The sequence below is a fragment of the Pseudomonas sp. HR1 genome (assembly GCF_030175875.1).
Classification (GTDB): domain Bacteria; phylum Pseudomonadota; class Gammaproteobacteria; order Pseudomonadales; family Pseudomonadaceae; genus Chryseomonas; species Chryseomonas oryzihabitans.
This window is the reverse complement of sequence record NZ_JASNRF010000004.1, coordinates 404,431-462,101: the sequence shown is the minus strand read 5'-3', so window position 1 is coordinate 462,101 and position 57,671 is coordinate 404,431. Positions and strand designations below refer to the sequence as shown.

Annotated in this window: 46 protein-coding genes, 1 tRNA gene and 1 pseudogene (2 of these 48 only partly in view); 8 read left to right on the top strand and 40 right to left on the bottom strand. The window is 63.5% G+C overall.

The features are described 5' to 3' along the window. The 13 genes and pseudogenes from rfbB to uvrB all read right to left on the bottom strand — a co-directional run. Positions 1–342, bottom strand: partial view of a dTDP-glucose 4,6-dehydratase gene (gene rfbB / locus QKY98_RS17430; RefSeq protein ID WP_027597984.1) — the start only. 723 nt of this gene lie to the left of the window's left edge; only the first 342 of its 1,065 coding nucleotides appear in the window; it begins with the start codon at positions 340–342; the stop codon falls past the left edge of the window. A 221-nt stretch (positions 343–563) separates the two neighbouring features. Continuing rightward, entirely contained in the window at positions 564–2,546 is a 1,983-nt protein-coding gene (locus QKY98_RS17425; protein ID WP_037006952.1) for a polysaccharide biosynthesis protein, read from the bottom strand. A gap of 10 nt (positions 2,547–2,556) precedes the next feature. Then, the gene (locus QKY98_RS17420; protein WP_284671336.1) at positions 2,557–3,603 is read right to left on the bottom strand and encodes an MraY family glycosyltransferase; all 1,047 of its coding nucleotides are present in this window, start codon (positions 3,601–3,603) and stop codon (positions 2,557–2,559) included. Then, on the bottom strand, positions 3,603–4,577 hold the full coding sequence (locus QKY98_RS17415) for an NAD-dependent epimerase/dehydratase family protein (protein WP_108581166.1): 975 nt from the start codon (positions 4,575–4,577) through the stop codon (positions 3,603–3,605). Before QKY98_RS17415 ends, QKY98_RS17420 begins: the two co-directional genes overlap by 1 nt. 140 nt (positions 4,578–4,717) lie before the next feature. Next, positions 4,718–4,939, bottom strand: coding sequence for a hypothetical protein (locus tag QKY98_RS17410; RefSeq protein WP_007160395.1), 222 nt, complete (start codon positions 4,937–4,939; stop codon positions 4,718–4,720). Positions 4,940–5,183: 244 nt separating this feature from the next. Next, complete coding sequence (gene ihfB / locus QKY98_RS17405; RefSeq protein ID WP_007160396.1) at positions 5,184–5,471, bottom strand: integration host factor subunit beta; 288 nt, start codon at positions 5,469–5,471, stop codon at positions 5,184–5,186. A gap of 186 nt (positions 5,472–5,657) precedes the next feature. Continuing rightward, the gene (rpsA, locus tag QKY98_RS17400) at positions 5,658–7,337 is read right to left on the bottom strand and encodes a 30S ribosomal protein S1 (RefSeq protein ID WP_007160397.1); all 1,680 of its coding nucleotides are present in this window, start codon (positions 7,335–7,337) and stop codon (positions 5,658–5,660) included. A 140-nt stretch (positions 7,338–7,477) separates the two neighbouring features. Beyond that, on the bottom strand, positions 7,478–8,164 hold the full coding sequence (gene cmk / locus QKY98_RS17395) for a (d)CMP kinase (RefSeq protein ID WP_007160398.1): 687 nt from the start codon (positions 8,162–8,164) through the stop codon (positions 7,478–7,480). Between the two features lie 20 nt (positions 8,165–8,184). Continuing rightward, positions 8,185–9,108: pseudogene (locus QKY98_RS17390) on the bottom strand (prephenate dehydrogenase/arogenate dehydrogenase family protein); the annotation flags it as partial. Then, positions 9,101–10,213: a histidinol-phosphate transaminase gene (gene hisC / locus QKY98_RS17385; protein ID WP_027601679.1), complete on the bottom strand. Its 1,113-nt coding sequence runs from the start codon at positions 10,211–10,213 to the stop codon at positions 9,101–9,103. The gene hisC and the pseudogene QKY98_RS17390, both read right to left, overlap by 8 nt. Before the next feature lie 113 nt (positions 10,214–10,326). Next, positions 10,327–10,938 (bottom strand): YitT family protein, encoded by a 612-nt coding sequence (locus QKY98_RS17380; protein WP_007160401.1) that lies wholly within the window; start codon positions 10,936–10,938, stop codon positions 10,327–10,329. A gap of 60 nt (positions 10,939–10,998) precedes the next feature. After that, positions 10,999–12,480 (bottom strand): glutamate--tRNA ligase, encoded by a 1,482-nt coding sequence (gene gltX / locus QKY98_RS17375; RefSeq protein WP_007160402.1) that lies wholly within the window; start codon positions 12,478–12,480, stop codon positions 10,999–11,001. Positions 12,481–12,558: 78 nt separating this feature from the next. Beyond that, positions 12,559–14,568 carry an excinuclease ABC subunit UvrB gene (gene uvrB, locus QKY98_RS17370; RefSeq protein WP_058791660.1) on the bottom strand — a complete coding sequence of 670 codons (2,010 nt, stop codon included), beginning with the start codon at positions 14,566–14,568 and terminating at the stop codon, positions 12,559–12,561. Positions 14,569–14,815: 247 nt separating this feature from the next. Between uvrB and QKY98_RS17365 the strand changes: the two genes are divergently transcribed. Both QKY98_RS17365 and QKY98_RS17360 read left to right on the top strand, forming a co-directional pair. Next, the gene (locus QKY98_RS17365; protein ID WP_077172417.1) at positions 14,816–16,018 is read left to right on the top strand and encodes an amino acid aminotransferase; all 1,203 of its coding nucleotides are present in this window, start codon (positions 14,816–14,818) and stop codon (positions 16,016–16,018) included. A gap of 82 nt (positions 16,019–16,100) precedes the next feature. Further along, positions 16,101–16,176: transfer RNA gene (locus QKY98_RS17360), tRNA-Asn, on the top strand. 84 nt (positions 16,177–16,260) lie between these two features. Here the strand turns inward: QKY98_RS17360 and QKY98_RS17355 are convergent. After that, complete coding sequence (locus tag QKY98_RS17355) at positions 16,261–16,635, bottom strand: response regulator (RefSeq protein ID WP_027597994.1); 375 nt, start codon at positions 16,633–16,635, stop codon at positions 16,261–16,263. A gap of 264 nt (positions 16,636–16,899) precedes the next feature. Here QKY98_RS17355 and QKY98_RS17350 point away from each other — a divergent pair, with 264 nt between their 5' ends. From QKY98_RS17350 to QKY98_RS17340, 3 genes are all read left to right on the top strand, one after another. Further along, a complete protein-coding gene (locus QKY98_RS17350) occupies positions 16,900–17,913 on the top strand; it encodes a sensor histidine kinase (RefSeq protein ID WP_042132982.1) in 1,014 nt (337 codons plus the stop codon). A gap of 78 nt (positions 17,914–17,991) precedes the next feature. Beyond that, on the top strand, positions 17,992–18,330 hold the full coding sequence (locus QKY98_RS17345) for a zinc ribbon domain-containing protein YjdM (protein WP_027601675.1): 339 nt from the start codon (positions 17,992–17,994) through the stop codon (positions 18,328–18,330). A gap of 75 nt (positions 18,331–18,405) precedes the next feature. Further along, the gene (locus tag QKY98_RS17340; RefSeq protein WP_007160408.1) at positions 18,406–18,948 is read left to right on the top strand and encodes an invasion associated locus B family protein; all 543 of its coding nucleotides are present in this window, start codon (positions 18,406–18,408) and stop codon (positions 18,946–18,948) included. Positions 18,949–19,038: 90 nt separating this feature from the next. Here QKY98_RS17340 and QKY98_RS17335 read toward each other — a convergent pair whose 3' ends face one another. From QKY98_RS17335 to aptA, 3 genes are all read right to left on the bottom strand, one after another. Next, positions 19,039–19,776: a hypothetical protein gene (locus tag QKY98_RS17335; RefSeq protein ID WP_108581171.1), complete on the bottom strand. Its 738-nt coding sequence runs from the start codon at positions 19,774–19,776 to the stop codon at positions 19,039–19,041. A gap of 91 nt (positions 19,777–19,867) precedes the next feature. Beyond that, a complete protein-coding gene (locus tag QKY98_RS17330; RefSeq protein ID WP_284671323.1) occupies positions 19,868–21,361 on the bottom strand; it encodes a CoA-acylating methylmalonate-semialdehyde dehydrogenase in 1,494 nt (497 codons plus the stop codon). Between the two features lie 56 nt (positions 21,362–21,417). After that, on the bottom strand, positions 21,418–22,764 hold the full coding sequence (gene aptA / locus QKY98_RS17325; protein ID WP_284671322.1) for an omega-aminotransferase AptA: 1,347 nt from the start codon (positions 22,762–22,764) through the stop codon (positions 21,418–21,420). Positions 22,765–23,243: 479 nt separating this feature from the next. Here aptA and QKY98_RS17320 point away from each other — a divergent pair, with 479 nt between their 5' ends. Both QKY98_RS17320 and QKY98_RS17315 read left to right on the top strand, forming a co-directional pair. Further along, positions 23,244–24,242, top strand: a complete 999-nt coding sequence (locus tag QKY98_RS17320) for an acyltransferase family protein (RefSeq protein WP_044340917.1) — start codon at positions 23,244–23,246, stop codon at positions 24,240–24,242. A gap of 62 nt (positions 24,243–24,304) precedes the next feature. Beyond that, positions 24,305–25,225 carry a LysR family transcriptional regulator gene (locus QKY98_RS17315; protein WP_027598001.1) on the top strand — a complete coding sequence of 307 codons (921 nt, stop codon included), beginning with the start codon at positions 24,305–24,307 and terminating at the stop codon, positions 25,223–25,225. Here QKY98_RS17315 and QKY98_RS17310 read toward each other — a convergent pair. Beyond that, positions 25,222–25,950, bottom strand: coding sequence for an SDR family oxidoreductase (locus QKY98_RS17310; protein WP_284671321.1), 729 nt, complete (start codon positions 25,948–25,950; stop codon positions 25,222–25,224). The two genes, QKY98_RS17315 and QKY98_RS17310, sit on opposite strands and share 4 nt — an antisense overlap. Positions 25,951–26,113: 163 nt before the next feature. On the opposite strand from QKY98_RS17310, the gene QKY98_RS17305 reads away from it, so the two are divergent. Further along, the gene (locus QKY98_RS17305; protein WP_027598003.1) at positions 26,114–27,016 is read left to right on the top strand and encodes a LysR family transcriptional regulator; all 903 of its coding nucleotides are present in this window, start codon (positions 26,114–26,116) and stop codon (positions 27,014–27,016) included. Positions 27,017–27,367: 351 nt separating this feature from the next. Here QKY98_RS17305 and QKY98_RS17300 read toward each other — a convergent pair whose 3' ends face one another. The 22 genes from QKY98_RS17300 to flgL all read right to left on the bottom strand — a co-directional run. Beyond that, positions 27,368–28,186 (bottom strand): HAD family hydrolase, encoded by an 819-nt coding sequence (locus QKY98_RS17300; RefSeq protein WP_284671320.1) that lies wholly within the window; start codon positions 28,184–28,186, stop codon positions 27,368–27,370. Continuing rightward, the gene (gene zwf / locus QKY98_RS17295; protein WP_284671319.1) at positions 28,168–29,724 is read right to left on the bottom strand and encodes a glucose-6-phosphate dehydrogenase; all 1,557 of its coding nucleotides are present in this window, start codon (positions 29,722–29,724) and stop codon (positions 28,168–28,170) included. The genes QKY98_RS17300 and zwf overlap by 19 nt, the downstream gene beginning before the upstream one ends. 83 nt (positions 29,725–29,807) lie before the next feature. Further along, positions 29,808–30,785 (bottom strand): phosphogluconate dehydrogenase (NAD(+)-dependent, decarboxylating), encoded by a 978-nt coding sequence (gene gnd, locus QKY98_RS17290; protein ID WP_007160419.1) that lies wholly within the window; start codon positions 30,783–30,785, stop codon positions 29,808–29,810. A gap of 18 nt (positions 30,786–30,803) precedes the next feature. Beyond that, a complete protein-coding gene (locus QKY98_RS17285; protein ID WP_284671318.1) occupies positions 30,804–33,623 on the bottom strand; it encodes a bifunctional transaldolase/phosoglucose isomerase in 2,820 nt (939 codons plus the stop codon). Further along, positions 33,620–35,704 carry a transketolase gene (gene tkt, locus QKY98_RS17280; protein ID WP_284671317.1) on the bottom strand — a complete coding sequence of 695 codons (2,085 nt, stop codon included), beginning with the start codon at positions 35,702–35,704 and terminating at the stop codon, positions 33,620–33,622. The genes QKY98_RS17285 and tkt overlap by 4 nt, the downstream gene beginning before the upstream one ends. A gap of 241 nt (positions 35,705–35,945) precedes the next feature. Beyond that, complete coding sequence (locus tag QKY98_RS17275) at positions 35,946–37,328, bottom strand: sigma-54-dependent transcriptional regulator (protein ID WP_284671316.1); 1,383 nt, start codon at positions 37,326–37,328, stop codon at positions 35,946–35,948. Next, positions 37,325–38,524 carry a sensor histidine kinase gene (locus tag QKY98_RS17270; protein WP_502945091.1) on the bottom strand — a complete coding sequence of 400 codons (1,200 nt, stop codon included), beginning with the start codon at positions 38,522–38,524 and terminating at the stop codon, positions 37,325–37,327. Before QKY98_RS17270 ends, QKY98_RS17275 begins: the two co-directional genes overlap by 4 nt. 188 nt (positions 38,525–38,712) lie before the next feature. Beyond that, on the bottom strand, positions 38,713–40,191 hold the full coding sequence (locus QKY98_RS17265) for a sigma-54 dependent transcriptional regulator (protein ID WP_044340926.1): 1,479 nt from the start codon (positions 40,189–40,191) through the stop codon (positions 38,713–38,715). Positions 40,192–40,355: 164 nt separating this feature from the next. Further along, positions 40,356–40,667 carry a flagellar protein FliT gene (locus QKY98_RS17260; protein ID WP_027598011.1) on the bottom strand — a complete coding sequence of 104 codons (312 nt, stop codon included), beginning with the start codon at positions 40,665–40,667 and terminating at the stop codon, positions 40,356–40,358. A 14-nt stretch (positions 40,668–40,681) separates the two neighbouring features. Continuing rightward, complete coding sequence (gene fliS / locus QKY98_RS17255) at positions 40,682–41,062, bottom strand: flagellar export chaperone FliS (RefSeq protein ID WP_026083956.1); 381 nt, start codon at positions 41,060–41,062, stop codon at positions 40,682–40,684. A 94-nt stretch (positions 41,063–41,156) separates the two neighbouring features. Then, the gene (gene fliD, locus QKY98_RS17250) at positions 41,157–42,611 is read right to left on the bottom strand and encodes a flagellar filament capping protein FliD (RefSeq protein WP_077172407.1); all 1,455 of its coding nucleotides are present in this window, start codon (positions 42,609–42,611) and stop codon (positions 41,157–41,159) included. A 71-nt stretch (positions 42,612–42,682) separates the two neighbouring features. After that, the gene (locus QKY98_RS17245) at positions 42,683–43,072 is read right to left on the bottom strand and encodes a flagellar protein FlaG (protein ID WP_077172406.1); all 390 of its coding nucleotides are present in this window, start codon (positions 43,070–43,072) and stop codon (positions 42,683–42,685) included. Between the two features lie 72 nt (positions 43,073–43,144). Further along, the gene (locus QKY98_RS17240) at positions 43,145–44,578 is read right to left on the bottom strand and encodes a flagellin (protein WP_077172405.1); all 1,434 of its coding nucleotides are present in this window, start codon (positions 44,576–44,578) and stop codon (positions 43,145–43,147) included. Positions 44,579–44,903: 325 nt separating this feature from the next. Beyond that, on the bottom strand, positions 44,904–47,531 hold the full coding sequence (locus QKY98_RS17235; RefSeq protein ID WP_284671315.1) for a glycosyltransferase: 2,628 nt from the start codon (positions 47,529–47,531) through the stop codon (positions 44,904–44,906). A gap of 284 nt (positions 47,532–47,815) precedes the next feature. Beyond that, positions 47,816–51,301: a glycosyltransferase gene (locus tag QKY98_RS17230; protein ID WP_284671314.1), complete on the bottom strand. Its 3,486-nt coding sequence runs from the start codon at positions 51,299–51,301 to the stop codon at positions 47,816–47,818. Continuing rightward, on the bottom strand, positions 51,298–52,485 hold the full coding sequence (rffA, locus tag QKY98_RS17225; protein WP_183629122.1) for a dTDP-4-amino-4,6-dideoxygalactose transaminase: 1,188 nt from the start codon (positions 52,483–52,485) through the stop codon (positions 51,298–51,300). Before rffA ends, QKY98_RS17230 begins: the two co-directional genes overlap by 4 nt. 125 nt (positions 52,486–52,610) lie before the next feature. Beyond that, positions 52,611–53,417 carry a phytanoyl-CoA dioxygenase family protein gene (locus tag QKY98_RS17220; protein ID WP_150339097.1) on the bottom strand — a complete coding sequence of 269 codons (807 nt, stop codon included), beginning with the start codon at positions 53,415–53,417 and terminating at the stop codon, positions 52,611–52,613. A gap of 6 nt (positions 53,418–53,423) precedes the next feature. Then, positions 53,424–54,341, bottom strand: coding sequence for a glycoside hydrolase family protein (locus QKY98_RS17215; RefSeq protein WP_278387402.1), 918 nt, complete (start codon positions 54,339–54,341; stop codon positions 53,424–53,426). Further along, positions 54,334–55,011 (bottom strand): acetyltransferase, encoded by a 678-nt coding sequence (locus QKY98_RS17210; protein ID WP_150339101.1) that lies wholly within the window; start codon positions 55,009–55,011, stop codon positions 54,334–54,336. Before QKY98_RS17210 ends, QKY98_RS17215 begins: the two co-directional genes overlap by 8 nt. A 57-nt stretch (positions 55,012–55,068) precedes the next feature. Then, entirely contained in the window at positions 55,069–55,707 is a 639-nt protein-coding gene (locus QKY98_RS17205; RefSeq protein WP_150339103.1) for a methyltransferase domain-containing protein, read from the bottom strand. Beyond that, positions 55,704–56,402, bottom strand: a complete 699-nt coding sequence (locus tag QKY98_RS17200) for a WbqC family protein (RefSeq protein ID WP_284671313.1) — start codon at positions 56,400–56,402, stop codon at positions 55,704–55,706. The genes QKY98_RS17205 and QKY98_RS17200 overlap by 4 nt, the downstream gene beginning before the upstream one ends. A 37-nt stretch (positions 56,403–56,439) precedes the next feature. Beyond that, on the bottom strand, positions 56,440–57,671 hold the 3' portion of the coding sequence (gene flgL / locus QKY98_RS17195) for a flagellar hook-associated protein FlgL (protein WP_284671312.1). 70 nt of this gene lie beyond the right edge of the window; 1,232 of the gene's 1,302 nt are visible here — the last part of the coding sequence; the start codon falls outside the window, past its right edge — the gene reads right to left on this strand; it ends in the stop codon at positions 56,440–56,442.

Here is a 57,671-nt window from a genome sequence, read left to right as displayed (position 1 = left end):
GTAGGCACGGGTCACTTCCAGGATGACGCCGGTACCGACCACGTTGGTCTGGATGAAGGCGGCAGGGCCCTCGATGGAGCGGTCCACGTGGGACTCGGCAGCCAGGTGCATGACCACGTCGGGCTGGAAGGACGTGAAGACCTGCTGCAGCGCGGCGAAATCGCAGATGTCCACCTGGTGGAATTCGTAGCGGTCGGAGTCGGCGACTTCGGCCAGGGAATCCACGTTACCGGCGTACGTCAGCTTGTCGACGTTGGCAACCTTGCATTGGGTTTCGTTGATAAGAAAACGTACTACGGCGGAACCAATGAAACCCGCGCCACCTGTTACCAGTACCTTCATCCTGAATCCTGCCTATATCGATTTGTACATCATCGCGCCCGGCGCTGCGGGCGAGACATCGGAGGACGGCGCAGCCATCCCTGGCTCGGGTCACAGCTACAGCTATGCACCCAAAGACCTGAGTTAAACAGTGGCAGGAAAAGAAAGTTCAGCCTAGCGGGGGGAGGCTGCCGCTTCTGTGCTCGGCTTCAAATCCAGGCCGAAAGAAAGCGTGGACGGGATCACTCGATGGATCGCTTGCCGTGCAGCCAGTCGACGATATCGCCTTCGGGGGAATAGCCGGCGACGACGTCCCGCAGCAGTTGCCGGACGCGGAGGTAATCACCCGCATCGATCGCGCGACTGAGCTCGACGAGGGCGGCGCGGAAGGCCTCCCAGGCCAGGAAGTCTTCGCTCGCACGCATGATCTTGGGATGGGACGTCGGACTCACGTCGTCACCGATGAGCAACTCTTCATAGAGCTTTTCGCCGGGGCGCAGGCCGGTGAACTCGATGGCGACATCGCCATGAGGGTTGGCCGGCGAACGCACGCTCAGACCCGACAGCTTGATCATCTGCTCGGCCAGTTCGACGATGCGCACCGGCTCGCCCATGTCCAGCACGAAGACGTCGCCGCCCTCGCCCATGGCGCCGGCCTGGATGACCAGCTGAGCGGCCTCGGTGATGGTCATGAAGAAGCGGGTGATCTTGGGATGGGTGACGGTGACCGGCCCGCCCTTGCGGATCTGCGTGCGGAACAGCGGGATGACCGAACCGGAGGAACCCAGCACGTTGCCGAATCTCACCATGGTGAAGCGGGTGCGATTGACCTGGTGGATACCGTCGGCCTGGCCGTGCAGCACGGGCGCCGCTTCCCGACTGAGCGCCTGCAGGATCATCTCGGCCAGGCGCTTGGTGCTGCCCATGATGTTGGTGGGCCGTACCGCCTTGTCGGTGGAGATCAGCACGAAGCTGGTGACGCCGGCCTGGATGGCCGCCTGGGCGGCATTCAGGGTCCCCAGGACGTTGTTGCCGAACCCTTCGGCGATGTTGTGCTCGACCATGGGCACGTGCTTGTAGGCCGCCGCATGGTAGAGGGTGGCCACCTTCCAGTGCCGCATCACCTGCAGGAGCAGCGGAGCGTTGCGGATGGAGCCCAGCACCGGCACCAGGGTAACCGGCAGGGCTTCGCGCTGGAGATGGGCGTCCAGCTCGCGATGGATGCTGTAGAGATTGAATTCGGCGTGGTCGAGCAGGATCAGGGTGCGCGGTTTCTGGCCGATGATCTGCCGACACAGCTCGGAGCCGATGGACCCCCCTGCCCCAGTCACCATCACCACCTGACCGGTGATACAGCGCGCGAACAACTCGGGCCGGGGCGTGACCGGATCCCGCCCCAGCAGGTCGGCGATATCGACCTCCTGGAGGTCGTCCACCTGTACCTTGCCGCAGGCCAGGTCGCTGATCCGCGGCACGGTTCTGACGTGCAGCGGATAGGGTTCCAGCAGGCCGAGCACCTCGCGTCGCCGTGCCCGGGTGGCAGAGGGAATCGCCAGGAGGATCTCTTCGGCACCCGTCTCGTCGATCATCTGCTGGATGTGCTTGGGGGTGTAGACCTTGAGCCCGGCGATGATGCGATTGGCGATGCTCTTGTCGTCGTCGATGAAGGCCACCGGACGCATGGCGCGGCCCATGCGCAGCGCCGCGACCAGCTGGTTGCCCGCCGAGCCGGCGCCATAGATGGCAACCCGCGGCAGCTCGTCCGGCTGCTTGATGAAGGGCACCGTGATGGCGCGATACCAGTCGCCCAGAAAGTACTGGCGCAGCGCGAGACGCAGGCCGCCGATCAGGATCAGGCTGACGATCCAGTAGTTGAAGATCATCGAGCGCGGGACGATCTCCGGCAGATCGCGATACCAGTAGATGACCACCGACAGCAGCAGCGTCGAAAGCGTTACCGCCTTGGCGATGGCGATCAGGGCATCGTTGCCCAGGTAGCGCATGACCGCGCGGTACATGCCGAAGCGAATGAACAGGGGAATGGCGATGGCCGGCGCGGTGATGAACAGCCAGGCATGCCCGCTGAAGGGCTCGATCATCTGCACGGAGCCCAGGCGCAGATAGAAGGCCAACCAGAGCGAGAGCCAGATCAGCAGGAGGTCGACCGCGACCTGGATAACTCTCTTGGTACGCCGGTTCAGCTTGACCAGATGGTCACGCAACATGTCAGTGTCCCTAATCCCTGAATCCCGTGGACTGCGCAGCCATGGCTACCTCATCGGTCCCAGCATGGTATCGGAGGGCCAGGCAAAGCAAGGGCCCATAGGCAAGCAAGAGCCCCAGTATGGCACTTAAAAGCCCCAGCCCCACCAGCAAAGCGATAGGCAGCAACCAGAACAGGTTGATGGCCAGCACCGCCAGGGTCACTGGCCGGTGGGCGCCATGCCGCCGCGAGGCCCACTGGTAGGCGTGGGTGCGATGGGCTTCGTAGGGTTTCTTGCCCCGGCTCAGACGCCGCAACAGGGTCCAGGTCGCATCGACCACGAAGACGCCGAGCAGGATCAGCCAGGCCCAGAACAGCGACAGCTCGATCAGCGCCGCCTGCAAGGACAGCATGCCGAGGATCAGGCCGAGAAAGCCACTGCCCACATCGCCCATGAAGATGCGCGCCGGCGGGAAGTTCCAGCACAGGAACCCCCCTACGGCCGCGGCCAGCAGCAGAGGCGCACCCAGCAAGGTCCCATGGCCGGTCATGGCATAGATCAGCGCCATGCCCAGACAGACGACGAGCGCTTCGCCGCCGGCGATGCCGTCGATGCCATCCATGAAGTTGTAGAGATTCAGCAGCCAGACCAGATAGAGGACGCCCAGGGTCATCACCAGCCAGTCGGGCAATCCCAGCACCGCGGAGAGCTGCGCCGGCAAGGCGCCATAGCCGCCCAGCCACACCAGCGCAGCGATCGCGGCCAGGAAATGGCCGAGCAGACGCCAGCCGGCGCCCACGTGCCGATGATCGTCGATGAACCCGAGCACGGCCACCAGCAGCCCCGCCCCTATCAGGACGCCGCAGGAAACCGGATCAAGCTGTCCCAGCAGGCGCAGCACGACACAACCGAGCACGAACGTTACGACGATCGCCAGACCACCGCCGCGGGGCGTCGCCACCTGGTGCGAACTGCGGGCGTTGGGCTCGTCGAGCAGGCCGCCGGACAGGGCGTAGCGACGGAGCGCCGCCGTGCCCAGCCAGCTGCAGCCACCGGTCAGGAGCAAGAGCAGTAGCATCATCTGCGCCCCTCCGCAGCGGCCCACTGCGCCCCCAGCGCACGCAAGCCGGCTCGCGCCGACACGGGGGGCTGCCAGCCCAGCAGGGTCTTGGTGGGTCGGATGTCGACCTGCAGTGAACCACAGAGGCGCTGCGCCACCTCGCCTCGGCCCAGCAGTCGGGCACCCCGTTCGAGCCAGGCGGGCGGAACGGCGATCAGCCTGGGCTTGCGACCCAAGCCTTCACCGAGCAATTCGAGCAGCTCGGCGGTGGAAATATCTTCATCGTCGCTGACCAGCAGGATGGCGCCAGCGGCCTCAGGCGCGGTGATGCACAGGATCAACAGATCGAGCAGGTTCTCCAGCGCCAGCAGGCTACGCCTGTTGTGCCGAACGCCCCCCAGGGGCAGCGGCACGCCCCGCGCCAGGGTGTCCAGCAGGCGCGCCACATTGGCCTTTACCCCGGGTCCGTAGATCAGTGGGGGGCGCACGATGACCACCTCCAGTCCGGTCTCGGCCATCAGCGCCAGCAGTTGCCGCTCGGCCGCCGCCTTGGAACGTGCGTAGGCATCGGTGGGCGCAGGCTGGTCGTCGGCGCGAAAAGGCTTGCCGGGGAGGGTCCAGTCGCCATTGACCTTGATGCTGCTGACAAAGATGAGGCGACGGACGCCGGCAGCCTGGGCGTCCCGGGCCAGCTTGAGGGTCGCGGCCCGATTCACCTCGTCGTAGCGCGCCTCGCTGGCGGCCCCTGGCTGCTCGCCCAGCTGGTGGACGTGGGCCGCGAGGTGGATGACGGTGTCCACCCCTGCCAGAGGCGCGGACCAGTCGGTAGCGGCGGAGAGATCGCGGAGCACCGGAATGACCCCACCATCAACCGCGGCGGCTGTCGGCCGGCGTTGCGCGGCGACCACCGGATAACCCCGGGTCTGCAGCTGCCGAACCAGGGCCGCGCCGACGAAGCCCCCCGCCCCTGTCACCAGAATCTTGCGTTCCATCAATGCGTTGCGCCGTGCCAGTCAGCCAGGAAAGGGCGCTTATGGTAAGACATTGCCCCGCAGGGGCCTAGCGACGCAAAACGCAGGCATAAAAAAGCCCGCCGAACCTGAGCGCGGCGGGCCGAAAAAACGTGAGAACCTTAGAAGGTCTTGGCGGAAGTCTGGACTTCAACGGCCTGGAAGCGCGCGGCCGGCTGGGCGACGTAGTGGCGCGAGAAGCTCTCGACGCGCTGAGCGGGCTGCAGGAACAGGGCAACCATCCAGCTACCGGCCAGAGCGGCTACAGCCAGGAAAGGGTGACCGAGTTGCATGCTGGTGAAGCAGGCGGCGATACCGATCCAGATGAAAAGATAGTGGCGCATGACAACTTCCTCACTCGGCGTGGACTACGAGGTCACCCAAGACCTTATGTGAAGGAAGTCTCATACAAAAATCGGAACTCGTCTACAAAAAAATCAAAAAGACTTGACTTTTTTTGTAAACGTCAAAAATCCGCTAGTGGCTTGCTCGATAACGCTTTTTTGACGACCGCAACAGAAACTAAAAATACAGAGAAATCAGTGGTTTGCCAGAAAGCAGCGGACAAAGGAAAAAGGGGCGACGGCTTTATGGCTCCAGCTCGTTGACCCTGTCTCTCAACTCCTTGCCAGGCTTGAAGTGCGGGACGAACTTGCCGTCCAGCAGCACCGACTCGCCGGTCTTGGGATTGCGTCCGGTACGGGGAGCCCGATAGTGCAGCGAGAAGCTGCCAAAGCCCCGAATCTCGATACGGTCCCCGGTGGAAAGCGCCTGGGCCATCTGCTCCAGCATGGTCTTGATCGCCAGCTCGACGTCCCTGGACGACAGCTGCCCCTGATAGGAAACGATGCGCTCGATCAACTCCGACTTGGTCATGGATTTTTCCTTCGTTATCAAGCGGCTAGATCACCTTCAAGGACTTTTAGCACGCTGGCCGATTTTTGAAAAGTCAAGCCGGCAGCTTGGCCTCCACAACTTTTTACGGGCCGTGACCACCCTGCCCGCTTTCTTCCGGACAAAAAAAAGCGACCCCGAAGGGTCGCCTTTTATTCAAGCTCGAACTTAGTTCTGGCTTTCCATCTGCGCCTTGATCAGGTCGCCGATGGTGGTGGGGCCAGCAGCAGGCTCTTGCTTGCTACGCAGGGAGCTCATGGCTTCCTTCTCGTCGTCGACGTCCTTGGACTTGACGGAGAGGCTGATCACGCGGCTCTTGCGATCGATGCTGATGATCTTGGCTTCGACTTCGTCGCCTTCCTTCAGCACGTTACGGGCGTCTTCGACGCGGTCACGGCTGATTTCGGACGCCTTCAGGACGCCTTCGATCTCGTTGGCCAGGGTGATGACAGCGCCCTTGGCATCGACTTCCTTGACGGTACCGCGCACGATGGTGCCTTTCTCGTTCAGGGAGGCGTAGTTGGAGAACGGATCGTCTTCCAGCTGCTTGATGCCCAGGGAGATGCGCTCGCGCTCCGGGTCGACCGACAGGATCACGGTGTCCAGCTCGTCACCCTTCTTGAAGCGACGCACGGCTTCTTCGCCGGTTTCGTTCCAGGAGATGTCGGACAGGTGTACCAGGCCGTCGATGCCGCCTTCCAGACCAATGAAGATACCGAAATCGGTGATCGACTTGATGGTGCCGGAGATGCGGTCGCCCTTGTTGAACTGACCCGAGAACTCTTCCCACGGGTTAGCGCGGCACTGCTTGATGCCCAGGGAGATACGACGACGCTCTTCGTCGATATCCAGGACCATGACTTCCACTTCGTCGCCGACCTGAACGACCTTGGACGGGTGGATGTTCTTGTTGGTCCAGTCCATTTCGGACACGTGCACCAGGCCTTCCACGCCCTCTTCCAGCTCGGCGAAGCAACCGTAGTCGGTGAGGTTGGTGACGCGCGCCTGAACGCGGGTGCCTTCCGGGTAACGGGCCTTGATGGCGACCCACGGATCCTCGCCCAGCTGCTTCAGACCCAGGGAGACGCGGTTGCGCTCGCGGTCGAACTTCAGCACCTTGACGTCGATCTCGTCGCCGACGTTGACGATTTCCGACGGATGCTTGATGCGCTTCCAGGCCATGTCGGTGATGTGCAGCAGGCCGTCTACGCCGCCCAGGTCGACGAACGCACCGTAGTCGGTGAGGTTCTTGACGATACCCTTGACTTGCTGGCCTTCCTGCAGGGATTCCAGCAGAGCTTCACGCTCGGCGCTGTTCTCGGCTTCCAGGACGCTACGACGGGAAACGACAACGTTGTTGCGCTTCTGGTCCAGCTTGATGACCTTGAACTCGAGTTCCTTGCCTTCCAGGTGGGTGGTGTCACGCACCGGACGGACATCGACCAGGGAGCCCGGCAGGAACGCGCGGATGCCGCTGACGTCGACGGTGAAACCGCCCTTGACCTTGCCGTTGATGACACCCTTGACCACTTCGTCGGCGCTGAACGCGGCTTCCAGGACCAGCCAGGACTCGGCGCGCTTGGCCTTTTCGCGAGACACTTTGGTTTCGCCGAAACCGTCTTCGACGGCATCCAGGGCTACGTGGACTTCGTCACCCACGTTGATGGTCAGCTCGCCTTGTTCGTTGTAGAACTGCTCGAGCGGAACCAGGCCTTCGGATTTCAGGCCGGTATCGACCACAACCCAGTCGCCATCGATCGACACCACGGTGCCGACGATGATGGCGCCCGGCTGCATGTCGAGGGATTTCAGACTTTCTTCAAAGAGTTCTGCGAAGCTTTCGCTCATGTTCATACCTGTTGTATGGATACCCGATGTATCCGGCTACCGCATGACCAGCCCATGCGGGGTGAGTGGTTACCATCCGGCTGCCGGGATGCGACTGGTTCCCGGCAGCTTTCACCGACGACTCGGATGAGTCTCGGCCTTCATCCCGCCAGGTCGCGCTCGGCGGCCAGGGTCAGGATGCGTTCCAATACCTGTTGTATGGAGAGATGCGTGGAATCCAGCTCGACGGCATCGTCGGCCGGCTTGAGCGGAGCAACGCTACGCTGACTATCGCGGGCGTCCCGCTCACGGATCTCTTCCAGGAGGGCAGGCAAGCTAACATTTTCGCCCTTCTGCTTCAACTGAAGATAACGCCTCTGTGCCCGTTCCTCGGCACCGGCGGTCAGAAAGATCTTCAGCTCGGCGTCCGGGAACACCACGGTGCCCATGTCGCGACCGTCGGCGACCAGACCGGGCGCCTCACGGAAGGCCTGCTGGCGCTGCAGCAGGGCATCGCGCACGGCAGGCAGGGTAGCGACCTGGGAGGCACCGGCGCCGACTTCCTCGGTCCGGATGACGTCGGTGACGTCCTCGCCTTCGAGAATGATGCGCTGGCCGTGCTCATGCCCGGCAAGGAACTGGACGTCCAGATGGGCCGCCAGCAGCTTGAGCGACTCCTCGTTGGTGTAGTCCACGCCATGGTTGCGCGCAGCGAAGGCCAGCAACCGATAGAGCGCGCCGGAATCCAGCAGATTCCAGCCCAGCTGACGGGCGACCAGCGCCGCAAGGGTGCCCTTCCCCGAACCGCCGGGACCATCGAGGGTGATGACGGGTGCGGTACTGCTCATGAGTGCCCCTCCGTAAGAGAATGATGGGCGGCGACCTGGGCGCCGGCCTGGGTACGACTGGCGAGGATGCGCCCGAAATATTCGCGCGCGCCGCGCGCATGGGTCAGCACCTCCATGAGGAACTGACCATCGCCGGCCTGGATGGCGCCACGCAGTTCGTCGAGATCGGCGCGATAGGTGTCCAGGGCCTGCAGCACGGCTTCGCGATTGGCGATGAAGATGTCGTGCCACATGGTCGGATCGCTGCCGGCGATGCGGGTGAAGTCGCGGAAGCCGCCGGCAGCGTAGTGGAAGATCTCGCGGTTCTCGCTGCGCTTGGCCAGGGAGTCCACCAGATTGAAGGCCAGCAGATGCGGCAAATGGCTGGTGGCGGCGAGGACCTGGTCATGGTGCTCGACGGTCATGTGCTCGACATCGGCCCCTATGGCGCGCCAGAGCCGATCGACCTTGTCCAGATCGGCCGGCAGGGTTTCCTCCAGCGGTGTGAGGATGACCTTGTGACGATTGAACAGCGCCGCGTTGGCCGCCGTCACGCCGCTGCGTTCGGAGCCGGCGATGGGATGACCCGGCACGAAGCGCAGCGACTGGCCGGCGAAGGCCTGACGCGCGGCGCGCACCACGTTGCCCTTGGCGCTGCCGACATCGGTGAGGATGGCGCCCTGCAGCGGCAGGGCCGCAAGCTCGGCCAGCACCCGCTCCATGGCGAGAATCGGCACGGCGAGCTGGATGACGTCGGCACCCGGGCAGGCCTCGGCCAGCTCGGCGACGCAGCGGTCGACGACGCCCAGCTCGACCGCCAACCGGCGGGTCTCCGGATCGCGATCGATCCCGACCACCTCACGGCAGATGCCGCTGGCGCGGGCGCCCTTGGCGAAGGAGCCGCCGATCAGGCCCAGGCCGACAACGACGAGACGTTTGATCAGGGGGGTGGCCACTTCAGCCACGACCCAGGACCTTGCTCAGCGCCGCCAGGAAACGGGCATTTTCCGCTTCGGTGCCGATGGAGACGCGCAGGAAGGTGGGCATGCCATAGCCGGCGACGGGCCGCACGATGACGCCCTCCTGCAGCAGCCCCTGATTGATCGGCGCAGCGTCGCGCCCCAGGTCCACGGCGATGAAATTGCCACGGGAGGGAATCCACTTGAGGTCGAGATCGCGGAAACCGGCTTCCAGCTGGGCCATGCCGGCATCGTTGAGCGCCCGGCTGCGGGCCAGGTAGTCGCTGTCGGCCAGGGCCGCACAGGCCGCGGCCTGGGCCAGGCTGTTGACATTGAACGGCTGGCGCACCCGGTTGAGGACATCGGCCACGGTCGGCGAGGAGAAGGCATAGCCGACGCGCAGGGCGGCCAGGCCATAGGCCTTGGAAAAGGTCCGCGAGACGATGAGGTTGGGGTACTGGGCCAGGAACGCCAGGCCGTCCGGCAACTCGTCGCCTTCGGCGTATTCGATGTAGGCCTCGTCCAGCACCACCAGGACATGCTCGGGGACGCGGGCGAGGAAGCGTGCCAGGGCCTCGCTGTCGAACCAGGTACCCGTGGGGTTGTTGGGATTGGCGACAAAGACCACCCGGGTGTCGGCATCGATGGCAGCGAGCATGGCCTCGAGGTCATGCCCATAGTCCTTGGCCGGGACGCTACGGCCTTCGGCACCGATCGCCAGGGTCACCAGCGGATAGACGGCGAAGGCATGCTCGCTGAACACGGCGTTGTAGCCGGGCGCCAGGTAGGCACGGGCGACCAATTCGAGGATGTCGTTGGAGCCGTTGCCCAGGGTGATGCCGTTGGCGGCCACACCGAACCTCTGGCTCAGGGCCTGCTTGAGGTCGAAGCCGCCGCCATCGGGATAGCGGGTCAGCTCGGCCAGCTCGGCGCGGATGGCCTCGAGCGCCTTGGCACTGGGGCCGAGGGGATTCTCGTTGCTGGCGAGCTTGACGATGCTGGCGGGCGCCAGGCCCAGTTCGCGGGCCAGTTCATCGACGGGCTTGCCGGGCACGTAGGGCGAGAGTTTCTGTACGCCGGGAAGGGCTTGCGCCAGGAAATCGCAGCTCATGGAGACCTCTTCAACTTGCGATGACGACGGCTGGGCCGCCGAAAATGGGCGCCATCTTAAAGCCAAGGCGGGTCGCGGACCAATCGAAGTTGCGCCTGCGCGACGGAAAGCCCCTAGCTGATAGCGCTGTAACGCCCCGGCCGATGGTTGATCGCCAGGGTCAGATTGAGGATCACGGCGCCCAGGATGGAGACGAGGATGGCACCTGGCTCGACGACCCACAGCGCCAGCAGGACGATCAGGCAATCGATGCCCATCTGCACCTTGCCCGCCCGCCAGCCATAGCGCTGTTGCAGATAGAGCACGGCGATGTTGATGCCGCCGAGGCTGGCCTGGTGGCGGAAGAGGATCAGCAGCCCCACGCCCATCAGTACGCCGCCCATCACGGCGGCATAGAGGGGTTGCAGGGCACTGAAGGCGACGAAGTGCGGGGTCAGCTCGGTAAGCAGCGACACCAGGGTCACCGCCGCCAGGGTCCGCAGGGTAAAGGCCCAGCCCATGCGCCGCACGGCCAGCCAGTAGAACGGCAGGTTGATGAGAAAGAACGCCTGCCCGAAGGAGAGTCGCGTGCCGTACTGGGCGAGAAAGGCCAGGCCCGCGGTACCGCCGGTGAGCAGGCCCGCGTGGCGATAGAGATTGACCGCCAGGGCGATCATCAGGGTCGCGCTGAGCAAGGCCAGCACGTCTTCGAGCAGATTGTGCCGCTGGGGAGTCACGGAGGTCATCGGGGCCATCCTGGCGCGAGGAGGAAGCCGACCCCGACGTCGGGGTCGGTCGGGCGACTGTCAGCCGAGTTCGGCCAGCAGCTTCTCCCACTCCTTGGTTTCCTTCTTGGAGGGCGCGCCCAGCAACTCGACCGCCTGGCGCAGGCGGAAGCGGGTGAGGTCCGGCCCGAGGATCTCCATGGCGTCGAGCACCGAGACCGAACTGGCCTGGCCAGTGATGGCGGCGAACAGCAGCGGCATGACGTCCCGCAGCTTGAGCTGCTGGTGCTCGGCGACCGCCTGGATCACCGCGGTGATGCGCTCCTTGTCCCACTGGCGCAGGGCTTCGAGCTTCCACAGCAGCAACTGCATGACCAGGCGGACCTGGTCGGCGGACAGCTTCTTGTGCTGGAACAGCGCCGGATCCAGATTCAGGGCGCCGCTGAAGAAGAAGCCGGCCAGCGGGGCGATCTGGCTGAAGGTCTCGACCCGCTGTTGCACCAGCGGGGCGATCTTGAGCAGGTACTCGGGATTGAGCGCCCACTGCTGTACCTCGGCGGCGAAGCGCTCGGGACTGAGCTCGCGCAGCCACTGGCCGTTGAGCCAGGAGAGCTTCTCGACGTCGAAGATCGGACCGCCCAGGGAGACGCGCTGGAGGTCGAAGTGCTCGACCATCTCGTCCAGGGTGAATTTCTCGCGCTCGTCCGGCATGGACCAGCCCATGCGGCCGAGGTAGTTGAGCATGGCTTCGGGCAGGTAGCCCATGCGCTGATAGAAGGTCACCGAGGTGGGATTCTTGCGCTTGGATAGCTTGCTCTTGTCCGGGTTGCGCAGCAGCGGCATGTAGCACAGCTGCGGCTGCTCCCAGCCGAAGTATTCATAGAGCTTGATCAGCTTGGGCGCCGAGGGCAGCCACTCTTCGCCACGCAGGACGTGGGTGATGCCCATCAGGTGGTCGTCGACCACGTTGGCGAGGAAGTAGGTGGGCAGGCCGTCGGCCTTCATCAGCACCTGCATGTCCATGCGATCCCAGGGGATCTCGACATCGCCGCGCAGCAGGTCGGGGACGACGCAGACACCCTCCTCCGGCACCTTCATGCGGATCACATAGGGCTGACCAGCGTCCAGGCGCTGCTGCACTTCTTCCGGGGTCAGGCGCAGGCCGCGACCGTCGTAGCGGGGGGTCTCGCCGCGCGCCTGCTGTTCGGCACGCATCTGGTCGAGCTCTTCGGGCGTAGCGAAGCAGTAGAAGGCATGGCCCTTCTCCACCAGCTCCCGGGCGTATTTCCAGTAGATCTCGCCGCGTTCGCTCTGCCGATAGGGACCATGGGGGCCACCGACGTCCGGGCCCTCGTCCCACTCGATGCCCAGCCAGCGCAGGGCGTCGTAGATCTGCTGTTCGGATTCGCGGGTCGAGCGGACCTGGTCGGTATCCTCAATGCGCAGGATGAACTGACCGCCGTGCTGACGGGCGAAGCAGAGGTTGAACAGGGCGATATAGGCGGTACCGACATGCGGGTCGCCAGTGGGCGACGGCGCGATGCGCGTGCGAACGGTGGTCATCGGCTTTCTCGAGAAACGCGAAGGGACAAAGGCGGAATGGTAGCAGCGCCAGCCCTGGCGCTGCCAGTTGGAGCGGGTTCAGACCTGGACCAGGCGCTCGCGCAGGGCCTGGATCTCGTCGCGCAGCTGGGCGGCGGACTCGAACTGCAGGTCACGCGCCAGTTGCAGCATCTTCTCTTCGAGCTGGCGGATACGCTTGCCGATCTCGCTGGGCGAACGCAGTTCGGCGGCGTATTCGCCCTTGTCCTCGGCCGCCTTGGCCACCCGCCGCTTGCCCTTGGCACCCGGAGCCGCGGCGCCTTCCATGATGTCGCGGATGTCCTTCTTGATGCCCTGGGGCACGATGCCGTGTTCTTCGTTGAAGGCCAGCTGCTTGTTGCGGCGGCGCTCGGTCTCGTCGATGGCACGCTGCATGGAGCCGGTGATGCTGTCGGCGTAGAGGATGGCCTTGCCGTTGAGGTTGCGCGCCGCCCGGCCGATGGTCTGGATCAGCGAGCGCTCGGAACGCAGGAAGCCCTCCTTGTCGGCGTCGAGCACCGCCACCAAGGAGACCTCGGGCATGTCCAGACCTTCGCGCAGGAGGTTGATGCCCACCAGGACGTCGAAGGTGCCCAGGCGCAGGTCGCGGATGATCTCCACCCGCTCCACGGTATCGATGTCCGAGTGCAGGTAGCGCACCCGCACGTCGTGGTCGGCCAGGTAGTCGGTGAGGTCCTCGGCCATGCGCTTGGTCAGGGTGGTGCAGAGTACCCGCTCCTCTTGAGCCACCCGCAGGCGGATCTCGGAGAGCAGGTCGTCCACCTGGGTAGTGGCCGGGCGGATCTCGATCACCGGATCGACCAGGCCGGTGGGTCGTACCACCTGCTCGACCACGCGCCCGGCGTGCTCTTCCTCATAGGGTCCCGGGGTCGCCGAGACAAAGATGGTCTGGGGCGCGCCGGCTTCCCATTCCTCGAACTTCAGTGGCCGGTTGTCCAGCGCTGAGGGCAGGCGGAAGCCGTATTCCACGAGGGTTTCCTTGCGCGAGCGGTCGCCCTTGAACATGGCGCCGATCTGCGGAACGGTGACGTGGGATTCGTCGATCACCAGCAGGGCGTTGCTCGGCAGATAGTCGTAGAGGGTGGGTGGCGGCTCGCCCGGACCACGGCCCGACAGATAGCGGCTGTAGTTCTCGATGCCGTTGCAGTAGCCCAGTTCGAGGATCATCTCCAGGTCGAAGCGGGTACGCTGCTCCAGGCGCTGGGCCTCGAGCAGGCGATTCTGGCTGCGCAGCCATTCCAGGCGATCGGCCAGTTCCAGCTTGATGTTCTCGATGGCGCCCAGCAGGGTCTCGCGCGGCGTGGCGTAGTGGGTCTTGGGATAGAAGGTGAAACGCGGCAGCTTGCGGATCACCTCGCCGGTCAGGGGATCGAAGGCCGACAGGCTCTCCACCTCGTCGTCGAACAACTCGACGCGCACGGCTTCCAGGTCGGATTCCGCCGGGAAGATGTCGATGACGTCGCCGCGCACCCGGAAGGTGGCGCGGGCGAATTCCATGTCGTTGCGACTGTATTGCAGCTCGGCCAGCCGGCGCAGGATGGTGCGCTGGTCGATGCGGTCACCGCGGTCCAGGTGCAGCACCATCTTCAGGTAGGCCTCGGGACTGCCCAGGCCATAGATGGAGGACACCGAGGCGACGATGATGGCGTCCTTGCGCTCCAGCAGCGCCTTGGTGGCGGACAGGCGCATCTGCTCGATGTGGTCGTTGATGGACGAATCCTTCTCGATGAAGGTGTCCGACGAGGGCACATAGGCTTCCGGCTGGTAGTAGTCGTAGTAGGAGACGAAGTATTCCACCGAGTTGTTCGGGAAGAAGGCCTTGAATTCGCCATAGAGCTGGGCGGCCAGGGTCTTGTTAGGCGCCAGCACCATGGTCGGGCGCTGCACCTGGGCGATGACGTTGGCGATGCTGAAGGTCTTGCCCGAACCGGTCACGCCGAGCAGGGTCTGGTGCGACAGACCTGCCTCCAGGCCTTCCACCATCTGGCGAATGGCTTCGGGCTGGTCGCCGGCCGGGGTGTAGCGGGTGGAGAGCTGGAATGCGGACATGGCTGCCTCAATAGCGCGAAAATGCACGGACGACAGCGCGCCGACCGGGGGCCGGAGCGATGCGGACGAGGAAAGGACTGGAACCACCCAGATGAGGTCGCCAGCGCCCTTTTGCAATCTGCCCGCGCCGCCGCACGTCAGGAAAACTCCGACGGAGGTCGGGTCGCGATGGCGACTGCAGGGGGCTATACTTCCGCTTCCCGAGCGTTCCGCCCTTCCCTTCACCCCTCATTCGAGCCGCTGCCCCATGAGTTTGTTCTCCGCCGTCGAAATGGCACCCCGTGACCCCATCCTTGGCCTGAACGAGGCCTATAACGCCGATGCCCGTCCGCACAAGGTCAATCTGGGCGTGGGGGTCTACTACGACGAGCAGGGCCGCATCCCGCTGCTGCGCGCCGTGGCCGAGGCCGAGAAGCAGCGCGTAGCCGCCCAGGCGCCGCGTGGCTACCTGCCCATCGAGGGCATCGCCGCCTATGACCAGGCCGTGCAGCACCTGCTGTTCGGTGCCGAGTCGAGCCTGGTCCGCGACGGCCGAGCCATCACGGTCCAGGCCGTCGGTGGCACCGGCGCGTTGAAGATCGGCGCCGACTTCCTCAAGCGGCTGCTGCCGGACGCCGTGGTCGCCATCAGCGACCCGAGCTGGGAAAACCACCGTGCGCTGTTCGAAAGCGCCGGCTTCCCCGTGCAGAACTATCGTTACTACGACGCGGCCAGCAACGGCCTGAATCGCGAAGGCTTCCTGGCCGATCTCCAGGCCTTGCCGGAGCGCTCGGTGGTGGTGCTGCACGCCTGCTGCCACAACCCCACCGGCGTCGATCTGCAGCCGGCCGACTGGCAGGCGGTGCTGGACGTGGTCAAGGCGCGCAACCTGGTGCCCTTCCTCGACATCGCCTACCAGGGCTTTGGCGACGGCATCGAGGAAGACGCCCAGGCCGTGCGCCTGTTCGCCGACTCCGGCCTGACCTTCCTGGTCTCCAGCTCCTTCTCCAAGTCCTTCTCGCTGTACGGCGAGCGGGTAGGCGCCCTGACCCTGGTCAGCGAGAGCCGCGAGGAAAGCGCCCGGGTGCTGTCCCAGGTCAAGCGCGTGATCCGCACCAACTATTCCAACCCGCCGACCCATGGCGCCACCATCGTCGCCACGGTGCTGAGCAATCCCGAGCTGCGCGCGCTGTGGGAAGCCGAGCTGGGCGAGATGCGCCAGCGCATCCGCAGCATGCGCAACGCCCTGGTGGAAGGCCTGGCCGCCGCTGGCGCTACTCGCGACTTTGCCTTCGTGAACGCCCAGCGCGGCATGTTCTCCTACTCCGGCCTCACCGCCGAGCAGGTCGAGCGGCTGAAGAGCGAATTCGGCATCTATGCGGTCAGCACCGGACGCATCTGCGTGGCAGCGCTGAACGAGCGCAATCTGCCCCCGACCATCCAGGCCATCGCCGCGGTGCTGCAGGGCTAAGGCAGCCGCTTTGGCGGCGCCGTTTTCCGGTGTCGCCGAGGCTTGACTTCCCGTTATCTATCAGTAAGATACGCTCCGTTGTTCCGCGATAGCTCAGTCGGTAGAGCAAATGACTGTTAATCATTGGGTCCCTGGTTCGAGTCCAGGTCGCGGAGCCAAAATCTGAAAAGCCCGTAGCGGGTAACCGCTACGGGCTTTTTTAATGGGCGCGATTCACTCGACGCCACAACACTGACGACTGCCTAGACGAGATTCACCTGGGCCCCGGGCGTGGGGCAACTGCGGTGCAACGCCTCCAGGTCCCAGGGCTTGGGCAAAAAGGTCGCCCGTGCCGCGCGGGCGGGATTGTCGTCGCAATAACCCGAGGTGATGACGATGGGCAGATTGGCCTGCCGTCCTCGCGCCTGCAGCGCCAAGTCGACGCCGCTCAGGATTCCCGGCATGCGCACATCGGTGAAGAGCAGATCCAGCTGCGGCTGCTCGTCTTGCAGAAAGGCACAGGCGGCGTCGGCGCTGCCGAAGGCATGCACCTGATAACCCCAGCTCTCGAACAATTCCTGCAGCAGATCGAGCAGGACAGGCTCATCTTCGGCGACCAATACGCGCTGGCGATTCATGAGCGGATCCTGTGATGGTTGAGACGCAATCGTTCGACCATAGCGTTTCGTTGCCGTCCTGCCCTGTACGACCAAGGGAAAGCCTGTACAAGAAAATACGCCGCGAAAGGCGCGTTGCCGGCAGTTCCAGCCATGCCGGTGTAAGTCTTGTACAGGAAGCCGCCGTCGGGCTGGGCAGAGCCACCTTTGGGCCTGTCGTACCCCCAAGCGAGACGGCTTTGCGTTAAGCTGGCGCCGCCGCCGTCTACTCCGCAGGTCAGAGCTTTGGATCCGTCGTCTCGTCGTCATTGGATCAGCGATCTCAGCAGCAGGATCCGCGCTCGCCCGGCATTGGCCTACAGCCTCGCGCTGCTGGCGTTCGGCCTGGCCCTGGCGGCACGCTTCGCCCTGGTGGACGTCCTGCTGCAGGGCTTTCCCTACCTGACCTTCTTTCCCGCCGTCATCCTGACCGCCTTCTTCTGCGGCAGCGGCGCCGGTACCCTGTGCGCCGTGCTGTCCGGCCTGGCCGCCTGGTACTTCTTCATCCCGCCGGGCTGGACCTTCGTCGTCGGTCCCCAGGGCGCCCTGGCGCTGGCCTTCTATGTGGTCATCGTCAGCGTCGACATCGTGCTGATCCATTACATGCACACGGCCAGCGCCCGGCTGCGCGCCGAGCAGCAGGTGATCCGCGACCTCTACGACGTCCAGACCACGATGTTCCAGGAGTTGCAGCACAGGGTCGCCAACAACATCCAGTTCATCGCCTCGCTGCTCATGCTGCAGCAACTCAAGTTGCCCGGCGACAGCCAGGCGTCCCAGGCCCTGGAAGAGGCCCGCTCGCGACTGGAGAGCATTTCGCGTATCCACCGGCGCCTGCACGATCCCGCCGATGCGGATCAGCCGGTGGCCCACCACCTGCAGCTGCTGACCAGCGATCTGCTGGCCGCCGCGGGACAGGCCAACGTCTCCTGCGCCATCACCGCCGAACCGCTCAATTTCGACCTGCCCCGCCTGACCACCCTGTCGATGCTGGTGGCCGAGGTGGTGACCAACTCCCTCAAGCACGCCTTCGACGCCAGCCAGCGCGGCCTCATCAGCATCAGCCTGCAGCGCGGCGACGATCAGCAGCTGCTGTTGCGTATCGCCGACAACGGCCGCGGCATGCCGCAGCAGTTCAATCCGCGCACCAGCCAGCGCCTGGGCTTCAAGATCATCAACAGCCTGGCCGAACAACTCGGCGGCGAGGCCCGCTACCGCAACGACAACGGCACCGTGGTCGAGGTACAGCTGGCCGCCTAGGCCCAGGGGGATCGAGTCCACCCGGACGCGCCTAAAACCCTATACAATGCGCGGCTTTTCCAGCCAGGTGCTTCCGTCATGACCGCTTTGCCGCCCTGCCCCCGCTGCGCTTCCGAATACACCTACGCCGACGGCGACCAGCTGATCTGCCCGGAATGCGCCCATGAATGGACGCCCGGCGACGCCGGCGCCGCGGACGAGGCCAAGGTGATCCGCGATGCGGTCGGCAATACCCTGCAGGACGGCGATACCGTCAGCGTGATCAAGGACCTCAAGGTCAAGGGCTCGTCGCTGGTGGTCAAGGTCGGCACCAAGGTCAAGAACATCCGCCTGGTCGACGGCGACCACGACATCGACTGCAAGATCGATGGCATAGGTGCGATGAAGCTCAAATCCGAGTTCGTCAAAAAGGTCTGATCGTCGTGCCGGGGTGTTCCCTGGCGGAGCGATGCCCTACCCTTGAGGCTCTTTTTTTCCTGCCAAGGACTCTTCATGTCTCAGCGCTTCCTCCGCCCGGCCCTGTTCCTCGCGCCCCTGCTGCTCGCCGGCCAGGCCTTCGCCCAGTCCGCGCCCAACAACGCCCAGGAACCCCAGCCGTCGGTCACGGAGAAGTATGGCGACTGGCAGGTGATCTGCCGCATCGCCCGCAACGCGGACCGTTCCGTGCAGCTGTGCGCCATCACCCAGCAGAAGGACAGCGCCAAGGGTCAGCGCATGCTGGTCACCGAGCTGCGTCCCAATCGTGAAGGCGTGGACGGCATCCTCGTGCTGCCCTTCGGCGTGGCGGTGACCAAGCCGATCTCGCTGCAGATCGACAAGCGCAGCCTGGAGAATCGGCCCTTCCACACCTGCATCCCCCAGGGCTGCGTGGTGCCGGTGGAATTCGTCGGTGACGTCTTCAAGCAGTTGCAGCGCGGCGGTCGCCTGACCGTGACCACCCCGGTCGCCAATGGCGAGACCGCCAGCGAAAGCCTGTCGCTCAAGGGCTTCTCCAAGGCCTACGACCGCGCCAAGGAACTGACCAAGCCGCTGTAAGGCCCGCTCAGGGCGCTGCCGGATGCTGCGCAGTGCCGCTGGCGGCGGCGCGCTCCACTCTCGACTCTAGGGGACGCCTGGTCGAAGGCGCTACTGCACCGGCAGGAAATTGATGAACAGCAGACTCTGGGCGTAGTTGACGCCGATGCGCCGATAGCGCTCGTCCAGCAACTGGGCGAGCAGGTCCAGGCGGGCGACGATCTTGCCGAATTCGGTGGCGAAGCTGAGGTTGCTGCCCTCCTCCGAGATCTCGTTGGCGAACAGCAGGGGTTCGCCCGCGGCGTTCTTGCGCTGGCCGAGCAGCCAGGTGGCCTTCTCGATGTTGCGCGCGGCGTTGTTGACGAAGCGCGCATCCACCACGTCGGTGATGTAGAACTCGGTGCGATTGCCGTGGGCGGCGATGATCATGCTGCCGATGGCATAGATGAAGGCGCCGACGCGATCCCCGCGGTAGTCATCACCCAGCACGTAGCTCAGGGCCGCCACGTCCTTGCGTCCGTCCAGCGCCGGCAGGCTGCGCCGCTGTTCGATGGCCATACGGATTTCGCGCTCGGCACTGGCCGCATCGGGCAGCCCGGTCTTTTTCCATTCGGCCGGATTGCGCAGATAGAGCTTGTTCATCAGCAGATAGAGGCTCTGCAGATTGGCCTGCATGGCGAGGGTGGCCATGCGGTCGGAGCTGGTCTGCAGGAATTCGCTGGGGCGGGTCTTGCCGAATTGCCGGGCGATGTCCTGGGCGGACTGACTGGTGCAACCGGCCAGGCTCGCGAGCAGCAGGCCAATCACACACCCGAGACGGGCGACGGCTGTGAAGGGGGTGGCAGACATGGGGACTTCGGCGGCTGGGGGCAGCCGAAGGGTAAAGCCTTCCCTGGCCGGCCTGCTGTGCGGCAGGCCAAGGAATGGGCTTTTCTAGCGGTCAGCCGTTGCTGGGAAAGGCGAATTGCGAAGCCTCCTGGGCCTCGCGCTGCGGCCAGCGCTGGGTGATGGTCTTGCGACGGGTGTAGAAGCGCACGCCGTCGGGGCCGTAGGCGTGGAGGTCGCCGAACAGCGAGCGTTTCCAGCCGCCGAAGCTGTGATAGGCCACCGGTACCGGCAGGGGTACGTTGATGCCGACCATGCCCACTTCGATCTGATCGGCGAACAGCCGTGCCGCTTCGCCGTCGCGGGTGAAGATGCAGGTGCCGTTGCCGTATTCGTGGGCGTTGATCAGGGCGATACCCTCTGCAAGGCTCTTGACCCGCACCACGCAGAGCACCGGGCCAAAGATCTCTTCCTTGTAGATGCGCATCTCCGGGGTGACCTGATCGAACAGGCAGCCGCCGAGGAAGAAGCCGTCTTCATGGTCGGCGACCTTGAGGCTGCGGCCGTCCACTACCAGCTTGGCGCCCGCGGCGACGCCGTCGACGACATAGCCGGTGACCTTGTCCAGGTGCGCGCCGGTGACCAGCGGCCCCATGTCCAGGCCGCACTGGGTGCCCGGGCCGACCTTGAGCTTTTCGATCTCCGGCACCAGCCGGGCGATCAGGGCATCGGCGACCTGGTCACCGACACAGACCGCCACCGAGATGGCCATGCAGCGTTCGCCGCAGGAGCCGTAGGCGGCGCCCATCAGCGCATTGACGGTGTTGCCGAGGTCGGCGTCCGGCATGACCACCGCATGGTTCTTGGCGCCGCCCAGCGCCTGGACGCGCTTGCCCTTGGCGGTGCCGCGGGCATAGATGTATTCGGCGATGGGGGTGGAGCCGACAAAGCTCAGCGCCTTGACCTCGGGGGCGTCGATCAGGCCGTCCACGACTTCCTTGTCGCCATGCACCACGTTGAGCACGCCCTTGGGCAGACCCGCTTCCTCGAACAGCTGGGCGATGGCCAGAGTGGAGCTGGGATCGCGCTCGCTGGGCTTCAGGATGAAGGTGTTGCCGCAGGCGATGGCCAGCGGATACATCCACAGCGGCACCATGGCCGGGAAGTTGAAGGGGGTGATGCCGGCCACCACGCCCAGGGGCTGGAAGTCGGACCAGGTGTCGATGCTCGGACCGGCATTGCGGTTGTATTCGCCCTTGAGCAATTCGGGCGCGGCGGTGGCGTATTCGACGTTCTCGATGCCACGGCGCAATTCGCCGGCGGCGTCTTCCAGGGTCTTGCCGTGCTCTTCGCTGATCAGCTGCACCAGGCGCTCTTCGTTGCTTTCCAGCAGTTGCTTGAAGCGGAACAGCACCTGGGCACGCTTGGCCGGCGGGGTGTTGCGCCAGGCCGGAAAGGCGGCCTGGGCGGCATCGATGGCCTGTTGCAGGGTAGCGGCATCGGCCAGGGGCACTTCGCGGATCACCGCGCCGGTGGAGGGGTTGTAGACCGGTGCGCGGCGGCTGCCGCCGTCGACCAGTTGGCCGCCGATGAGATGCTTGAGGCTCATGAGGGACTCCTTGTACAAGAGGTGGGCGCTCCGCGGCGGGAGCGCTGAAAAAGGGATCAGTCGAGGCGATTGAGGACGTCACCGACGGCGGCGAAGACGCGGTCCAGGTCCTCGATCTTGGCGTTGAAGGTGGGCCCGAATTGCAGGGTGTCGCCGCCGAAGCGGACATAGAAACCGGCCTTCCACAGGGCGATGCCGGCCTCGAACGGGCGGATCACCGCATCGCCATCGCGCGGGGCGAGTTGCAGGGCGCCAGCCAGGCCGCAGTTGCGGATGTCCACCACGTGCTTGGCGCCCTTGAGGCCATGCAGCGAAGCTTCGAACTTGGGCGCCAGCTCGGCGGCCTGTTGCACCAGGTTCTCCCGCTCCATCAGCTCCAGCGCGGCCAGGCCGGCGGCGCAGGCCACCGGATGGGCCGAGTAGGTGTAGCCATGGGGGAATTCCACCATGTGTTCGGGCGTGGCCTGGTTCATGAAGGTGTCGTAGATGGCACTGCTGGCGATCACCGCGCCCAGGGGCACGGCGCCGTTGGTGACCTGCTTGGCCACGTTCATGAGGTCCGGCGTCACGCCGAAGAACTCGGCGCCGGTGTGGCGGCCCATGCGGCCAAAGGCGGTGATGACCTCGTCGAAGATCAGCAGGATGTCGTGCTGGGTGCAGATCTCGCGCAGGCGCTGCAGATAGCCCACCGGCGGCACGATCACCCCGGCCGAGCCGGACATGGGCTCGACGATGACGGCGGCGATGTTGGAGGCATCGTGCAGCTCGATCAGCTTGAGCAGCTCGTTGGCCAGCTCCACGCCACCGGTCTCGGCCATGCCCCTGGTGAAGGCCATGCCGGGCTGCAGGGTGTGCGGCAGGTGGTCGACGTCCATGAAGGAGCCATACAGCTTCCGGTTGCCGCCGATGCCACCCAGGCTGGTGCCGGCGATGTTGACGCCGTGATAGCCGCGGGCCCGGCCGATCAGCTTGGTCTTGGCCGGCTGGCCCTTGATGCGCCAGTAGGCCCGCGCCAGCTTGACCGAGGTATCAGCGCTCTCGGAGCCCGAACCGGTGAAGAAGACATGATCGAGACCGGCCGGAGTCAGTTCGGCCATCTTCTCGGCCAGTTGGAAGGACAGCGGATGGCCGTACTGGAAGCCCGGCGAATAGTCGAGGGTGCCCAGCTGCCGTGCCACGGCCTCCTGGATCTCCTTGCGCGAGTGACCGGCGCCACAGGTCCAGAGGCCGGAGAGACTGTCATAGATGCGTCGGCCCTGATCGTCCGTCAGCCAACTGCCCTCAGCGGCCACCACGATGCGCGGGTCCTTCTGGAAGGCGCGATTGGCGGTGAAGGGCATCCAGTGGGCGCGCAGGTTGAGCGAGGCAGCGACGGGCGGGGAAACGGTCAGCGGCTGGTTCATGACAGGGTCTCGGGCGGTGAAGTCGAGTCTGCAGAGTGCGCCCGGTTTTGCGTGAGTTAAAGGGTTTTTTTCTCGCGCTTGGATATCTTGAAACTCACCTTATTGGCGAGAGTCCTCAACCAATCGAGACTTTCTTGCAGGGGAAAACGTCTCTCATTAGTCGGAGACTGGAATGGATGAAACCCCCTTTCCAGAGGCGATCATCCGTGCCAACTCTGCACCGCCGAAACATCTTGAAACCAAGAAAATTGATTAGTAATCAGTGACTTGCCTGAAAAACTTTAAGCTGGCCGCCTGCCACCGTAGTCCCGTGGCGCAGAGGCCCCCTCGCCTCACCTCTTTTCCCGGCGCGTAGTCCTGCCGGGCGCGGTAGCCTGTCCGCCGTCTCTACCGCGCATTCAATCTTCCGCTTTCGCTAACCCGTGCCCCTCTCCCGAGGCAGAGCGCGTGGTTTACCTATTCCCCAAGGAAACCTCTCCATGCTGATTCAGCTCAACTGGATCCGCGGCCTGGCGGCCGTTCTCATCGTTTTCCACCACATGACCGTGGGCAGCTACCAGACCACCGAACACCAGCAGATCGCCCTGAATCTGCTGTCGCTGGAAACCACCTGCATCTTCGTCACCCTGTCCGGCTTCTTCTTTCGCTACAACCTCGGCAAATACAGCTACCAGGTCTACCTGAGCAAGAAGCTGCAGAACGTCATCCTGCCCTACCTCCTGATCTCGATCCCCGCCGTGCTGCTCTATGTCTCCGGACTCAAGCAGGAACACGAATGGATCGACATGAACGCCTTCCATGACTGGCCACCCTTCGCCCAGACCGCCCTGCTGCTGGCCACCGGCGCCCACCTCGGTCCGTTGTGGTTCATTCCCGCGCTGACGCTGATCTTCCTGCTCGCGCCGGTCCTGGAGTGGATCGTCAAGCGCGGCCTGCTGCCGGCCGCGACCATGATCGGCCTGCTGTATTTCCTGGTGTCCGACCGTCCGGCCAACGATGCCGATCCGCTGCTGGCGGCGCTGCATTTCCTGCCGATCTACCTCTGCGGCATGCTGGCCTGCGAACAGCGCGAGCGCCTGCAACGACCCCAGGCGCGCTACTGGCTGCTGGCGGCCCTGGTACTGCTGAGTGGCGCGGCGGTGCTCGACAGCGCCTTCTACGGCCTGCAGAAACTGGCGCTGTGCCTGCTGCTGTTCGCCGTCTTCAGCCAGCGGGTCAAGACGCCGGAACGTGCCGACAGCCGCCTGGCCAAGGGCATGGCCCTGCTCGGCGCCTACAGCTTCGCCATCTACTTCCTGCACGGCTACCTGGCTGGCGCCTACCGGGTGTTGGGGCGCCTGCTGGGTGAGCAGAATTTCGCCCAGTACCTGGGGACCCGCCTGTGCCTGACGCTGATCACCCTGCTCTGCTGCATCGCCGCGGTCTGGGTGGTCAAGCAGGTCACCCAGCAGCGCAGCCGGGTGCTGATCGGCGCCTGAAGCCGGTCGCTGGCGCCGATCCCGACGGCGCCTTATGCTGTGCCGCATTTGCGGTGGCAGCCATGAAGACGACGCGCAAGGCCCTGCTCGCCCAGGTCGGCGATTTCGAGATCCGCCTGCTGCGACTGTTCAAGACCGTGGTGGAATGCGGCAGCTTCACCGCTGCCGAAGGCCGGCTGGGCATCACCCGCTCGGCCATCAGCCTGCACATGAACGATCTGGAAAAACGCCTTGGCATGCGCCTCTGCCAGCGCGGGCGCGCCGGTTTCTCCCTGACCGACGAAGGCCGCGAGGTGCTCAAGGCGAGCCAGTCGCTGTTCGCCGCCCTGGAAGGCTTTCGCAGCGAGGTCAACCAGTTGCACCAGCACCTGCGCGGCGAGCTGAACCTGGGCATCATCAACAACCTGGTGACCCAGCCGCGCATGCGCATCACCCATGCCCTGGCCGCGCTCAAGCGCGCCGCGCCGGGGGTGGTGGTCAACATCGGCATGACCCTGCCCGGCGAAATCGAGACCGGCGTGCTCGACGGCCATCTGCACCTGGGCGTGCTGCCGCTGATCAACGCCCTGGCCGGGCTGGACTACCTGCCGCTCTACGAAGAGCGCGCCCTGCTCTATTGCAGCCGGGCCCATCCACTGTTCGCGGTGGCCGATGCGGCGCTGGACGAGAGCGTCCTGGCCGCCCAGGACGCGGTCGGCCCCAATCATCTGCTCAACCAGGACGGCCACGAGCGCCATGCCGCGCTGAATTGCACGGCGCGGGCCTCGGATCGCGAAGGCGTGGCCTTCCTTATCCTCACCGGCTGCTACATCGGCTACCTGCCCGACCACGTGGCCCAGCCCTGGGTGGTGCAAGGACAACTGCGCGCCCTCAATCCCGAACGCTTCCATTTCGACACCACCCTGGCCGCCGTCACCCGCAAGGGTCGGCGACCGAATCTGGTGCTGGAGCGCTTTCTCGAAGCCCTGGCCGAAACGGTCTAGTTGGCGCTGCGGGTCGGACGGACGACGATCTCGTTGACGTCCACGTCGTCCGGCTGCTCGATGGCGTAGCGCACCGCGCGGCCGATGGCATCGGGTTGCAGGGCGATGGCGCGGTAGCTGTCCATCATCGCCCGGGCGGCGGGATCGGTGATGGTGGAGGCCAGCTCGCTTTCCACCACGCCCGGATGGATGCAGGTGACCCGCAGATCTTCACGTTCCTGGCGCAGGCCTTCGGAGATCGACCGCACCGCATGCTTGGTGGCGCAATAGACCGCCGCCGTGGGCACCACCGACAGGGCGCCGATGGAGCCCAGGTTGATGATGTGTCCGGCGCCGCGGGCGGTGAATTCCGGCAGCACCGCGGCGATGCCGTTGAGCACGCCCTTGATGTTGACGTCGACCATCTGCATCCACTCTGCGGTCTTGAGCGAGGCCAGGGGCGACAGCGGCATGATGCCGGCGTTGTTGACGATGACGTCCACCCGGCCCCAGCGTTCGCGCGCCGCTTGGGCGAAGGCGGCCACGTCGGCGCTGTCGGTGACGTCCAGTCGGCGGCAGGCGGCCTCGCCGCCCGCAGCGTTGATCTCGGCCGCCAGGGCTTCCAGCCGCTCACTGCGGCGGGCACCGAGCAGGAGCTTGCAGCCGGCCGCGCCCAGTTCGCGCGCGATGCCCGCACCTATGCCACTGGAAGCGCCGGTGATGAGTACGACCTTGTCGATAGCCATGGAGTGTTCCTCTCGAAATGGGATGGTTTGCCCGGACGATCTGCTCGTCGGCTGCCTGCCCTGTCGGCACGGCGCCCTTACAGGCTTGCCACCACCTTAGCGAGGGGTCATTGTCGTGATAACTCCCCCCTTCCCTGACTGCCATGGTTAGCTGGACTTACCAATGCCTACCGATCTGAATCTGCTCAAGGTCTTCACCGTGGTGGCCACGGCCGAGAATTTTCGTGTGGCGGCGGATCGCCTGGGCGTCAGTCGCTCGGCGGTCAGCCAGGCCATTCGCCGTCTGGAAGACGAATTGGGCAGTTCACTGGTCCAGCGCACCACCCGCAGCGTGCGTCTTACCGAAGCGGGCGAACGCCTGCAGCGACAGGTCGCCGGACCCCTGGCCGGGCTGCTGGGTGCCCTGGAAGACGCCAGTCACGCCGGCCCTCCGCGCGGATTGTTGCGGGTCGCGGTCACCTCCATCGCCGAGCGCTTTCTCGACGGGCCGTTGCTGGCCAGCTTTGTCGAGGCCTATCCGGAGGTGACCCTGGACATCACCGTCACCGACGAGGAATTCGATATCGTCGCGCGGGGTTTCGATGCCGGCGTGCGACTGGGCGAGGTGATCGAGCAGGACATGATCGCCATCCCGGTGACCGGGGCGCAGCGCGAGGTGGCGGTGGCGACGCCGGCCTACTTCGCCCGCCACGGGCGGCCGCGGCACCCGCGCGACCTGGCGGACCACCGCTGCATCGGCTGGCGTCCGGCTCCGGAGGTGGCGCCCTGGCGCTGGGAATTCAGCGAGGACGGCCGCGCCTTCGACGTGGCCGTTTCGCCGCGGATCACCACCAACGACATGCTGCTGATGGTGCGCACCGCCCTGGCCGGCGGCGGCATCACCTTTGGCATGGAGGACACCTTCCGGCCCTATCTGGCACGTGGTGAACTGGAGCGGGTGCTGGACGACTATCTGCCGCCCTTTCCCGGCTTCTACCTCTACTATCCGAACCGCCACAACCTGGCGCCCAAGCTGCGGGCACTGGTGGAGCATGTGCGGGGGTTCAGGGAGCAGAAGGAGGGGTAGCGCGGGGTTTGGGCTACCCTCACCCCGGCCCTCTCCCGGAGGGAGAGGGGGCGCCCGCCTGATACCGCGTAGCGTGGAAAACGTCGCAGCCTTTTCCACATGAAGCTAATTCAGACCTGTCGGGCCTCGGCGATGGAGCCGCCGCAACCCGACCTACGTACCCTTTAGGTTGGGTTGAGCAAAGCGAAGCCCAACCTCACCCATCAGGCCGTAGTGTGGAAAACGGCGCAGCCTTTTCCACCTGGAGCTAATTCAGACCTGTTGGGCTTCGACGGTGGAGCTGTCTCAACCCAACCTACAGGACAAGCAGGTTGGGTTGAGCGCAGCGAAGCCCAACCTCACCAACAGCCATCAGGTCCCCAGGATCCACTGATCGATGGCCTGAGCCAGGCCATCTTCCTGGTTGCTGGCCGTCACCCGGTCGGCTGCTTCGCGCACCGCCGCCGTGGCCTGGCCCATGGCGATGGCCAGGCCCGCCTGGCGGAACATGGGCACGTCGTTGCTGCCATCGCCGATGGCCGCGGTGCGCGCCACGGGCACGCCCGCGGCCTGGGCCAGTTCGATCAGGGCGTCGCCCTTGTTGGCCTTGGGATGGGTGATGTCCAGGTAATAGAGCTGGGAGCGCAGCACCGTGGCGCCCTCCCCCAATCGCTCACCCAGTTCGCCCTCCAGGGCTTCCAGGCCGGCGTGATCGCTGCCGGCGGCGACGATCTTGTCGACGCGATCCAGGTAGGGTTCGAAGGAGTCCACCACGGTCGGTCCATAGCCCAGTGCCCGGGTCTCGCGGGGGACGTAGGGCCCCTCCCCGTCGCGGGTCAGCCAGAGGTCGTCGGCGAACAACCAGACTTCGAAGGCCTCGCGATCCAGGCGCTCCAGCACCTGACGCGTCACCTGCTCGGCGAGGCGGTGGGCGCGGATCAGGGTGCCGTCCGCTTCCACCAGATTGCCGCCGTTGAAACCGGCTACCGCCTGGTCAATGCCCAGTTGCCGCACCAGCGGCAGCAACGCCCGCGGCGGGCGACTGCTGACCAGGGTAATGGCCTTGCCGGCCGCCTGCAGGCGCTCGACGGCGGCGATCACCGCCTCGCTCAGGCTCTTATCGTCACGCACCAGGGTGCCGTCGATATCCGACACCAGCAGGTCGATGGGGATCAGGTCAGCGGATGCCATGAGCGGCCGTCCTTCTGCAGGAGTTCATCGGCACCGGCGGGACCAGCACTGCCCGCGGCGTAGCTTTCCACTTCGCCGCCCTGTTGCCAGGCGTCGAGGAAGGGTTGCACGGCGCGCCAGCCGTTCTCGATGTTGTCGGCGCGCTGGAACAGGGTCTGGTCGCCGATCAGGGAGTCATAGATCAGGGTTTCGTAGCCGGTGGAGGGCTGCATCTCGAAGAAATCGCTGTAGGCGAAGCCCATGCGGATGTTCTCCAGTTCCACCAGGGGTCCCGGGCGCTTGGCATGGAAGTCGAACCACATGCCTTCGTCGGGCTGGATCTGGATGATCAGGTAGTTGGGCCGCATCCGGTCGATCTTGGTGTCGCGGAACTGGGCATAGGGCGCGTGCTTGAAGCAGATGGCGATCTCGGTATCACGCGCGGTCAGGCGCTTGCCAGTGCGCAGGTAAAAAGGCACCCCGGCCCAGCGCCAGTTGTCGACGAACAGCTTGAGCGCCACATAGGTCTCGGTCTGGCTCTCGGGATCGACCCGCTCTTCCTCGCGATAGCCTTTGACGGGCTTGTCGTTCATCGTCCCGGCGGCGTACTGGCCACGTACCGAGTTGGCCAGGGCCTCCTCGGTGGTCTGGGGACGGATGGCGCCGACCACCTTGGCCTTCTCGTCGCGCACCGAGGTGGCGTTGAAGGAGGCCGGCGGCTCCATGGCGACCATGGCCAGCAGCTGGAACAGGTGGTTGGGTACCATGTCCCTGAGGGTACCGGTCTTCTCGTAGAAATCGCCCCGCGACTCCACGCCCACGGTCTCGGCCGCGGTGATCTGCACATGGTCGATGTAGTGGTTGTTCCAGAACGACTCGAACAGGGCGTTGGAGAACCGACTGACCAGGATGTTCTGCACCGTCTCCTTGCCCAGGTAGTGGTCGATTCTATAGATCTGCTTTTCCTCCATGTTCGTCAGCAGGCGCTGGTTGAGCGCCTGGGCACTGGCCAGGTCGGCGCCAAAGGGCTTTTCCACCACCAGCCGGCGGTAGGCGTCTTCACGCTCTTCCAGCAGTCCGGCCTTGCCCAGGCGCTCGGCGACGTCGCCGAAGAAGCGCGCGGCGGTAGCCAGGTAGAAGACGGCGTTGTCGGTGTCGGCCTGGGCGATGCGCTCGCCCACCGCCTGGTAGGTGGCGTCTTCGAGGAAGTCGCCCTGCAAATAGCGGATGCGCCCGCGCAGCTGGCCCCAGAGATCGGCATCCAGCGCCTCGTCCCGGGACTTGCCCTTGGCTTCGGCCTGGTCGCGGATGAAGGCTTCCAGCCGGTCGGCGAAACCTTCGTCGGTGTTGGGATTGTGATCGACGCCGATGATCTGCGTGCGGTCGTCGAGCAGACCATCGCGCAGGAGGTTGTACAGCGAGGGGATCAGCAGTCGCTTGACCAGGTCGCCATTGGCGCCGAACAGAAAGAGCGTGGCCGGCGGTGCGGTGGGTGCCTTGGTGCAGGAGCGGCGCTCCTGGGCGGCGGTGCTGGGGGTGACGGCAGGAGAATCGGTCATGACAGGGCCTTATCCGCGAGGGCGGCTGATGCCGTCCCCCGGGACGCGGCCCGTGGCCGCTCCACAGGGGAACGGCCGGGGTTTTATTGCGGGATTTCGACGTGGCCGCCGAAGCCGAATCTCATGGCCGACAGCAGCTTGTCGGCGTAGGTGGCTTGCTGGCGGGAGCGGAAACGCGCATAGAGGGCGGCGGACAGGACGTTGACCGGTACCGCTTCCTCGATGGCCGCCTCGATGGTCCAGCGACCTTCGCCGCTGTCGGCCACGGAGCCGGAGAATTTCTCCAGGGCGACGTCGCCGGCCAGGGCCTGGGCGGTCAGGTCCAGCAGCCAGGAAGACACCACGCTGCCACGGCGCCAGACCTCGGCGATGTCGGCCAGGTCCAGGTCGAAGCGCTCGTCTTCCGGCAGCTTGTCGCTGTTCTTCATCTTGAGGATGTCGAAGCCTTCGGCATAGGCCTGCATCAGGCCGTATTCGATGCCGTTGTGCACCATCTTGACGAAGTGACCGGAACCGGCCGGACCGGTGAAGATGAAGCCACGCTCGGCACGCTCGTCCGGGGCGTTGCGGCCACGGGTACGCTCGATGCTGCCATAACCGGGGGCCAGGGCTTCGAAGATGGGCTCCAGGCGCTCGACGGCTTCGGACTTGCCGCCGATCATCATGCAGTAGCCGCGCTCCAGGCCCCAGACGCCACCGGAGGTGCCGACGTCGACGTAGTCGATGCCCTTCTCGGCCAGGGTCTTGGCACGACGGATGTCGTCCTTGTAGTAGGTGTTACCACCATCGATGATGACGTCGCCGGGAGCCAGGCGGTCGGCCAGCTCGGCGATGGTCTGCTCGGTCGGCTCGCCGGCCGGCAGCATGACCCAGATGGCCCGCGGCTGAGCCAGGGCGGCGATGACACCGTCCAGGCTATCGGCGGTGACGGCGCCTTCCTTGCCGAGGCCGGCCACGGTTTCGGCACTGCGGTCATAGACCGCGACTTCATGCCCATGCTTCATCAAACGCCGTGCGATGTTGCCGCCCATGCGGCCCAGTCCGATGATTCCCAATTGCATGCTGATGACTCCTTGAGGTCAGGCGACCGCCGCCTCGACCAGTTCGACGATTTGTTGCAGGCCGGCGTCGATGTCGCCGCCCTTGATATGCACGCGCAGGTAGCGCCGTCCCCGTTCGGCCAGCACCTCGAGGTCGCCCTTGGCCTGGGCGGCCTCGACGACACCAAAGCTCAGACTCCGCCCTGGAATCTCCAGGTCGTTCTGGGCATCGGCGGTAATCTGGATGAACACACCCGAGTTCGGACCGCCCTTGTAGGCCTGTCCGGTGGAGTGCAGAAAGCGGGGGCCGAAGCCGCCGACGGTCGCTACGCGCTTGCTGTCGCGAATGCTATCACGCATGGCGCTCAAGGCCTCCTCATGCACGACATTGCGCTCGAGATAGGCCAGTACGGCGAGATAGTCGCCGGGCTGCAGGCGCGCCAGGTGCGCCTTGATCGCCGCGCGGGCGGTGTCCTGCCCCTGCAGGTCGGCATCGCCGAACAGGGCCAGAGTACCCTCCTCAAGCAGCGGCTCGTCGCCGGCGAGACGCCCTTCGCGTTCGTAGCCGTCGGTAAGGGCGCGGGTCTTGATCTTGCTGGCTTCCACGTCGGGCTGATCGAAGGGATTGATGCCGATGACGGCACCGGCCACCTCGGTCGCCACCTCCCAGCGGAAGAATTCCTGGCCGATCAGTTCGGCGCGGGCGAGACGGATGTCCACCACCGGATGCCCGGCTGCGGCCAGGGCTTGCAGGCGACGGTCGCGCTCGGCGTCTTCTTCGCCCGCCAGCACTAGGCTAACGAACACCCGATCCGCCCCATAGACGGCTGGCTCGCCGAGCGGCTCCAGGTCCACCGGGATGATGCCCTTGCCCTGCTTGCCGGTGCTCTCGGCGAGCAGCTGCTCCAGCCAGGCGCCCAGGCTGGCGACACCCGGCGAGGCGATCAGGGTGACCTTGTCGCGTCCGGCACGCACCGCCTCGCCCAGGACCACGCCCAGGCGAATGCCGGGATTGATGGCAGGCGGCGCACTGGGGCTACAGGCCAGCACCATGGGCTGGGTCACCTGGAAGAAATCGGCCACCGAATGGCCGAGCAGCGCCAGGGGCACCATGCCGAATACCGACAGCACCGAATAGCGTCCACCGATATGGGGATCGCCCTGGAAAATAGCCCGGTAGCCCTCGGCCGTGGCACTGGCTTCGAGCTTGGAGCCGGGATCGGTAATGGCGACGAAGCGCCGCTGGGCTGCTTCCGCACCCAGGGCCTGCTCGACGGCCTGGTGGAAATAGGCGCGCAGGATTTCCGGCTCCAGGGTCGAGCCGGATTTGCTCGAAACCAGGAACAGCGTCCGGTGCAGGTCCAGTTGCTCTTCCAAGGCGGCGATCTGCGCCGGATCGGTGGAATCGAGCACCTTGAGCGTGAGCCCGCCTGTCGCGGTACCCAGGGTATTGGCCAGCACTTCCGGACCCAGGCTCGAACCGCCCATGCCTAGGAGCACCACGGTATCCAGGCCCTCTTGCCGGGCCGCTTCAGCCAGGGCTGCCAAGGCTTTGGGGTCAGCCTGACGGCCCTGGGCCGCGGCCAGCCAGCCGACCCACTGGTCTTCGTCGCGACCGGTCCAGAGCGAGGCATCGCCCTGCCACAGTCTACGGGACCAGCCTTCACGGCGTGCCGCGTCGAGACGCTTTTCCACCGCTTCATTCAGCGCATCGGGCAGACGATAGTCCGCGGTATTCAGGCGCTCACCCAGGAAATCGAGGCGCTTCTGGCCGACCGCGCCCAGCAGCGCATCGGCGGCGTCCTCGAACTGGCGGGCACCGTCCTTGACCAGCCGCTTGGCCACGCCATCCAGGTCCAGCCCGAAACGGGCGGTCGCATCCACCACGCGCTGCGCGGCTTCGATATCGGTGCTTAGCATGGGAGCCGCGGTGCCATGGTCACGGAAGGCGTCCATGGTCTTGGGCGGCATAGTGTTGACCGTATCCGGACCGATCAGCTGGTCGACATAGAGGGTATCGGGATAGGCCGGATCCTTGGAGCCGGTGGAGGCCCACAGCAGACGCTGCGGGCGCGCACCCTTGGCTTCCAGAACCTTCCAGCGCGGCGACTGGATCAGCCGCAGGTAGTCCTGATAGGCCAGCTTGGCGTTGGCGATGGCGATCTTGCCACGCAGCCCGCCCAGCTCGGCGTCCTCGCCCTTGCGCTCGTCGATCAGCTTGTCCAGCACGCCATCGACCCGGCTGATAAAGAAGCTCGCCACGCTGGCGAGACGGGAAATGTCTTCACCGCGATGCAGGCGGGCTTCCAGACCGGCGATATAGGCCTCCGCCACCGCCATATAAGCGTTGCGATCAAACAGCAGGGTCACATTGACGTTGATCCCCTCTTCGATCAGTTTGCGGATGGCCACGGCACCCTCGGGCGTACCCGGCACCTTGACCATGAGATTGGGCCGGTCCACCGCCTGCCAGAGGCGGCGCGCCTCTTCCAGGGTGGCACGGGTATCCAGCGCCAGATAGGGCGAGACCTCCAGGCTCACGTAGCCATCGCGGCCTTCGAGGCGATCGTAGACCGGCCGCAGGATGTCGGCGGCCTGCTGGATGTCCTCGATCGCCAGATGCTCATAGACATCCACCGGCTCGGCATCGGCCTTTTCCAGAAAGGCCTTGAGGCTGGCGTCGTAGTCACTGCCGTGCCCCATGGCCTTCTCGAAGATCGACGGGTTGGAGGTGACCCCGGTGAGGCCGTCACGCTCGATCAGCTTCTGCAGTTCACCCTTGGCGAGGAACTCGCGGCTGACGAAATCGAGCCAGACCGCCTGGCCCTGCTCCGTCAGCTGTTTGAGTGGATTGCTCATTTGGCACTCCCGGAGCGTTGTGCCTGTTCCTTGGCCAGCTTGACCACGTTGTCCACGGTGTAGCCGTATTTGGCCTGCAGCTTGCCGATGGGCGCCGAGGCGCCGAAGGTGCTCATGGTCACCGAGGCACCCTTGCGCCCGATATAGCGCTCCCAGCCGAGGGGACCGGCCTGCTCGATGGCGACGCGCCCTAGCACCTCGTCGGGCAGCACGGACTGCTTGTAGGCCTCGTCCTGCTCTTCGAACAATTCCCAGCAGGGCATGGAGACCACCCGTGCCTTGACCCCTTCGCCCTTGAGCTGCTCATAGGCCTGCATCGCCAGGCCCAATTCACTGCCGGTAGCCATGAGGATGACCTGGGGCTTGCCACCCTCGGCATCGGCCACCACGTAGGCACCCTGAGCGACCCCTTCGGCACTGGCGTACTTCGAACGATCCAGGGTCGGCAGCGGCTGGCGCGACAGCACCATGCAGGAGGGTCTGTTGGTCTGATGCAGGGCGATCTTCCAGGCCTGCACGGCTTCGTTGGCATCGCCCGGACGCAGGGTCAGCAGGCCCGGGGTGGCGCGCAGTTGCGCCAGGTGCTCGATGGGCTGGTGGGTCGGGCCGTCTTCACCGACGCCGATGGAGTCGTGGGTGAAAACGAACACCACGGGCAATTCCATGATGGACGCCAGGCGGATCGGCGGCTTCATGTAGTCGCTGAACACCAAGAAAGTGGCGGTGAAGCTGCGCAGGTAGCAGAGCGCCATGCCGTTGGCGATGGAGCCCATGGCATGCTCGCGGATGCCGAAGTGCATGTTGCGCCCCGAAGGCTCCCGCGCGGAAAAGCTGCCGGCGCCGTCGAACTTGAGGTTGGTCTTGGTGGACGGCGCCAGGTCGGCGGCGCCCCCGACCAGCCAGGGGATCTGCTCGGCGAAGGCGTTGAGCGCCTTGCCACCGGATTCGCGGGAGGCCACGCCCTTGGCGTCGGCGTCGAAGCTAGGCAGCTTGGCGTCCCAGCCTTCGGGCATCTCGCCGGCGCGCATGCGCTGGAGCTCGTCGGCACGGCGCGGATCGTCCTGGCGCAGACGGTCGAAGGCGCGATTCCAGTCTTCGTAGAGACCACTGGCACGTTCCAGCAGCGCATCACGCAGGTGATGACGGGCTTCTTCGGGCACCAGGAAATCGGCATCTTCCGGCCAGCCGTAGGCCTTCTTCGCCAGCTTGATCTCGTCCGCGCCCAGCGGCTCGCCGTGGGCCGCCGCGGTGTTCTGCTTGTTGGGTGCGCCATAGCCGATCAGGCTGTCGACCACGATCAGGGTCGGCTTGCCGGTGTTGCCCTTGAAGCGATGCAGGGCGGCGGCCAGGGCCTCGGCGTCGTTGGCATCCTTGACGTGCAGGGTGTGCCAGCCATAGCCACGGAAGCGCTCGGCCACGTCTTCGCTGAAGGCCAGCTCGGTGTGGCCCTCGATGCTGATGGTGTTGTTGTCGTAGATCCAGCAGAGGTTGTCCAGCCCCAGGTGGCCGGCCATGGACGCTGCCTCGCCAGTGACCCCTTCCATCATGTCGCCGTCGCCGCAGAGGACGTAGACGTCATAGTCGAACAGGGTCACGCCCGGCTGATTGAAACGCGCCGCCAGCCACTTCTGCGCCAGTGCCATGCCGACGCTGTTGCCGCAGCCCTGCCCCAGCGGACCGGTGGTGGTCTCGATGCCGGTGGTCATGCGGTACTCGGGGTGGCCCGGGGTCTTGGAATCCAGCTGGCGGAACTGCTTGATGTCCTCGAGGCTGACCGCTTCCTTGCCGGTCGCGGTGCCGTGCTCGTCGATCTCCTTGACGCCTGCGAGATGCAGCAACGAATAGAGCAGCATGGAGGCATGGCCGACCGACAGCACGAAGCGGTCGCGGTTAGGCCAGTCCGGATGCTCGGGGTGATAGCGGAGGAAGCGGCTCCACAGCGTATGACCGACCGGGGCCAGGGCCATCGGCGTACCAGGGTGGCCGGAGTTGGCCTTCTGTACCGCATCCATGGACAGGGTACGGATGGTATTGATGGTCAATAGGTCGGCGTTGGAGCTGGAAGGTGCGGTGGAACCCATGGCAAGCGTCCTCGTGCTGGCAGGCGCGCCACCCGCGGCAAAAACGGCAAGCACCGTCCATGAAACCGTTTTCAGCACAAGCAGCGCCTAGGAGAAGAAAGCAAAGCGGCCGGACGGGGTCCGGGACGGCGGGGGCAAGCTTCCTCTGCGACCCCACGCCGCAGTCGCGATCCTTTCTCTAGAACAGCGCCTTAGACGGTTGGTTCCCTCTGGGTAGATAGCCGGCTATCGACTTGCGCGCTCAGCAACCGGCGAGCAATTCCTGCTCCACGTCCAGCCCGGCATCACGCATTTGCGCCAGCTTGTACCTGAGGGTGCGAGCACTGATGCCCAGGCGCTCGGCGGTCTCCTTGCGGCGGCCGCGTTCGGCCTTCAGGGTATCGAGGATCACCTGGAATTCCCGGTCGCGCAGATCGGCGTCCAATGGACGCGCGGCATCGGCTGCGCCTGACGTCAGCACGGGCGCTGCAGCAGGCGTCTGGGAGACACCGGTCGCCAGCCAGTGCAGTCCGAAATCCTCGGCCTGGAGCTGGTGGCCCGGTTGCAGGATCAGCGCCCGCTGCACGGCATTGTCCAGTTCGCGCACATTGCCCGGCCAGGGATGCTCGGCCAGGGCCTGGCGCGCGGCGGCGCTCAGGGCCGGTACCGGACGATTCATCCGCGTGGCCTGGACCGCCAGCAGCCGTTCGGCCAGGGGCACGATGTCGGCCGGTCGCTCGCGCAGCGGCAGCCAGGCCAGCGGAAAGACCGACAGTCGATAGAAGAGGTCTTCACGGAAGCGCCCGGCGGCCACCTCCTCCGCCAGCCTGCGGTTGCTGGTGGCCACCACGCGGATGTCCAGCGCCAGCGGCTTGCGCGCCCCGACCCGCTCCACCTCGCGCTCCTGCAGGACCCGCAGCAGCTTGGCCTGCAGCCCCAACGGCATCTCGGATATCTCGTCCAGGAGCAGGGTACCGCCCTGGGCCAGTTCGAACTTGCCCGGCTGGGCGGCGATGGCGCCGGTGAAGGCGCCCTTCTCATGACCGAAGAGGATGGCTTCCAATAGGTGATCGGGGATGGCCGCGCAGTTGACCGCCACGAAGGGACCGTCCGCCCGCGCCGATTGATCGTGGATGAAGCGCGCCAGCACCTCCTTGCCAGTGCCCGACTCGCCGGTGATGAGCACCGTGGCCTCGCTCCGGGCGACCCGGCAGGCCAGCTCCAGCAGTTGCCGACTCTGGGGATCGGCTGCCACTGGCTGACGCGCACCGGGCGCGCGGCGTCCCTGGGGGCAGCAGCGCGCCAGGGTGTCCAGCAGCAGGCGCGGCTCGAAGGGCTTGACCAGATAGTCCGCCGCCCCGCCGCGCATGGCCTCGACGGCGCGTTCGATGCTGCCGAAGGCGGTCATCAGCAGCACCGGCAGCGCCGGATCGCGCAGCCGGATACTGGCCAGCAATTGATGACCGTCGATGCCGGGCATGTTGACGTCGCTGATCACCAGGCCGAAGGGCTCCTCGGCCAGCGCCAGCAATGCCGCTTCACCGCTGTCCACGGCGCGATAGCGGTAACCGCCGAGCTCCAGGGTATCGGCCAGGGCTTCGCGCAGGGCGCGGTCGTCTTCCACCAGCAGGATGGGCAGGGTCATGCCGAGGTCTCCTCGCTCGTCAGCAGGGGCAGGATGAAGGTCACCACCGTGCCACGCCCCACCCGCGAGCGCACGGTCAGCCGGCCGCCGTGGGCCTTGGCCATCGCCAGGGCCACCGGCAAGCCGAGACCGGTGCCGGTGGTCTTGGTGCTGAGAAAGGGCTCGCCCAGACGCTGCTGGACCGCCAGCGGAATGCCCGGACCGCTATCGCTGATCACCAGGCGCAACTCGCCGTCACGGCGATGGAGATGCACCTTGAGTCGTCCCGGGCGGCCACTGCCCGCCATGGCCTGCAGGGCGTTGTGGATGAGGTTCAGGGCGGCGCCCACCAGCATGTCGCGGTTGCAGGCGAGCAGTCCGCCCTGGGCATCCAGTTGCCAACGCACGGGGCAGTCGCCGAGATGAGGGGTCGCCGCCTCGCGCAAGGTGGTGAACAGCCCGCTGGGGGTCAGTCGATCCGCCAGGGGCAATTCGCCGCGAGCGAATACCAGCATGTCGCGGACCTGGTTTTCCAGTTCGTGCAGCCGCTCCTTGAGCCGGCTGGCGAAGCGTTGTTGCTGCGCCAGGGCCAGGCCGCCCTCCTCCAGATGGCTGGCATAAAGCAGCGCTGCGGTCAGCGGGGTACGGATCTGATGCGCCAGCGAGGCCATGGTCCGACCCAGCGCCGACAGCCGTTCATGCCGCGCCAGTTCGCCCTGCAGGTGACGGGTTTCGGTGAGGTCGTTGAGCAGCACCAGTTGTCCCGGCTCGCCATCCAGGGAGCGGATGGCGATAGACAGCCGCCGGCCGTCGCGCAGGGACACCTCGTGGCCGTCGTCATGACGCGGGGCAAAGGCCCGGGCGATCACCGTACGCCACAGCTCGCCTGTCAGAGGCTCACCGAGCAGGCCCTGGGCCACGGGGTTGGCATCACGCACGCGCCCGGCGCCGTCCAGCACCACGATGCCGGCGGGCAAGACGTCGAGCAGATTCTGCAGCCGACTGGCCAGGCGCTCCTTTTCCGCCAGCTCCTGCAGACGCTGGGCAGACACCCATTCCAGTTCGCCCTGCAACGAATTCATCCGGGCTTCGAGCAACTGGAAGGATTCGCTCAGCTGGCGCGACATCTGCCCCAGGGCTTCACGGGCCTGCGCGGAGGCGGAAGCCTCCACGGCAGCGTCGGCAGGGGCAGCGGAAGAAAGGGCTTGCGCAGGCATCGGCTGGGGCTCGCGACGGACAATTGACATTGTCCAGGCTGGAGCAAGACCCATGCCGTCCTGGCGCCAAAGCGCCGTAGCGCGGAAAACGGCGCGGCCTTTTCCACTTGCCACGCTAAAAAATAAGGTGGATGAGGCTGCGCCGTCATCCACCCTACGTTGACCCATTCAGCGCTACAGAGGGTTCGCTAGATCTCTTCGTCGAACTCGTCGTCGCGACGGCCCATGCCGTACTTGCGCATCTTCTCCACCAGGGTGGTCCGGCGGATGCGCAGTCGCTCGGCGGCACGTGCCACGACGCCACCGGCATCGTCCAGCGCCTGCTGGATAAAGCTCTTTTCCAGGTTGGCCAGGTAGTCCTTGAGATCTAGGCCTTCGCTCGGCAGCAGCGCCGAGGACGACACCTCGACCGTCCCGATCCCAGCCATGGCCTCACGCTCCTGCAACTCCTCGCGCAAGGACTCCACCATGGGATCGGCTTCGTCTTCCACGTAGCGAAACTTGAGCGGCAACTCGGCCACGCCGATGACGCCATAGGGATGCATGATCGCCATGCGTTCCACCAAGTTGGCCAGTTCGCGGACGTTGCCCGGCCACTCGTGGCGGCACAGCGACATGATGGCGGCCGAGTTGAAGCGGATGGAGCCCCGCTTCTCGTGTTCCATCCGCGCAATCAGTTCGTTGATCAGCAGCGGGATGTCTTCACCCCGTTCGCGCAGGGGCGCCATGTCGATGGGGAAGACATTGAGGCGGTAGTAAAGGTCTTCGCGGAAGGTGCCCGCGGCGATCATCTGCTCCAGGTTCTTGTGGGTCGCCGCGATGATACGCACGTCAACGCTCTGGGTCTTGTTGCTGCCCACCCGCTCGTAGGTCCGTTCCTGCAGCACCCGCAGGAGCTTGACCTGCATGGGCAGCGGCATGTCGCCGATCTCGTCGAGGAACAGGGTACCGGTGTTGGCCAGTTCGAAGCGACCGGCGCGACTGGTGATGGCGCCGGTGAAGGCGCCCTTCTCGTGACCGAACAGCTCGCTTTCCAGCAACTCGGCCGGAATGGCGCCGCAGTTGACCGGCACGAAAGGCGCCTCGCGGCGCTTGGAGTGAAAGTGCAGGTTGCGCGCCACCACCTCCTTGCCGGTACCGGATTCACCGAGGATGAGTACCGTAGCCTCGGTATCGGCCACCTGCTGCATCATCTTGCGCACGCCCTGGATGGCGCGACTGGTACCCACCAGGCTGCGGAACAACTCGGGCTCGCGCTGACGCCCGCGATCCCGAGCCTGGTCGTACATCTCGCGATAGACCTGGGCACGGTGCAGGGAATCCAGCAGCTTGTTGTAGGCCAGCGGGTATTCGAGGGAGACCAGCACGCGGCGGCGGACATCGTCCGGCCACTCCGGCTGCGCCGCTTCGCCGAGCAATAGCAGCGGGACCATCTCGTCCCAGGCCACCACCTGCTTGAGCAGCTCGACGCTGTTGCCACGGCTGTCGACGCGACCGACCAGCACACAGCTGACCTGCCGACTGCTGTCGAGCGCTTCGAGGGTGGCCTGCCAATCGGAACTGGTGCAGGCGAGATGAGCTTCGCCGAGAAAATCGAGAATGACCGAGACCGCCTTGCGCCGCTCGGCTTCATCGTCGATCAGAAGGATCTTGGTTTCACGCCACATGTCCCTGCCCCAATTCGGCTTGTCGGTTCGCTACGCGCAGGTGTCGCCTGCATCCAAGTGCCAACTGGTCGGCATCTTGCGCAAGTTAAGACAAATTGTGATGCGGGGTCAATTTTATGGCGGCGAAATATCCAAACTTTGAATTACCGTCCAACAGATGACAGTCAACCGAACAGTTGATAGACCTTGGCGGCCTGATTCGACTTGTTGAGCTTGGTCAACTCCTGGGCGGTAGCGTCCCGCTCTGCCTTGCAGCTCTGCAGCAGGGAGGCATAGAGCGCCAGCAGGCGCTCGAGGCTGGCACGCAGGGCTACGGCCTCGTCCCCCGTGGCATACATGGCTTCGTCGACGAACAGCCGGCAATCCAGATCCAGCTCGGCGATCCGCGTCCAGTCTCCGGCCTTGAGCGCAGCGGCCATCTGCTCATAGACGAGCTCGACGCGTTCCACCGGGGTCTTTTGCATGGCGACGTTCATCGGTCGACTCCAGATCAGGGGGCAATGGCATCCCAGCCGGATTTGATCTCGCGGATCAGGCCGGATACTTCTTCAAGGATAACAGGATCATTGTTACGGTTGGCTTCGCTGAGCCGGCGGATCATATAGTCATACAGACGATCCAGGTTGGTGGCGAGCTCACCACCCTGCTCGAAATCCAGGACGTCCTTCAGACCGGCGATGATGGATACCGCCTTGCCGATCAGCTCGCCCTTCTCCGGCAGCCAACCACGCTCCAGGGCACCTTGCGCCTTGGCCAGACGGTCCAGAGCGCCCTGCATGAGCATCTGGATCAGCTGATGGGGACTGGCTTCGAACACCTGCGCCTGCAGGCCGACCTGCTGGTATTGGCGCATGGCTGTCATTGCGTTCATGTCACGACCTCTGTGTGTTTCCGATACTTTCTTTATCGGTCATGACGCGAATTACTTGACCCCTTTATCGACCGGATTGGCCGAATCGGCCCACTCAACTCTTGTTGGCGAAGGGCATGGCCGCCAGCTGTTGGGAGAGCGAGGACGCGGTGGTCGACAACGACGAGTACAGCTGGTCCATGGCGTTGTATTGCTTGTAGAGACGATCCGAGAGCGCGGTCATGCGGGTGTTGAGCGTGGCGGTCTGGGCATCCACGTTCTTCAGGGTGGTGCTCAGGGAGTTCGAACGCTGCTCGAGAATGCCATTGGTCATGGTATAGGGATCGAGCTTACCCTTGAGCCGCGCCGCTATGCCCTGGTCGCCGGTAAAGAAACTGGGCAGATCGCTGAAGTTGGAACTTACCATCTTGCTCAGCTTGGTGTCGTCGATGGCCAGGGTGCCATCCTTCTGGGTGGTGATGCCCAGATCGGCCAGCGCCTTGACCGCACCCGTGCCCTGCATGGTGCTCAGTTCACTGCGGATGGTAGTCGTGAGGCCGCGGGCAGTGGCATCGCCTACCAGCGCAGCCGTGATGGGCGCACTGTTGTCCCCGACCGTTGTCACCGAAGTCTGGGTCTTGATCACGCCCATGAGCTTGTTATAAGCGTCGACGAAATTCTTGATGTTGCCCTTGACCCCCGACTCGTCCTGGCTGACGCCGACTGTCATGGGGCTTCCCACCGGGGTGGTGGCCTTGAGGGTGAAACTCAGACCATCGACCGCACCGCTGACCGTGTTCGAGGCGCTGGTGATCTTCAGACCATCGATGGTCATCTGGGCGCTCAGCGCTTTCGCAAGCGAATGAGCGGCAGCGGGATCACTGGATTCGGTGTCACTTGGATTATAGGCCAGCTTGGTCAGACTTTGTTTGCCCGAACCGTCATCACCACTCACAGATACCGAGATGTCGTTACCGTCACCAGTCTTGGTGCTGCTCAGCACCAAACGAGCCCCAGAGTCGTCGTTGACGATGTTAGCGCTCAGCCCCTGGCTCTGCCCGGCCTTGTTGATCGCATCGCGGATGCCACTCAGGGTGTTGTTGGTGGCATCGACTTGGATATCCGCCAACTTGGTATCGCCGATCTTGATGCTCAGCGTGCCCTTGCCAAAGGTAGTAGGAGACGTAGTGGCCTTGCCGTCACTGCCAGTCGTGCTAGAGGTGGCTGGTACGGACGCCAGGGCTACCTTGCTGCTAGTGGCCAGCCTGCTGACCTCGACCTGGTAACTGCCAACGCTGGCACTGGTACTGGCCGTTGCCGTGAGGTAGTCACTCTTCGATAGGGTGACGCCTCGCGCCTGAAAGCTGGTGGGGCTGTTGAGCGTGGTCAGCGCGGTCTGGAATTCGCTGATGGCGCCTTTCAGGGAACCAATCGCCGTGAGTTGCGCGGTCGCCTTGCTCTGGGTCTTGGTGAGCTGATCCTGCTTGGGTGCCTTTTCGGCGGCCACCATCTTGGTGACGATGGAGTCGATGTCCAGCCCCGAGCCGCCAATTCCGCTGATACCTGCCATGTCGCTATCCCCCTGCCAACGTTACGTCGTCGCCCCTGCGCTTAGTCAGTCTGATTCAAGTTCCGCGCCAACTAGGCTTTGGCCTTGAACATCAGGCTGCGCATCTCATCCAGCTGTTTAGCCAGCTTGAGCACCTCCTCGCTGGGCATCTGCCGGATGAGCTTGCCGGACTCACCGTCCAGCACCTTGACCACCACCTCGCCGGTGGAGTCATCGATACTGAAATCCAGGTTGCGGTGGTCTTCCTGGAATTTCGATTTCAGCTTGGACAGGGCGCCATCCATGTTGCCGTCTTCCGGCTTCTCGGCCTTGTCCCCGTCGGCCTTGCTGGTCTGGGAAACCGGCTTGACCGTGGAGTCCGCCGTGGGCGCCGCAGCGCTGAAGGACGTCGCGGCCGCAGGGCTCGATTGAGCGCCATAGGGCCTTACCGCTGAAAAACCCGTTGTCTTGACGATGTCCATTGTAATGTCCTCACAACGCATGAAAGGGAGAAGGGGCGTCCCCCTTCTCCCTGCCTAGACCGATCTCTGCCCTTACTGGAGCAGGCTGAGAACCGACTGGGGCAGCTGCTTGGCCTGGGCCAGGATCGCGGTACCAGCCTGTTGCAGCACCTGGTTCTTCGACAGGTTCGCGGTTTCTGCGGCGTAGTCGGTGTCCTTGATGCGGCTACGGGCGGAGGTGGCGTTCTCCGAGATGTTGGTCAGGTTGCTGATGGTGTTGTCGAAGCGGTTCTGCACCGCACCGAGGTCAGCGCGCTGGGAGTCGATGTTGGCCAGGGCCTGGTCGATCACGGACAGGGCCTTCTGAGCGCCGTCGGCCGTGGAGATGTCGACGTCGGAGACCTTGCTCAGCGAAGACTTGGTCGAACCAAAAATCGCAGTGGTATCACCTGTCATGGCGAAGGTGGTCGGCGAATCTAGCTTGACGTAGCCCATGGCTTGACCGCCATTGGCCCGCACATCCACACCGGTACTAAACGAACCATCGGACTTCTGCGAGGAAACCGTGATGGCACCGGCTGCGTTACCGGTATCCGCACCGAAGGTTACGTTTTCGCCAGTGGCCGAGGTGATGGTCAGCTTTTTGGCTTGGCTGTCGTAGTTAGCAGTAACGCCCAGTTTGGCGGCGTTGGCGTTGATCTGGTCAGCCATGTCCTTGGTACTGGCCACACCGACCAGGTTCAGCGAGTTGCTGCCCACGTTCATGGTCATGTTGGCCGCACCGCTGGTAATGGAATCGGTTACGGTCAGCACAGTACGCGCCGAAGCAGCAAGACCAGGAATCTGGCCATTCATAGCGCCAGCGATGGTCTTGGCCGAGTCACCGGCGGCGTAGTTCACAGGCTGGCTCTTGCCACCGCCCACGAGAGTGATGCTGCCGCTGGTGGTGAGTACACCACCGCTGCCAGCAACCGCATTACCTGCGCTGGTGCTGGCACCACTGCCGATCTGGTTGGAACCCAGGGCAGTGGCCGAGGTGTCCTTCAGGGTGACATCGATGGTTTCGTAGGCGTTGGCGCCGATCTGGAAGCTGGTGGTGCCGAAGGAGCCGTCCAGCAGCTTGCGGCCACCGAAGGTGGTGGTCTGGGCGATACGGGTCAGTTCGTTCTGCTGCGCGGTCACTTCCTTCTGCAGAGCGGAACGGTCGGCGTCGCTGTTGGAGCCGTTGGCGGACTGCACGGCCAGGTCGCGAATACGCTGCAGGATGTTGGTGGACTGCTGCATGGCGCCTTCAGCGGTCTGCGACAGGGAGATACCGTCGTTGGCGTTGCGAGTCGCCTGGTTCAAACCGTTGATCTGGTTGGTCAGACGGTTGGAGATCTGCAGACCGGCGGCATCGTCCTTGGCGCTGTTGATACGGCTACCGGTGGACAGACGCTGCATGGAGGTGGCCAGGGAGCTGGACGCGTTCTGCAGGTTACGCTGAGTGTTCAGGGAAGGGATGTTGGTATTGACGGTAAGTGCCATGGTGGCGTCTCCAGTTGAACCTTGTGTGCCTGAGCATGCGAATGGGACCTGCTTGCTCAGACGCCCCTGTATTTCGCATTCAAGATATTTATCGGTACCTGCCGTCAAACCTTTAGGATTTTTCCGCGATTTTCTTCAGCAGAAGCTTGACAGGTGGTGACATACCGATTCGTGCATACTGGTTATCGACCGAACCCGTAATTTATTTAGCCCCTTCGCGACGTTCACTCTGGCGGATCGGGTTACAAGGGACGCATCCGCCTACGCACGCACGCCTCACAGCTTCCTGGTAGCGGCAACCTGCTCGTATGAGGCCGTGCTCCAGTCAGTCAGGTAACCACGCCGCTCGCCATGCCTCGAGATTTCTTCCCTCAAGCATCCAGTCACGATGAATGTGCTGGCGAAGGCTGGCTCCCAATGCGCAGGCTCCCTCGATATCGGCCAGATGGTCACGAATAGCACCTAGCCAGTCTTTATATTTATTGCGTACCAGGGTCACGGGGAGACCGCACCTATAGGGCTCTATATCAGTAGCTACAATCGGGAAGCCACAGGCGCCGAGCTCCAACAGCCGCAAATTGCTCTTGCACTCATTGAAGGCGTTGATTTCGAGCGGGGCGATGGCCAGATCCAAATCGAGACTGGCGAGCTTCGCGGGAAAGTCCTCGATTTCGACTCCATAATGGAATTCATGGGGTGGCGCACCCGGTGGACTCATACCAAGAAACACCCACTCCACCTCGTCGGCCAAGGCCTTCATGACATCCACCACGATCTGCAGATCTCCTGTATGGCTGGTGCCGCCTGCCCAACCGACCCTTGGGCGACCTTTGCGCCGCTTGCCTTGTAGTTCTCCCCACCAAGGGACAGGCAATCGATTGGGAACAACGCGAATGTCCGCATTGAATCCGCGCATCGCCTCTGCCAGGGGTTCCGTGGAGACCGTCACTCGATCCGCGATGGATAATCCTTTACGCAAGGCTCTCGCGACCTGGGAAGGCTGAAAAGACTCACGATGTATGCTTTTGAGCGGGAGGTTACCCAGTAGATCGTCCAGGTCGTACACGAGAAAGGACGAGGTATAGCGCTTGATAGCCTGCATTTCCTCGATCTGTGGCTCGGAGAGCTGGCGCTGTACGACGATGCTGTCTGCCTGAATGCGTCCCTGGTTGACTGCGTGCAAGTAGCGGAACTGCACGTTGGAATCGATCTGCAGGGCGGCTTCCATCGCTCGCTGCGGCTGGATCAACCGGTAGTGACCGCAGCCCCAGCGATCGCCGGGCATGACCTGGATTACCGGCAGCGGACGCCAGGACAGGGGTCGCCACAAGTTTTCGGGTTCAACTTCCACTGCGAAGTCCGCCTTGTCCAGAGCTAGACTGGGGTTATAGGCGGGATCATTGGCCAGGACGGGTAGCCACTGCTCATAGAGTCTCGACTCGGCTCGCGTCCACACCGACACCTCTGGGCTCTGCTCCGACTCCCAACCGAGACGGGCGTGGGGCGTCCAGACCACAAGATAGCCGGCCTGACCAACCTTGAGACAGAACTCGACATCGGCGAACGGTTGGGTAGCGAAGGAACCGCAATCAGGGATGGCATGAAATATCTCCGCCCGCACCAACAGACAGCGACCGCTTACGGCACTAAAGTTTTGCACCACCTGCTGCCGGTAGAGATAGCCTGCGCGGTCATCGGGTTCACCCAGGAAAAGGCTGCTGGCAGGACCACGCAGTCCGAGTACCAGCCCGGCCATGGCTACCTTGCCCTCACGATCCAGAAGCTTGGCACCTACCACCCCAACCTCCGGGCGTCGCGCCTGATTGACCAGCTCATCCAGCCAAGAGGCCTTGATGCTGAGACAACCTGCACTGAGCCAGAGCAGGTATTCGCCCTTGGCAGCCCGAGCCATGGCCTGAGCTCCGTCAGCGGGGATGACCTGCAATTGTTCCAATCCCAGCATCACCAGCTCGTCTAGCCAGCGGCCGGTATCGACCGCGACGTCCGACGGTCGTCCGACAAGGATCTCGTAACGTGGATAGGCGGTGCCTCCCAAGACAGACTCCAGGCAGCGACCCAGCTCTTCGAGCGAACCCCTGGCTTCAATCAAAATGGAAACCAGCGGTTGGTGATCGCTCTGGTAGTGAATACGGCTGACACATGGAAGAGCACCTGCGCTGATCTCCGCCTGCACACCCAGGCGCGCCAGGTGCGCGCGGACGATGCCATGGGTCGCCGCCGGTTCGCACTGTTGCAGCCAGTCGGGAAAGGTCTGTCGCGAGTGGTGGAATACTTCGGGTAGATGGGCGATGGCCGTGACACCCTGGCGCTCGACCACCTGCAGCAACACGTCTTGGACCAGTGCCACGCCAGGCGCGGTGACGCTGGATGAGGACGCCAGCAACGCCTCGCGACTCATGGCCAGCAGAGAGCCGGTGTAGGGATAGCTGCGTAGCAGATCGAGATTGAAGCCAGGTCTGAAGATCGGACACTCGAGACCACTATCGGCAAGATGATCTTCGTCGCAATAGCAAGCATGTATGCCACCGGAGACAAGGATACGCTCAGCCAAACGCAACAACGCTTCGGGCTCTAGGTGGCTACCCGCCGGGAGCTTCAGCGACCAGTGCGCCTCACTGCTCGCCAGCGCTTCCTGCCAGTCCGACAGCTCGTTGGCCGAAGCCACCACCAGTGCGGTACTGAAGTAGGGATAATGCTGCTCAGCGAGCGATGCCAGGGTGGAGCTGGCTTCCGTCGGACTGCCGACGATCACTACCAAGAAATGCAGCTGAGCATTTTGGATCAGTGCCTGGCGATAGATTTCAAGGCGCGTCGCGCTGGAGCGCCGATCAGCCAGCCACTGCGCATGGCTCCGATCAACCTCAGCCGCCGTAGGCACCTCACCCGAATCGGTATCGGCATTACAGAACACATTGGCGGGTGAGCCTGTCATCTTGATACCTCTTGCTGGTTAGCCTCTGCTCCAGTCAAGAAATCGGCAGCAGAAGGCGGATGGCCGAGACAAGCAAGAAGCTAACCAAATCCGGCATCCCCAGGTTTCCGGGTCGGCACTGCGACACAACCGGAGGGAAAACTCCTGAAGGCCGGCCCTCGCCTTGAGGATCTAGGTTGTCAAAAGCCGATAGCGCAGCCCCTGGTACTACGAAGATAAGCACGCCCGCCAAGGCTCGAGCGTAGGAGCAGGCTAAGCACCTGCCAGTGGCGGGCTAACGTCTCCTAGCCTGGCAACCAGTCTCGTTTCCAACTTCTCAAATTGGCACCCTCCAATAGCCAGTCACGTTGCACGGCTTCTCGCAGTCGCTGCCCCTGGATGAAGGCCGCGTCCAAATCCGCCAGATGAGCGCGGATCGCCTCCAGCCATTGCGTCGTCTCGTTGGCGACCCGTTGTACAGGGAGGTCTCCCCGGTATGGCGCTATATCCGATGCAATCACCGGATAGCCACAGGCTCCCATCTCCAATAGGCGCAAGTTGCTCTTACACTCGTTGAAATCGTTCGCCAGCAAGGGCGCAAGCGCGATGTCGAGGTCGAGACCTGCGAGCTTCCCTGGATAATCCTCAATCGGCACGGGAGCGTGGAACTCGTCGATCTTGGCCACTGCGGGCCGGATTCCGAGGAATACCCATTCGACCTCCTGCCCGAGTGTCTGTATCACTTCCTCAATTATCGCCAAATCAAGCCTATGACCAGCGTTGCCGGCAAAACCGATCCGTGGCCGCCCTTGGCGTCGCCGATTACTGACAAGGGAGCCCCAATGGGCAGCGGGAAGCCGGGTAGGTACCACGCGTATGTCGTGATGCCGGCTCTCCAGCCGATTCGCCAGCGCAGGGGTAGAGACGACCACGCGATCGACGTTGGCGAGTGCTCTTTCCAAGTCGGCAACGGCTGGTGCCCCAGTCGCCGCTCCCTTACCTGCAGCAGGCGAATCGGCGAGCCAATCGTCCATGTCGTAGATGACAAAGGCGTCCGTGGCCCGCCTTAGGGTCTGCAACGCATCCATTTGCAAGGGCTGGTGCTCACGCTGGACGACCACCACGTCCGCTGCGATACCGGACAACAGTACGGGCGACTTCGGCCGCTCGGTAATGATGCCTTCGATTTCGAGCGCCTGTTCCAACGCTCGGAAGGGTTGCAGCACACGGTAATAAGCACACCCCGCCGACTGACCCGGTACGATCTGGACGACCGGTAGCGGCCGCCACGCAAGGGGTCGCCAAAGATGCTGCGGCTGGGTCTCCAGTTCGAAATCCAGGCCCTCACGGCTGAAGTTGCGATTGTAAGCAGCATCGTCGACCAGCTTCGGCAGCCATTGTTCGTAGAGCCCCGGAGAGACCTCGTCGAGCATGGCCCCACGATACTCCTGTTCCTGCCAGAGCAATTTCGCGTAGGGCGTCCAAACCATCAGATAGCCGGCCTGCGTAAGTTTTAGGCTCAACTCGACATCAGCGCCTCGATGCCCCCAGGCGAGGTCAGCCAGGCCATCGATTTCAGCGAGCGCTGCCTTCTTGAGCAGCAGGCATCTTCCGTCTAGGGCGCTGAGATTCTGGGCAACCTGAAGACGATGCAGATAGCCGCCATTCTGATCGGACTCGCCCTTGAACAGGCAATCGGCAGCACCCCGTAGACCCAGTACCAGCCCGGCCGATACGATGCGGTCGTCGGGCCCGACGAGTTTTGCACCCACCGCGGCGACCTCGTCGCGGCGCCCCTGCGCCAGCAGCTCCAGAAGCCAGTCAGGATCTGTGGCGAGACAGGCCGCGTCGAACAGCACGAGGTACTCACCGTCCGCCGATTCAATCGCCTGGCTCAGCGACGCGCGTACGACCCGGATCAACGGCTCGCCCATCGCCTCGATCTCCCCCAACCAGGCGCGCAACTCGGGCTCCGCTTGCGATGACTCCACCAGATGGATCTGGTAGTTGACCCCGCGCGTCTGTAATAGGCTTTCCAGGCAGCGAGTGACCTGGGACAGCGGCCCACGGGCATCTACGAGCAAGGACACCAGGGGGTTGCCTGGCCATACTAGGCGGATGCGGTTGACGAACGGCAGACGACAAGACTCCACCTGAGCGGCCAGGCCCAGCCGTTGAAGATGGGCCTGCACGATGCCGCGTCCGACTGCAGGATCGACTTGCTCGGCCAGCCAGGCTGCATAGCTTTGGCGACTGTGATGGAGGATAGCGGAGAGATGACCAATGGCCGTCACCCCATCCCGTTCAACGCTCTGGAATAGAATATCGGTGACGATGGCTTCGCCAGTACAGGGCACACTGGGGACCGTAACGAGCAGCGCGTCACGACTCACCAGCAACAGTGAGCCCGTGTAGTTGTAGCTGCGGAGCAAGTCTAGATTGAAATCCGGCTTGAACACGGGATTGGCAGGCCCCTGGGCGGTCAGCTCGTCTTGGTCGACGTATAGCGCCTTCAGGCGCGGGTTCAGGGAAATGGCTTCGGCCGCCAGCAGCAGTAGATCGGTCGCTACCTCATCGCCATTGGGTAGCAGCACGAACCATTGGCACCGACTGGCATGTGCCAGCGCCTGCCATGACGTCAGGTAGTCCGTCGCTTCCGGCAGGAAGGAAGCCTGGGTAAGTGGATAGTGCTGCCGCGCCAAACTGGCCAGGGTCCGTTCATCCTCCCCTGCTCCACCGAACACCACTACCTCGAAGTGCAGCGGCCGCTCTCCCACCACCAGCGCCTGCTCGTACAGGCGCAGCCGGGTACCCTGAAGCGCACGCTCGCCCAGCCACCGCTGGTACTGCTGGTTCAGACGATCAGCGCTCACGTGGTGCTCACTACGTGCCTGGGTGAGTTCGATGAAGCGATCGAGCTGCCGCCAGAAGCCATGTTCGAGCCTCGCATAACGCGCCATGGCATCGGCCAGCCCCCCTTGAGCAACCTCCAGTGCTTGAGGCGCGTCGAACATGGCGAAGCCACCGGAACCTATGTAGCTCTGGTCTAGAAAGGCCTCATCAATGCCTCCTTCCCGCATGAACAGCACCGGACAGCCGCAGAGAATTGCCAGGACACAGGTCATGGACCATTCGTACGTGTAGAGAACCTCAGCGCCTCGGAGCAGCTGCGCCAGCCTGGGCAGGGGAAGCGGCTCGTGCATCGACAATTCCTGGACGTCCAGAGGAAATTGGCTGAAGTCCACCTGATCGAGAGGATAGCGATGGCGATAGAGATAGCGGCCCAGGCGCGTACCGCAACCATGGGCATTGAACAGCACGGTGTTGATGCAAGGGACGTCGAGAAAGCCATCCGCACGCTCGCCGGGATCTCGGACGAGGACCGGGCCGGCATATATCCTCAGGTCGTCGCTGCCTGCTTCCATACCTCGACCGGTCAAGGCACCCTCGAAATTGAGCAGGTAGCGCACCACGACATCTGCGCCAGCCGGGTTACCACTGACCACCTCTGGATAGATAACGATGGGAACCTTGCCCAGTTGTCGATGGCTATCCACCAGTTCCTGGCTCACCCGCGGAGTCTTCAGGTTGGGGTTGACCTGATTGCAGCTCATCACATAGGCATCTCGCCCGTGGATGTTAAGGGTGTGACAGAGGTAATGCAGGCAGGCTACCCCGGCCGAGGAATCGCGGAAATCTGGCGCATAGATGTAATAGGGATGCCCCAGCCCAAGGTGCATTTGGTGGAGCCTGCTGTCTGTCGGTACGCCCGCCATCAATGAGAAACTCATGCGCGGTCCTTCCTGGATTCCACATTGAACAAAGAAAGCGAAGTCGGCCTGTAGAAGCCTGTGACAGCCTCCGTGACTTGCCGTACCTGCTCGTGGGTTAGGTCCGAGAACAAGGGCAGCCTGAGGATGCGATCGGAGATGTCATGGGTGACCGGCAGCTCCCCGGACGCTCGGCCAAAACGTTGGCCGCCGGGAGAGTCGTGCAACGGGACGAAGTGGAACACCGCACTAATACCCAGCGCCTGTAGATGAGCGATCAGTGCCCGCCGCTCTTCGCTGTCCCGGGTAAGAACGAAGAAGATGTGGGCATTGGCCGAGGCATCGCCGCGATAGGTGGGCAGTGTCAGAAACGCATCGCGCTCCAGAGGCAGCAGGGCCTGATAATAGTATTCGTAAAGCTCCCGACGATGAGCGTTGATCCGCTCGCCATGCTCGAGCTGGGCGAAGAGGAAGGCTGCCGTCAGTTCGCTTGGCAGAAACGATGAACCCATGTCGACCCAGGTGTATTTGTCTACCTCGCCGCGGAAGAACGCCTTACGATTGGTGCCCTTCTGCCAAATGATCTCGGCGCGCTCGATCAGGCTCTCGTCGTTGATCATCAACGCTCCACCCTCGCCAGCGATGATGTTCTTGGTCTCGTGAAAGCTCAGGCAGCCCATGTCGCCTATGGTCCCCAGCGACTGGCCTTCGTTCTTGACGAGGATGGCCTGAGCCGCATCCTCGATCAGCCGTAAGCCATGGCGTACGCAAAGGGCCTTGAGTGTGTACATAGCGCAGGATTGACCGGCGTAATGCACCGCGACGACGGCCTTGGTACGCGGTGTGATGGCTGCCTCGACTAGGCGCTCATCGATGTTGAGGGTATCCGGGCGAATATCCACGAATACCGGTACTGCTCCGCGCAGGACGAAGGCATTGGCTGTAGAGACGAAGGTGAACGAAGGCATGATGACTTCGTCTCCGGGACCGATCCCAGCCAGAATCGCGGTCATCTCCAGAGCCGCCGTGCAGGAGTGAGTCAACAGGACCTTCCGGCAACCGAGCTGCTCTTCAAGCAAGGCCTGGCAGCGCTTGGTGAACTCGCCGTCACCAGCAATGGAACCATTCATCACCGCCTGGGCGATGTAGAACAGCTCCTTGCCCATGATGAATGGCTTCGCGAAGGGGATACGCGCTCGTGACATGAGGTCTCCCAGAATGGAGTAGATCGAATGCCACGAGCGGCGCTAGCGCTCTCGAGCTTCCGACATGGAGTCTGCAATGCCTTCATTGCAAGAACCGGACCCGCCAGTTTTTCGACGCATAGTGTTCAGCCCTGGCCACTGCGGTAAAGGCGATGCTCCGTGGGCTGGTAGTAGTCATCCAGCGAAGCCACCACCCGAGTGTAGTAGCCCAGTAGCTGACGACTGCGTTCTGGCAGGCCGTCTAGCAAAGTGGCGTCCAGGGCACGACAATAATCGATCTGTTGTTTTATCCAGGGACGGGTGAACTGGTGATTGATCGCCAGACGATCACGGCTACTGCGGTTGATCCCCGCCGCGTGCCACAACGTCGAATCGAACACGATGGCATCGCCGGCGGCACAGATCACAGGCCGCGCCCAACGCCGGCAGAACTCTCCCAAAGGAGCTATCTCGCGCTGATGAGTTGCAGGAATCACAAGGGTCGCGCCATTTTCTGCGGTGAAGGCGTCGATGGCGATCATGACGTTCAGCGATGCCCGATAACCGTTGAGATAGCGCGGGAAGTCCTGATGGAAACGATACTGGAAGACATCCGCGTCAGGCTCGCTGGTAGGCGGCAGCAGCAAGCCATTCTGCAAGTGAAGAATGGCTGTGCTCCCCATGAGTTCATCCACGAGCGTGAGCAGGATGGGCAACTCCAACAGCTCGGTGAAGACCGGATCGAACCTCATCATCAGCCGTAGGACGCCCACTTCCCTGGCTCTTTCCAGACGAAACCGCCCCACCTCTTCCTCGATTCGATCCCGCACCCTGTAGAGACCTTCGCTCATGCGCGCGAGCAACCGCGGGGGGACCACGGCAGGCACGACAGCGTACCCCTGGGTATCAAGTAGAACCTTGAGCTCATCAATGTCGAGCGTGCTTGTTTTCATAGGCGATTACTCTTCCAGGCGCGCCAGACCGAACCCGTGACGACCATAGCCGTTACCGTTGTACAGCATGTAGAGGACGCCTTTAGCCGCGAAAACGCAGGGATAGGTCTGGCTCTCCCCCTCCCATGCGCCGACCGGTCCAAGCCAATGGAGTCGCTGGTCCAGCCGTTCCCAGTTCGTTCCATCAGCTGATTCGGCATACCCCAGCCGATACCCCTGGGACGACCGAATGGCGTACCAGAGCCGGTACCGACCCTGAGGGTCGATCAGGACGCAGGGTCGGGAAAGGCCCAGCTCGCCCTCACGCAACGGCAACACCACCGCGCCCGAGCGTTGCCAGGAAAGGCCATCCACCGACTCGGCATACTTGATGACGTGCTGCATGCTTTCTGGCTGGACTCCCCAGGCGAGGTTCGAGCCGTACCACATACGCCAGCGGGAGTGCCGGGCGTCCCACAGCACCCAGGGATAGGAAAGGGAAAAGGGATCAGCTTCGCTGCGGTCGAGAATGGGTACTCGTCCTACCCGCTCGAGGGGATACTCCCCCTGGCCACGGGCGAGCCCGATGAAATTGCGCCAAGGGACGCTGACACTCAGGTTCCAGCCGACATAGAAGCACCACAGCTCCGCGTCACGGACGACGATATTGCCCAGCGAAACGCCATCCTCGTCAAAATGTCCTTCTCTGCCAGGGAGAAGCACCGGGTGTTCGCTTAACGAGATCACCTCATTTGTGGCAAGCCGCCAGTCCAGCCAGGCAATTCCGGAGCGCCCACGCTCATCACGGAAGTTGAAGTAAATCCGGTGCAGGTCGGAATGAGGAAGCTTTATCGCTTGGGGATTGGCGGCATGGCTGAATAGCCAGGAACGCTGCCGATCCGGAACGAACACTGATCCGAGCCGACGCCAGCGCTGTTCACTCATGCTCGACCTTGAAGTAGCGCTTGGCTCCAGCAACATTAGTGGCGGCGACGCCCTTCGCGATCTGATCGGTGGCGACGCTGCGGGTGACCAGCGCACCGGCTCCCACCAGAACATCGTCGGCCAAAGCGACATCATTGACCAATGTTGCATTGACTCCGATGAACTGGTGATCGCCGATCCGGCAATTGCCGGAAATCACTGCCTGGGACGCGACGAACACGTGGTTGCCAATGACCGAATGGTGACCTATGTGGTTACCGCTCCATAGTACGACGTTGTCGCCCAAGATCACGAACGGTTGCACCGTATTGTTCTCAAAGATGAAGCAATGCTCACCAACTACCACATTACGCCATACGAAAGCATTGGAACTGATATAACTCGCCGCTAGGAAGCCCATGGCCTTGGCTTCTCTGTAGAAACGCTCACGGGTGCGATTCAACTGGCCGTACGTGATGGCAGCGTAGAAGTGAGGCCGAGTAGCGGTATCGGAAAAATATTCGGTTAGCCTATCAAAGGGAATGACCGGCAAACCAAACTTCTTCGAGCTGCGCAAATAGTCCTGATCGACGCTGAACGCAACGACATGGTAGGAAGAATCATGAGTAAAGTATTCATAGGCTATATCAGCGAACAGCCCGTCGCCGATGATGACCAACGGAATCTTCATGCGTCACACCCTTTTATAATTGGTCCGCATTGCCAGAGGGCATCAAATGACCCCTTCTCACGACTTCCTTACGAGCACCGTAAATTCGTATAGATCATAATCATGAAGCAGCGCGACATTTTTCGCAAAATGCCTCTTGCAATGATCGAAGAAAAACATCGGATCACCGTAATAGAGATCGGCGCGCTGATGGTCAAGGTCGGAATAGATGCTGAGGCAATTGAAGGCGAATCCCCGACTGCTGTTGCTGTCAAGCTCCTCCAACATGGACAGTACATAGGCATGCCAATCGGCTACGGATGCCATCTGACGGACGTTGAACACTCCGCTGGCCACCGAGTAGTGGGCAAGTCCTGCACAAGTGCGCTTGACCTCGAACTGGGCATTGTCGGCTCCGGGATGAGCGCTCCGCGCTGCGGCGATCATGCCCGCTGAGAGATCGGTACCTCGGTAGCTCAGCGGAATGCCCAATGTGTTCAAATAATCGTAGTAGGCTCCATAGCCGCAGCCCAGGTCATTTAGCAATATCGGCTCCTGCCCGGCTTCGCCAATGATCTTGGCCAACTGATGGAACCTGATCTGCTGCGACTCGTGACCGTTCCAGTCCACCCCTCGAGGAGTGGCGCCGAATTCATTGATCTTCCTCGAATAATATCTTTCCGTCGCCCCCTCAAGAGCCTGCAGTACGTAAGTCATGCGAGCTCCTTTTGTAAATAAGCGGCAGCGGTTTCTCCAGTATTGAGCAGCAGGTCCAGGATACTGACGGCCGACTCGAACCCACCGTGCAACTGTGCGTATGCTGGGTAGCCAGCATAATCAAAGTACTCGACGCCTATGTTTCGCCTTTCAAAGAGGTCATACTGCAGATAAACCTTGGCAGCGGGACCAGAAATGTAGGTATCGGCCTTCAAGGCTACGCAGAGGTTGACGAGATTCTCGGTACGTCCGGACACGCTTGGAAAACTCGATGAAAAAATCAGTGGCGTAGGGATACCCAGCAACCGACATATGCCGCTGAGCAAAAGCTGGTTGATATCGGAGAGTCGCTCCAGAGGCTGGCATTGAGCATAGAGCTCTTCCAGGCGATTTGCCACAGCCGCAAAGCCCGCAGCTTTGCGATAGCTAGTGCTTATGGTCTGCCAGTGCTTTGCGGACCAGTCGCGGTCACTAACTTCTACATCTTGGATTCTCTGGGCAAAGCGACCACGGTTCTTCACTGGAATACTTAACCAATGCAGCCCCTGTGCAGTCCTGATCAGATTGCGGTTACGCCAATCCCGCCGAGTAAACTGGACATCATCATACAGCACAAATACATCAGCACTTCGGATCAGATCAAAATAGCCGCGCCAAGGAATGTAATTGGACTGGACGATGGCCACCTTCGTCATTAATCGAACCCCATAATAATAAAACAACTCTCTACAGCTATGACAGATAATTGAACAGACTCAACTGCGACACCTTCACGAAACTCTGCTGCGTCGCCTGCAGGACGGTGTTCTGCAGCGCATAGCGTGACAAGGCTTCAGCATAGTCCAGATCCTGGAGGTCCGACTGCACCGACTTATTGACCAGACTGACGTCGGCAATGAAGTCGCTGGTGGAGTCGATGACGTTGAGGCGCGCACCGACCTTGCCGCGGATACCATCGACCTGGGTATAGGCCGTATCGAGGTTGCTCAGGGCTACTGCAGCACTGTCGCGCATCTTGTACACGCCCTCGGTACTGCCATCGCCGCTCTCCAGGGCCTTGCGCAGATCGGATACCACGTTCAGCAGACTGCGCTTCTCGTTGGAGGTATCGCGGGTGATCTTGAACTCATCGCCGGCAGCGGGAGCGCCGTCCATCTGCACCTTTACCCCGCCATAGCTGATGAACTTGCTGGCTTCCTGGGTGCTGTTGAGGCTATCCGCCTTGAGCTGGCCAGCCGGCGGATTGGCCGGGTCGTAGGCCGCCCATTCGGCAGCAGTAGGCGCCTTGGACAGGTCGTAGATGACGTACTTCTTGTCATCGAGGAAATGGATGCCGACGCCATCGGTAGCGGCCGGCGGATTGCTGGCGGGAAAGGTAGAGTCATAGGCTTTCTTGTCATCCACCAGGCCGAGGGAGATCCGCCCGGTACCCGTGTTACCAGCCACCGGCGTGGTATCCACCCGATTGGCGTTGAAGTTGTTCTCGAAGGCGTCCTTGCCGCTGTCGCTGATGGGCACGAAGGTGGAACTGGCGATCTGCACGCTGCGCTGCCCTTCGTCGCCGTTGTAGCTGTAGGTGCCGTCGGCGTTGCGCACATAGGGCTGGGTATCGCCCATGGAACCGGAGAACAGGTACTTGCCGCTGGCATCCTTGCTGTTCATCAGGTTCATCAGCTCGTCTTCGCGCTGACCGACTTCCTTGGCCAGGGACGCGCGATCGGTTGGATCCAGGGCGCCATTGCCGGCCTGGACGGCGATCTCGCGGATGCGCGTCAGCACGGTTTCCACCGAGGTCAGCATGGACTCCTCGGTGTTGAGGCTGTTCTTGGCGGCGGTCATGCCGGTGTTGTACTGACCGTTGAGCGCCTCTTCCTGGCTGATCTGCAACAGCTTGACCGAGGCCACCGGATCGTCCGCCGGGGTCAGGATCTTCTTGCCCGTGCTGATCTCTTCCTGAGTACGGG

Excerpts from the sequence above, each read along its gene's own strand:
- QKY98_RS17425 (WP_037006952.1), bottom strand. The coding sequence starts at position 2,546 with ATGTTGCGTGACCATCTGGTCAAGCTGAACCGGCGTACCAAGAGAGTT.
- QKY98_RS17420 (WP_284671336.1), bottom strand. The coding sequence starts at position 3,603 with ATGCTACTGCTCTTGCTCCTGACCGGTGGCTGCAGCTGGCTGGGCACG.
- QKY98_RS17415 (WP_108581166.1), bottom strand. The coding sequence starts at position 4,577 with ATGGAACGCAAGATTCTGGTGACAGGGGCGGGGGGCTTCGTCGGCGCG.
- QKY98_RS17410 (WP_007160395.1), bottom strand. The coding sequence starts at position 4,939 with ATGCGCCACTATCTTTTCATCTGGATCGGTATCGCCGCCTGCTTCACC.
- ihfB (WP_007160396.1), bottom strand. The coding sequence starts at position 5,471 with ATGACCAAGTCGGAGTTGATCGAGCGCATCGTTTCCTATCAGGGGCAG.
- rpsA (WP_007160397.1), bottom strand. The coding sequence starts at position 7,337 with ATGAGCGAAAGCTTCGCAGAACTCTTTGAAGAAAGTCTGAAATCCCTC.
- cmk (WP_007160398.1), bottom strand. The coding sequence starts at position 8,164 with ATGAGCAGTACCGCACCCGTCATCACCCTCGATGGTCCCGGCGGTTCG.
- hisC (WP_027601679.1), bottom strand. The coding sequence starts at position 10,213 with ATGAGCTGCGATTTCCTGGCGCAAGCCCTTCCCGGCGTACAGAAACTC.
- QKY98_RS17380 (WP_007160401.1), bottom strand. The coding sequence starts at position 10,938 with ATGACCTCCGTGACTCCCCAGCGGCACAATCTGCTCGAAGACGTGCTG.
- gltX (WP_007160402.1), bottom strand. The coding sequence starts at position 12,480 with ATGACCACCGTTCGCACGCGCATCGCGCCGTCGCCCACTGGCGACCCG.
- uvrB (WP_058791660.1), bottom strand. The coding sequence starts at position 14,568 with ATGTCCGCATTCCAGCTCTCCACCCGCTACACCCCGGCCGGCGACCAG.
- QKY98_RS17365 (WP_077172417.1), top strand. The coding sequence starts at position 14,816 with ATGAGTTTGTTCTCCGCCGTCGAAATGGCACCCCGTGACCCCATCCTT.
- QKY98_RS17355 (WP_027597994.1), bottom strand. The coding sequence starts at position 16,635 with ATGAATCGCCAGCGCGTATTGGTCGCCGAAGATGAGCCTGTCCTGCTC.
- QKY98_RS17345 (WP_027601675.1), top strand. The coding sequence starts at position 17,992 with ATGACCGCTTTGCCGCCCTGCCCCCGCTGCGCTTCCGAATACACCTAC.
- QKY98_RS17340 (WP_007160408.1), top strand. The coding sequence starts at position 18,406 with ATGTCTCAGCGCTTCCTCCGCCCGGCCCTGTTCCTCGCGCCCCTGCTG.
- QKY98_RS17335 (WP_108581171.1), bottom strand. The coding sequence starts at position 19,776 with ATGTCTGCCACCCCCTTCACAGCCGTCGCCCGTCTCGGGTGTGTGATT.
- QKY98_RS17330 (WP_284671323.1), bottom strand. The coding sequence starts at position 21,361 with ATGAGCCTCAAGCATCTCATCGGCGGCCAACTGGTCGACGGCGGCAGC.
- aptA (WP_284671322.1), bottom strand. The coding sequence starts at position 22,764 with ATGAACCAGCCGCTGACCGTTTCCCCGCCCGTCGCTGCCTCGCTCAAC.
- QKY98_RS17320 (WP_044340917.1), top strand. The coding sequence starts at position 23,244 with ATGCTGATTCAGCTCAACTGGATCCGCGGCCTGGCGGCCGTTCTCATC.
- QKY98_RS17315 (WP_027598001.1), top strand. The coding sequence starts at position 24,305 with ATGAAGACGACGCGCAAGGCCCTGCTCGCCCAGGTCGGCGATTTCGAG.
- QKY98_RS17310 (WP_284671321.1), bottom strand. The coding sequence starts at position 25,950 with ATGGCTATCGACAAGGTCGTACTCATCACCGGCGCTTCCAGTGGCATA.
- QKY98_RS17305 (WP_027598003.1), top strand. The coding sequence starts at position 26,114 with ATGCCTACCGATCTGAATCTGCTCAAGGTCTTCACCGTGGTGGCCACG.
- QKY98_RS17300 (WP_284671320.1), bottom strand. The coding sequence starts at position 28,186 with ATGGCATCCGCTGACCTGATCCCCATCGACCTGCTGGTGTCGGATATC.
- zwf (WP_284671319.1), bottom strand. The coding sequence starts at position 29,724 with ATGACCGATTCTCCTGCCGTCACCCCCAGCACCGCCGCCCAGGAGCGC.
- gnd (WP_007160419.1), bottom strand. The coding sequence starts at position 30,785 with ATGCAATTGGGAATCATCGGACTGGGCCGCATGGGCGGCAACATCGCA.
- QKY98_RS17285 (WP_284671318.1), bottom strand. The coding sequence starts at position 33,623 with ATGAGCAATCCACTCAAACAGCTGACGGAGCAGGGCCAGGCGGTCTGG.
- tkt (WP_284671317.1), bottom strand. The coding sequence starts at position 35,704 with ATGGGTTCCACCGCACCTTCCAGCTCCAACGCCGACCTATTGACCATC.
- QKY98_RS17275 (WP_284671316.1), bottom strand. The coding sequence starts at position 37,328 with ATGACCCTGCCCATCCTGCTGGTGGAAGACGACCGCGCCCTGCGCGAA.
- QKY98_RS17270 (WP_502945091.1), bottom strand. The coding sequence starts at position 38,524 with ATGCCTGCGCAAGCCCTTTCTTCCGCTGCCCCTGCCGACGCTGCCGTG.
- QKY98_RS17265 (WP_044340926.1), bottom strand. The coding sequence starts at position 40,191 with ATGTGGCGTGAAACCAAGATCCTTCTGATCGACGATGAAGCCGAGCGG.
- QKY98_RS17260 (WP_027598011.1), bottom strand. The coding sequence starts at position 40,667 with ATGAACGTCGCCATGCAAAAGACCCCGGTGGAACGCGTCGAGCTCGTC.
- fliS (WP_026083956.1), bottom strand. The coding sequence starts at position 41,062 with ATGAACGCAATGACAGCCATGCGCCAATACCAGCAGGTCGGCCTGCAG.
- fliD (WP_077172407.1), bottom strand. The coding sequence starts at position 42,611 with ATGGCAGGTATCAGCGGAATTGGCGGCTCGGGGCTGGACATCGACTCC.
- QKY98_RS17245 (WP_077172406.1), bottom strand. The coding sequence starts at position 43,072 with ATGGACATCGTCAAGACAACGGGTTTTTCAGCGGTAAGGCCCTATGGC.
- QKY98_RS17240 (WP_077172405.1), bottom strand. The coding sequence starts at position 44,578 with ATGGCACTTACCGTCAATACCAACATCCCTTCCCTGAACACTCAGCGT.
- QKY98_RS17235 (WP_284671315.1), bottom strand. The coding sequence starts at position 47,531 with ATGACAGGCTCACCCGCCAATGTGTTCTGTAATGCCGATACCGATTCG.
- QKY98_RS17230 (WP_284671314.1), bottom strand. The coding sequence starts at position 51,301 with ATGAGTTTCTCATTGATGGCGGGCGTACCGACAGACAGCAGGCTCCAC.
- rffA (WP_183629122.1), bottom strand. The coding sequence starts at position 52,485 with ATGTCACGAGCGCGTATCCCCTTCGCGAAGCCATTCATCATGGGCAAG.
- QKY98_RS17220 (WP_150339097.1), bottom strand. The coding sequence starts at position 53,417 with ATGAAAACAAGCACGCTCGACATTGATGAGCTCAAGGTTCTACTTGAT.
- QKY98_RS17215 (WP_278387402.1), bottom strand. The coding sequence starts at position 54,341 with ATGAGTGAACAGCGCTGGCGTCGGCTCGGATCAGTGTTCGTTCCGGAT.
- QKY98_RS17210 (WP_150339101.1), bottom strand. The coding sequence starts at position 55,011 with ATGAAGATTCCGTTGGTCATCATCGGCGACGGGCTGTTCGCTGATATA.
- QKY98_RS17205 (WP_150339103.1), bottom strand. The coding sequence starts at position 55,707 with ATGACTTACGTACTGCAGGCTCTTGAGGGGGCGACGGAAAGATATTAT.
- QKY98_RS17200 (WP_284671313.1), bottom strand. The coding sequence starts at position 56,402 with ATGACGAAGGTGGCCATCGTCCAGTCCAATTACATTCCTTGGCGCGGC.